We start from the raw sequence: 56549 nt of genomic DNA, 5'->3' as shown, positions 1-56549 counted from the left end.
TTCTGCCTTGGCACTTGCAGGCATCGCCAGCGTGAGTTCTCCTTGCTCGATATCCAGCGACTTTTTCGAAGCGATCGGCAACCGCGCCCGCAGCTCGAGGAGAATTCCCTTGACGCGGACCGAAGATCCCAGGGTCGCTGATGGCGGCAGCACCCACGTCCTGACCAGCTCGACATCGTTCTTTTCGTGTTTCGGCATGAACCCTAGATGGGATCAGCAGTGTTCCACGTCAACGAGTAGTATCACCAGGCTAAGCCAACATCGGGATCGTCGTCGAAGACATTGGGGGTGGCGATAGACTTCTTTCGCGAGCTCGGCCTCGAACTCGAAGGCCGCGCGACGATCGAGGGCGAATGGGCTGGTCGCGTCACTGGTCTGGGCGACCACCCACGATCGGGTCGTTGCCATGGCGGTCGTAGGTGCGCTGGTAGGCATGCCATACCGCCTGCAGCGGTAGGTCGGTGGAGTCAGAGCGTGTCGATCAGCCCTCCGTCCACACGCATCGAAGCGCCCGTCGTTGCGGACGCCAAAGGGGAGGCCAGGTAGGTGACGAGGTTGGCGACTTCTTCCACGCTTGCAGCTCGTTGGATGATCGAACTGCCGCGGTGCTGCTTGACGAAGTCCGCCGCGACCTCCTCGATCGGTTTCCCGGTCTTCGCCCGCTCATCGGCGAGCATCGCCTCGACGCCTTCGGAAAGTGTGGGGCCGGGGAGGACGGAGTTCACCGTGACGCCCGTGCCAGCCATGCGCTTGGCAAGGCCGCGGGCAACGGCTATGTCTGCCGTCTTGCTGACGCCGTAGTGGATCATCTCGACCGGAATGTTGAAGCCGGATTCCGACGCGATGAAGATGACGCGGCCCCAGTCGATCTTCTGCATGCCGGGTAGATATGCACGTGAAAGCCTGACGGCGGACATGACGTTCACCTGCCAGTGACGGTCCCATACCTCGTCGTCCGCGTCGAAGAAATCGAGCGGCTGAAAGATGCCCGCATTGTTGATGAGGATGTCCACATGAGGAACTTTGGCGAAGAGTGCGTCGCATCCTTTAGCGGTTGCGAGATCGGCTGCGACAGCGGTCACGCTTCCCCTGGCACCTTCGCCCTTCAGGCGTTCGGCGGCATTTGCGGTCTTTTCTTCGGACCGTCCGTTGACCACCACGTCTGCGCCCGCCCTCGCGAGCTGGCGGACGATCGCGTATCCAATGCCTTCGGTCGATCCCGTGACTAGCGCGGTCTTGCCTGTGAGGTCGATCTGCATCTTCTGCTCCTGTGAGGTTGGATCACAGAACGTATGAACTGGCGAGCGGTCTCGCAACCGTCCAGGATGCGGATAATCAATTCGGGTAGGGAAAGGAGCCGATCGAATCCAATCAGGTTTGTTACCGGGCGACCCGGTCGGCCGCTTCCTCGTCTGCGTCGACCGGTCTCCCAAGCCTGAAGGGATTGTCCCCGTTTATCGAGATCAAACGCGAAGATGGACAGTGAGGTAAACGAGCCTAGCATCGGCCCTCGCTCCAATTTGCCGTGAGGCTTCGCGAAGTATTCGTCGATTTCCGTCTTCACCTTTGCTCGCGTAAGATACTGAAGCTTCTGAAGAAGCTTTTCGACGTCTTCGTCGGTAGCCGGGCCCGGACTGCGCGATCGTGGAACCTTTCGCGCGATCGTTCTGTGCTCGATTTGACCACGAGGCTGTTTGCGCTCGTCTTTAATTCTCTACCTTTATTCAAATAAACTGAAAAAACAACTTTGGATACACTTCCGTCTGAGCGTTATATAGTTGGAACTTTTGAATGCCTTTGGTGGTTATTTATGCGGTCGCTCGACGATTGTTGCTTACCCCAAGCAGCCAACACTACTGTGCGCTGGGCGGCCACTTCGCCCGAGCGTTTACTTGTTTGACTGAAAGCTCTCGAATGACTAGCGGACGTAATAATCGTGGGCAGGGAGACGTTCCCCCAGAGGCAGGCTTCGCAAATCGCCTGCTAGTCCGTATTACCCGCCTGCCTAAACCGTTTCGCCGGGCGATTGGATGGACTGTTTACCTGGCGCTCGTAGTGGTAATGTTCGCGGTGACCTTGTTGCCGGTTTGGTGGTCGCAATAAGTTCCCGACAGGCCATCGGCCGTTGTGCAGGCGAGATGGCGGTCCGTCTGATTCGCGGAGCTTCTTGCGGGGCGACTTGAATTAAACACAATCCGACGCTATTTAACGGTCATCGGCGTTGCTGGTGAGTGCTCCACGCGAGTGTTCGCGACTGCCGAAGTCGCTTATCTGCTTTTGACCACGGATGTACTGGCACTGGTGTGAAGAGCGATGTTGGAAAGGTCGGTGCGATTTCGCCCCGGCCTTTTTTATTTGCCCGTTGGCCGGGCAGGCAGGCGTACCATCAAGCGACATCAGTATCGTCTCTAACAACGCTGGCCGCGTCATCAGGGTTCAAACTGGGTCGACCCGGTCGAAAGTCGACGTTCCTACAGCGAGCGGGGATGGATCCGGTTGGACGATACGCTCGATCCCTATTCCCTGAGCAGATCACGCAAGAGCGCGACGGGTACCGCGATCGGCGCTCTCTCGGTGGGAACAGGGACGTTGGACGTGTCTGGCGTTCGGAGCGATGGTGAGGTCGAAATCGCTTGGAGGGAGCAGGGCGGCCCCGTCGTCGAAGCTCCCGCAAGTTCCGATGGGTTATGGCACCAAATTTCTCCATCGGGCAGTTTGGCGATGTGAACGCCCGATAAAAAGGGTGCCCCGTCGAGAGCCTTCGTTCGCTTGCCCGATAAACGGTCTCACTCGGCGGCTTGCCGGACTGGGTATTCCTCTGGGAGCTCCGCCGGAGCGATGATCTCGAAGTCCGCGGGCATGGCGTGCTGATCGGTTCCCAGGAGCGCCAGCGTCCAATAGTCAGGATCCTCCCCGAAGACCGTAGAGACCCGAACGATCGTTGGTTGTCCGTCGAAATACTTCGAGGACTTCGCCCAGTAAAATGCATGCGGAACCAAACTCACTGCAACCATGACGCCTACTCCCGTGACCTGTGGACGATAGCAGAAACCCCAGAAATGAGAATGCCTCAGCTCGTCCAGGTCGTCATCTGGTGGAGAATAATCACCCGTCGACCGATCCGGCTTCCAATTCACGTCTTCGCACGACGATTTTCCGGCGCGGAGACGCGGCACGGCTCCGAAGCCGCTGTTCGTCGTCGGGCAATACCTTCAAATGGGCGGCTCGAGCTGCAGACACGAAAACTTGTCTCGCCCTCTTGGGCTGCAATTCGCCTTGAAGCGACCGCATACATGAGGCAAGCGCGTGCTGCCATGTCGGACCATTTAGATGCCTGGGCCATCTCTCCGACATCAAGATGCCCATCAGGCCCGATATCGTGGATGCCGTTGCGAAGTGTTCTCGATCCGGCAAAGACACGGCAATTTCCATGATTGGTATCGTGCTCACGTCGTGCATGATGTCACCGGGCCTTGCTCGATTTCAGCTCTGCGGCCACGGACTTTTTCAACGCGTCCATGATGTTCACGACATTCGAGCCCTGAGTGGCGTCCGGCTTGCCCTTCGCGGCCTTCTTGGCGGGCTTGAGAGCCCTCTTCTTCTCCGCAATGATCTTCAGCAGGCTTTCTTGGATCGGGTCGCTGACCATGTCCGAGGACCACCGGGAGGTCTTCTGCTTGATTAACTGCTGGACTAGCGGAATCAGTTCGGGGTCAGCCTCTTCATCGATTCCTTCGAAGTAGGATTCCTCGGGACGCACTTCGTCGCCGAACCGCAGCGTCCAGAGAACGATGCCTTCGCCGCGAGGTTCGAGAACGACCGCGCGCTCCCGACGACCGATTACGAGCTTCGAGACGCCGACGACTTTGTCCGATGCCATCGCATCTCGAATGACGGCAAACGCTTCATGTCCGACCGGGTCGTCGGGCATAAGGTAATGGGGCTTCTCGAGATAGACCCATTCGATGCTCTCGGCCGGCACGAACTTGTCGATGTCGATGGTCTTCACCGTATCAAGAGCCACGGAGTCGAGGTCGTCGTCCGTCAGAATGACGTAGTCGTTCTCGCCGCGGGCGTAGCCCTTGGCTTCGTTTTCGTCCTTCACCGGCTTGCCCGTCACCGAGTCGACGTACTGTGAGACGACACGATTTCCTGTTTCCCTGTTGAGCGTGTGGAAGCGAACCTTTTCGCTGTCGCTTGTCGCCGGACTCATTGCCACGGGACATGTAACCAGCGACAGCTTGAGATAGCCTTTCCAGTAGGGGCGCGGCATGGCTGGTCTCCTCAGCTCGCTTTACGCTGCACGGCCGGCGCCGCCGCGGATTTGCCCGAGGCGCGACGGGCCTTGTCGCGGCTGGAACCGGCGTTGGCATTGGCGGCCGTCCGCTTCGGCTTGCTCTCCGCGGCCTTCACCATCCTGGCACTCTCTCGAAGCGCGGCAAGAAGGTCGTTCGGTTTCGAGACCTTGACTTCCTTGCGCTTCGGAAGCGCCTTACCTTCGATCTTCGCCTTCACCAGTTCCGCCACGGCGGCTTCATAGCGGTCATCGAAGGTCGCAGGATCGAACTCGCCCTTCTTCGTCGAGATGATGTGCTTTGCGAGATCAAGCATCTCGCCCACGATTTTCATCTTCGGCATTTCTTCGAAAGCCTTCGCAGACGAGCGGACCTCGTAGTCGTAGTTCAGCGTCGTTGCGATCAGACCCTTGCCGTGCGGTCTGATCAGGACCGTGCGCATCCGTCGGAAGAGGACCGTGCGGGCGATGGCCACGACCTTCGACTTCTTCATTCCGTCCCGCAACGCGGCGAAGGCGTCGCCGCCCATCTTGTCGGGCGTCAGATAGTAGGGCTTGTCGAAGTAGACGTCGTCGACATCGGCGCAAGGAATGAATGCCTCGATCTCGAGCGTCTTGTTGCTCTCGGGGATCGCTGCGGCCACTTCTTCAGGGTCGATGATGATGTACCGGCCGTTCTCGATCTCGAAGCCCTTCGTCTGAGCTTCTTTCGGAACAGGATCTTCGGTCTCGCTGTCGATGAAGACGCGATTGACCCGATTGCCAGTCAACCTGTTGATCGTGTGGAACGTGATGCGTTCCGAGGTGCTAGCGGCGGTGTAGAGCGCGACGCCGCACGACACCTCGCTAAATTTGAGGAAGCCCTTCCACTGAGCACGATGACCACCCGCCATGACCCTTCACTCCCGAATCACTGAGTCGCGACTCAAGACTCGACGAGCTGATTCGTTCCGACTTGAAACGAATCATTTTTCAATGGCTTACGCCTGTTGCTTAGGAAACTGATTCCGGTCGCGGATCACCATTTCGATAAAGCCTGGTCGGCAGTGTTAGCCGTTGCCGGAACTTCCTGATTCATCAGTCGTTTAGGAAGAAAACTCAACAGGAGGCACTTCCCAACGGCAAACACCAGCCGAGGCCGCGCGCAAGATCGAGCCCGTGTGGCGGGAGGACAGGATCACGAGGTCCAGTATGAGGCGGAAAAGGAACGGGTCTCGAAGTCGAAGGTCAGGGAGACTGTCAAAAAAGTCGGCAACAGCCGCAAGAAGGTCGAAGCTAACCTGGAGAAGTAGAGGCGAGTTCACATTCCAAGAGGAACTCGTCGCTGACGAAAGGCGGAACGGGAATTCCCCACATCGATAATATGTCCGCGACCGATCGAGCTAGAGGAGTCGTCCCGCACGCTTGAACATCCGTCCAAACTTGAGCAGTAGGCGCTCAAGCTCCGGTTCGTCTACGCGGCGGGCGGCCTCCATTGGCGTCAACCACACGGAGTCTCGCTCGGCCATCTCTGGAAAGCGCTTTCGGTTACGGCGGACCTCCAGTAGGAAGACGGCAACGACTGGTCGCGCTCCACTTCCGTCCTGCATAAGTTTGTCATAGAAGAACTCGCCGAAGGGCTTCTTCTTCGCCCTTCCGATCACGCCAGCTTCCTCCCAGGCTTCACGTTCCGCCACCTTGCGCGGCTTAAGACCTGATATCGGCCAGCCCTTCGGGATCATCCAACGTCTCGTCTCCCGCGTCGTGATAAGAAGCACCTTTGGCCCCTTGGGTGTGTTTCGGAAACACAATGCACCATATTGCTGGATCGGCTTCGGATAGACGTCAATGTCATTCATCGTGTCTGCTCATGTTCATCGACGTTCTCGACCGTGCCGGATAGGCTGAGGTTCCTTCGCTTGAGGTTCATGGCGTCCTCATGTCAGCGCCAGAAGCGCTTCGTGTCGATGACCTCATCTACTGAGGACTGCGCCATGCGGATCAACGCATTCTTGTCATCGTGAGAAACGACAGAATCTCGAGCAGGGTGGTTGGCCAGTCCATGCTGCGCGAGCACCTTCGGTCCGGTTGCCAGATCGTTCAGTGCTCCAAGATAGTCCTGCAGCTCCTCCATCGCTGCGATGAATTTCCGGTGCCGGCGCGTGCCGCGCTTGTCGTCGAACAGCGATCCGAAGAACTCGGCCGCGTAGCGAAGCTTTTTAGCGTCCTTGCGAACCTGGTGACGATGCTCGTCGTCGGTCTCAGCCAACGCACTGCCATGCTTTTTCAGCTTCTTACGCATCTTCTCGATGGCCCTCGCGGCAAACTCCGAGGCCGATGTGTCCTCGGAAGTTGCGCTGCCGCCAGTGCGATCGAGGTCACATTGAAGCCACTCGTTGAAATCGATAATGAGCGCGCGCGCTCGCGCCGACCCCAGAGCCTCGACAGCGTCGCCGTATGCCTTGTTGCGGGCATCCTTGAGCTTGGCCCGAAGATCGGAGTCCTTCGCTTTCATCAGGACGTCGAGATTACGTGCTTCGCCGAGGACGCCAGCGAGCCAGCGAAGCTCCTCTTGGATCCTTTTCGGCTCGTCGCCCATCAGGAGCGGCCTGAACAGAGAGAACGCAGAGCGGAGACGCCGCAGAGCTACTCGCGCCTGATGAAGGGCTTCCGAATTTCGTCGCTGGAGAAGGATTTCTTCGTTGAGACGGAACTGCCGAAAGCAGGACGCGGCGATCTCTCGAAAGGCGCTAGACGCCTTGATGTTTCGTTCGAGATCGAGGCGCTCTGCCTTGAACATGAATTGCTGCCTGTCCAGAAGCGCGAGGCCCCGTTCTGACTTGGACTGAATGCCGAATCGGAACGACGCGATCGCGTCGATCTTGCGAATGAAGATGAATAGGTCCTTCGGATCGCCGTCCTTCAGTTCAACCTCGATTTCCTGAACAGGCGAGCGCCTGTTGCCAGACACTACGTCTCCCCGATCGACGACCACCTCCAGCCGAGAGCCGTTCAACTCGATGTTCCAGACGCGACGCTCAATGAATACGGTGAAAGCGGCTTCCACCTCAAGTTCCGGTCCGAACTCGCTTATGAGAGGGCTCGTATGGTCGAGGACGGGTTCATTGCCTTCAATGGACATCTCCCATTCTGAACGAACAAACAGTGATTTCGCCGGCCCGGATGCCTTCACAGTCTGAACGTGGGACGCGCCGGTAGAGCGGACACGCAGAGAGAATCCCTTCTCCGACAGCCGACGATCGTCCGTCTCGAAGTAGGTCGAAGACTGCTGCAGCGCCTCGTGGGGCTCTCCGAGAAGATCGGAACCCAAAAGGCTCTCAAGGGCTTCGCTAGAGAGGTCGAGCTTGATTTCGATTTCTGATGGCAAGGCAGGCTCCATTCTGATTGGATGCTCATCAACGCTGGAGGTCCTGCCATAGTTCGGTCGCGTCACGACGTGATGAAGCAAACTGGACTCTTCAACGTTGCCCAGCTAGTTTGCGCGGGCTTCGAAACCGGAGGCGGACGATGCTCAACGAAAGCGCCCAGACAGAACTTACGAAAACGGTGTCTGGTCGCGATGTCGCGCAGGCTGGTGCTCTCTGCTACCGTCGGAACGAAAACGGTGGAGTTGAAATCCTTTTTGTAGGCAGCCGACGGAACGGTCGATGGGGCATTCCGAAGGGGCACGTCGAAGGTGGTGAGGTCAGCAGCGCCGCGGCGCTGAGAGAGGCGTTCGAGGAGGCCGGGGTATCAGGCGTGGTCGACAAGACCGTGTTCGGTACGTTTTCTTATCGGAAGGACACGAGTCCCAACCAATACCACGTGGCCGTCCATCTTCTTAAGGTCTCGAGGATCGCGGACAAGTTTCCGGAGAAGGGTGTCCGAAAGACACGGTGGTTCCCCTTGGAGACCGCGTTGCGGGAAGCGGCGCAGCCGGGCTTGCTGCTGCTACTCTCAAGCATCAGGTCCATTAACCTCTGACTACCGAGCGTCGATGATCCGAACGACACCGTCAAGCCGCCAGATCGGGAGAGATGCGACACAGGACTTCGTGATGGTCAACGGTCCCGTCGTCCGCTGGGCGCCTTGCGCCCGGACGGGACGCTACTCGCCCTCTTCACCTGTCTTCGGGAAGAGATGAGTGACATTGGAACCAGGGGTCGGAACCCTCGCTGCCGTCTTCTTGATGCCGTTGCTGCGTTCGCCAGCAGCTTGTACGACCGAGGCAAATCCATCGCGTTGCCTGTAGTAGTCAGGTTTTTCCGGAAGACTGAGATCAAAATCGGCAAGCAGTCGCTCGATGAGGTCCATCGCCTTCGCCGCGATCACCGCATAGCCCTCCTGGCGCCGCTCGAAAAAACTGTCGAAGCCTGGGCCGGAGAGATCAAGGTTATCCAACGCGTTCCCAAGGTTCGTCACCCGGTTCGATAACCATAAAGCCTCGTGGAAGAGCTCGTCGCCGAGGAGGCTCAAGTCTTCAGCCCGTGGGAGGACAAGAACCGGATCCGCTGTGTGGAAGACGAACTCGCCTTCGTTGACTGGGTTGAATTCAGGCGTATCGTGAACGGCAGCGTATGCGGCGCCGACAAAATCGTCTAATGCCAGAGCTGTCAGCATCGCCGCGCTGCGCGCTTTGGCTTTTGGGTTCAGACCGCGTTCGGCAGCCGTCCACCGCAGCACGCTCGGTATGATCGTGCCGGCGGCGAAACAGCCAGCCCCAATCATCGCTCCGACTAGCATGATGCCTTGAGTTGTTTCGAAGAACTGCGTCAACACTTACCTCGTAGAGTTCGAGAAGCGATTTGCATCGGTCGCACGCAGGACGGAATCAGTACCGGCTGTTGCAGTGTGCCTCGCTTGAAAGCGATTAGGAATGCTCTCCCGAAAGATGAGATCTCGAGAGAGTATATTCAAGGTTTAGTCCGTATGCCCCCTTTGCGAGGGAACCACACCGATAGTTGGGACAGGTGGTTCCTGTTGCCGCATTTTGTTTTGTTGCTCGTCACCGGGGCTAAGTGCGTCGCGCACTTCATCGTCTTCCCAACCCGCCTCGATGGCGGAAGCCACAAGCGTCTCGATTTTCTCGGTTTCCGACGCATGCGAAGTCTCATCGAGGCGGCGTCTGGCGGTCTCCAGGCACTGACGGAGGTTCGAAGCGCGACTGGGGTCGTTACGGTCGTAGCTTGGTGATGCGACGTATGTCATTGGAAGCTCCCTGCTGATTGAGAGGAACACCTGAACAGAATTCCGGTTCCACACTACGCATCTGCGGTAGGCGCCGCCATTTGCAGCCGGCGCTTACGTCACGCATTGGCGCTGATCCACCTGCATCCCCTTCGCCTTAGGCGTTCATCAAGCGTCATGCTGGCGAATGGCCGGTGGCTGTGCTGCAGATGGACCATATGCTCTGGCCACGGCAGTCTGTCGGTCTCGGAACTTTCGATCTCGCAAGTCGGTTCGTACCGTTATGGAGGAACTGGCCAAGTCCAAAAGGAATGATGCCCCGGGTAAAGGGGGGCGATCCTAAAGAACCCCCGGTCAATCGCCCTCCCGTGAGGAAGTGCCACCGGAGCCTGACGATCACAAACACCCGGCTCGAGATACAAGAGAGGCACCGGTGCCCAACCCAAACGGCGAGCCTGGCGACAAACCTTAGCAACTGCCAGACCGTCGTGAACCGACTTTAGGATCGGGTTCGCTTGTTGCCTGGAACAAGGAAGATCCAAACGTCTCGCGATGACATCATCGATGTCTTTGATTCATCGAGCGCCGGCCATCCTAGCGTCGCAATCAAACTATTCCTCGGCGTCGGAACAGTTCTTATATTGCAGCTTCTGAAGTGGCGCATCCAGCCTCAGGATGAGCCCGGTCGGGGCGTAATCAAGAGAGACCTCCCCGAAAGCGGACAGGCTGGAGCTGACGAGCCGAGTGCCGAACCCCTTCTTGGTTGGAGTTTCCACCGCCGGACCTCCAACCTCCTGCCAAGTGAAGTTCAGGCTCGGGGCGCCCGCCTTGTCGCGTACCGACCACTCGATTTCAACAGTCCCTGTATCCTCCGAAAGCGCACCATACTTATTGGCGTTGGTGACGAGTTCGTGCAGCACGAGGGAGAAACAAAGGGCCGCCTGTGGACTCAACTCAACGTCGGGACCGCTTGCTTTGAAACGTCCTGACGTCTCAAGTCCGAGATTAATCGCGGTAGCCTCGACAATCGTTCCCATGGTCGCGCCCAACCAATTTTGCTGCAGCAAAATATCGTGTGCTTTCGAGTAAGCATTGATCCGCGCCGAGATCGATTGTTCCGCTTCCTCCAGAGAGCTGGCGTTTCGAAAGGATTGACTGGTGATAGCCTGAACGACGGCCAGCGTGTTTTTCATGCGGTGAGAGAGTTCGTGCATCAGGACGCGCTGTCGCTCCTCGTTTTCTCTCTGCTCGGTGCGATCTCTCAGAATCTTCACAAAGCCCTCGACTTCGCCATCATCCGACGTCAGCGCCATCATCTGACCCGACGCCCAGAACAACGATCCGTCCTTGCGAACGTGCCAGCGTTCATCGTTGCCATGGCCTTCCGCTAAAGCGGCGGTCATCTCCCGTTGGAGAATCCCCGCCTGCAGGTCTTCCTGCGTGAAAATGACGGCTGCGGGCTTGCCGATAATCTCAGCCTCGTCCCATCCGAGGATCCGTCGCGCACCCTCATTCCACGTAGTCACCAGGCCATCGAGATCCATGGAGATGATCGCATACTCGATCGCGCTCTGCAGAATGGCTTCGAGAAAGCGCTCTCGGGAGCGGCTGGAACTGGAAAAGGGTTTCATGATCATATTGTGCGCGCGAACCTTTCAAGGCCTGCAAGGCTGAAAGGCCTCATCCTGATTTTATACCGGACGCCGTCGCGTTGGCAAAGGCCGCAGCCGTGACACGTTGTCGGGCAAGTCCCGGAGGAGCGATCGCTAAAGCCACACAACCTTCTCGGAAACAAAGATACGTGAGCCACGTTATCAAGCGACGTCTTAGTGAGCGTGGAAGCATGACAGGCCATTCGAGAGAACAACTCCACGGGGATTTGCCTTCCGCATCGTCAAAAGCAGCTTCCGCCGATCGGAAGGAGTTGGCAGCGATCGCATTTGAACGCACCCGGATGCCGATGGTCGTGACCGATGGGCGAAAGCCGGATCTTCCGATCGTGCTCGCAAACAAGGCATTCCTCGAACTGACAGGTTATGCGGCGCCTGAAGTGCTGGGGCGCAACTGTCGTTTCCTGCAGGGTCCCGCGACGTCTCCGATTGCCGTCGCCGAAATTCGTGCGGCTATCGCCGGCGAGCGTGAGGTCAGCGTCGAGATCCTCAATTATAAGAAGAGCGGTGAGCAATTCTGGAACCGCTTGCATCTAAGTCCCGTCCATGGGGATGACGGAAGGATCCTGTATTTCTTTGGCTCTCAAATCGACATGACGGAGTACCGGCGGATCGAGGCACTGGAGGCCTCCGAGCATCGCCTGCTGATGGAAGTCGACCACCGATCCAACAACGTCCTGGCGATCGTCGACAGCATCGTCCGCCTGAGCAACGCCGATGACCCGGCCCTTTATGCCGCCGCTATTCAGCATCGGGTGCAGGCGCTCGCCCGTGCCCATACCTTGCTTGCTGAACGAAGATGGACAAGCATTTCTGTAGAGGAGCTTATTCGTCAACAGGTGACGCCGTTCGCGGCCACCCGCGCTTTTTTTGCCGGGCCGGATATCAGAATGGATGGGCCGGTCGTCCAGCCCCTTGCGCTCGTGTTCCATGAACTCGCTGTCAACGCAGCCCAGCACGGTGCGCTCGCCGCTGCGCGAGGCAGACTTTCAATCAGTTGGAAGCCCAAACCGTCCGGAGCAGGCTTTAATATCCGGTGGCAGGAGGTGGGCTCGCGCCCTCTGCCTACATTCGCCAAACGAGGTTTTGGCACGGTGATTGTCGGCGCAATGGTCGAAAGGCAGCTTAAAGGGCGAATTGAGAAAACTTGGTCGGAGGATGGGCTGCTTATAGACATTGAGATCCCATCGGCAGGCTCGACCTATGACGGCACCTTGGCACCGGAACACTGATGTCAAGAACCTGCCATCGAGATCGAACGCTTAGCGTCCGCCAACGATGGGCTCCGAACGATGCGGTACCGTGCCTCGACAAGATTATAGAGTCCGAAAGCCGCCAATCCAACGGCGACGGCGACATACAGAAACGATCCTAGCGGAAGCTGCCGCAGCCATTCCAGGGCGTCGCCCATGCTACCGGCTTGCCCAGGATCTACCCTGAAACCTGCATAGGCGAAAAGTACTCCGGTAGCCGCAAACACCACGCCGCGGGCGACAAGGCCATAGACGCATACCAACGTCACGATACCCTTGTGATCAGGTATCTGAAGGTGGCGCTCGAACCTCCTGGTGATGCCCTTCACGGCCGTCACGACGCCGCCGATGATGAAGCCGGCGCCGACCGCGATCGCAAAGTAGGATCCAAAGGGCTGCGACATGATCCATCCTGCCAGATCCTTCTCACCAGAAGCTTCGCTACCTCCTCCCAGGAAAAGTGCGTTCCCTAGCGCATATGCGGCAAGCCCGAGATAGGTGATGGCGCTGCCAAAGAGCGCGGATCGGATCGCCAATGCCTTTCCGTTCCTACCATGGCCGTCGCTGTCTGCCAGGGACTGCGCTAACCTCCAGGCAACAAATCCTAGAAGGCCGAGCCCGATCAATCCGACCCATACGCGACCGAGCGGCTGCCCAAGGAGTGCTGAAAGCGCGGATTTCGTTTCGGGCCGGCCACCGGCCACGCCGGAGAAGAGAGCAAGCCCGGCCACAAGGAGAAAGACAACGCCGCGCGCCGCATAGCCGCCTTTGGCGAGCACATCAAATCGATTTCCCTTGGTCATCAGAGCTCCCGTCGGTTTCAGCGCGCCATATTCAACGCGCCAACTCGCTGAAAGTTTGCTGGAGACCGGCAACGATGCACCCACAGAACGGCGGGGCCATATCCTAGTGACGGAACGCTACAGGTGGGCGACGACCATTTGAATGCGACAATACCGAAGCGTTGCCATCATGTGGCAACCTCGCTGCCAATACAGCGAGATTGGCAGCAGGGTCTGACAATCGCATGCCACTGCTGCCAAACAACGCGCATCACCCCAAACACATCTCTCTTTTAGCTATTGATCGTGATGCGCTTAGCAGTCGATTGTTCCGACCCCGAGCGCGGCAGAGTGATAGTCAAAACGCCATTCCTGAAGGAGGCCGAAATTTTGTCTTCCTCTACCTCGCTGTTTAAGGAAAGACGGCGTTCGAAGCGGCCATAGAACCGCTCGGAGAACTGCCGGTCTTTGTCGTCGCTTTCGGCAAGCTTTTCACCCCGGATGGTCAAGACGCCGTTGTCGAGCAAGACTTCAACGTCTTTCTCGTCCATGCCGGGAATATCAGCGGTGACGCGGATTTCCTTCTCGGTTTCCGAGACTTCGATCTTCGGCCAGGAGCTTTCAAACATGAAGCCAGAACCGCTGGCCGGGAACCGATGCTCGAAGCCACGGAAGACATCATCAAACAGCCTGTTCATCTCGCGATGAAGCGCCAAGAACGGATTATGATCTCTGCCTGCATAGTCGGTCGGAACCGGACTCTTGCCGCGGCCCCGCGAAATCAGATCACGAACACTCATCTGTACCTCCATGTCTGGCCGCGCCGGCAAGTCCGGCGCCGGCCGTCATCTGGTTCGATTATGCAACCTGCTTTCCGCCTTCGATCTGAAGCGGTGCAGTCTGCTTTTCAACCTGCTGGGCTTCGCTGGCGCCGATGGGAATGCGCCGCGGCTTCATCTCTTCGGGGATCTCCAATTTCAACTCGACCGACAGAAGACCGTTTTTCAGGCTTGCCCCAGACACCTTGACATGGTCGGCGAGCTCGAAGCGCCGCTCGAACGACCGGCCCGCGATGCCGTGATGCAGATATTGCGCGTCCTCCTTATCGGTTTTCTCACCAGCAATAATGAGCACGTTTCGCTCATGCGTGATCGAAAGATCCTCCTCGCCGAAACCCGCGACAGCAATGACGATGCGGTAGTCGTCGTCGCCCGCCTTGACAATATTGTAAGGCGGCCAAGTGTCGACAGCTTGAACCCGCTGCGCATTGTTGAGGAGGTTGAAAACGCGGTCAAAGCCGATGCTGGACCGGTAAAGAGGGGCGAAGTCGAATTCGTTTCTCATAGCCATATCCTCCGTAAAGCAACATGGAATGAAGACGCATTGGAAACTTGCGTCTCCACCAATTCAGCCCCGTTAGTGGCGGCTGACGAAACTGATTTGGTTGCGGAGTTTTCAGGGTTCAAGAGCACCCCAGACAAAAATTGGCACTCTGGACACTAGAGTGCTAAAATTGGATGCACCATTGATGACCTACCGTTTTCTGAACGGCATTTTCTGAGGCCGATTGTTGAAAAGGCGCTCTCATAGTCACGCCAACAGGCGCGCCGTCCTTGAGCGTGTGACGGCCTTAGACGTTTGGCGCAGGGCGCAATGGTGAACGGCCCGTTGATCACCAAGGGGATTTGTCTGACGGGCCTTGAACGATCGGCTACCCCCCACAATATCATTTTCATCAGGACCATTGGTGGCATGAAAGGAGGAAAAGATGCCGCTGAACGATGTTCTATGGACCGAGCCGGTGAGAATCCGGCTGCAGTGCGGTTTGGAGCGCATCTTCGCAGGCGCATACGACGCCTTGGATTTTCTCGAGAACGAATGGCCGCTGCGTCATGGTGAGCGCCATCAACGCGCAGTGAAAACGTGTCGTGGCCTCCTCAACGGCAGCATTCCCAGCATCGTCGCGCGCGAGGCCTTCGTGGCGGCCTGCCTCGAAGCGGGCATGCCATCCGTTCTGGCCCCGTGGAAGAGAAAGCCGACCACGCATCCGGCTCGGCCAGCGCGTCTCGTTGCCAATTAACGGAGAATCGATGACCTCGCCTCCGATGAGGCGAGGTCTAGCATAAGCGCCGCTTTTCCCGTTATTTGGCTGGACGAACGCCGTGATGGAACTTCCGAGTGCCAGCCGGCATTTCGCTGTCGGGACTGCTTTCGGGAACGACCATGGCCAGCGATAAACTGTCGACTTATCGATCGAAGCGCGACTTTCAAAAAACGGCCGAACCGAGCGGCGAAAAGCGCCTCGCGCGCAGCAACCGTCGTCGTTTCGTCATCCAGAAGCACGACGCGACCCGACTGCATTACGATTTGCGCCTCGAACTCGACGGCGTCTTCAAGTCTTGGGCTGTCACCAAAGGCCCGTCCCTCGATCCGCACGACAAGCGGCTGGCCGTCGAAGTGGAAGATCACCCGCTGGACTACGGTGATTTCGAAGGCACCATTCCGAAAGGCCAGTATGGCGGCGGCACTGTCATGCTCTGGGATCGCGGTTATTGGGAGCCGGAAGGAAAGAAGAGCCCGGAGCAGGCGCTGGCGAAAGGCGATTTCAAATTCACGCTGGAAGGCAAACGCCTGCATGGCAGCTTCGTGCTGGTGCGCATGCGCAACGACCGCGACCGTGGCAGCCGGACAAACTGGCTGCTGATCAAGCACCACGACGAATTCTCGGTCGAGGAAAACGGCGCGGCCACACTTGAGGAAAACCAGACATCAGTTGCCTCTGGCCGTACCATGGAAATGATTGCCGCCGGCAAGGGACGAAAGCCCAAGCCCTTCATGGTCGAGGGCGGCGACGTTCAAGCCGATGCCGTCTGGGACAGCAATCACGGACTGGCTGCCGAAGAGCGAAAAGAAGACACTGGAGCTGGTCGGAAGTCGAAAACGGCCACAAAGGTTGATCTACCGGATTTCATTGCGCCACAACTCTGCCAGACCCTGGAGCGTCCGCCCGCCGGCACCGGCTGGATTCACGAGATCAAGTTCGACGGCTACCGTATCCAGATGCGCGTGCTGGACGGGGAGGCGACGCTGAAGACCAGGAAAGGGCTCGACTGGACGACAAAATATCCCGAGATCGCCGAGGCGGCATCGACACTGCCCGATGCGATCATCGACGGCGAGATCTGCGCCCTCGACGATAATGGCGTTCCTGATTTCGCGGCCCTGCAGGCGGCCCTTTCGGAAGGCAAGACCGGCGAACTCGTCTATTTCGCATTCGACCTTCTCTATGAGGGCGGCGAGGACGTGCGATCTCTGCCGCTCGTCGAGCGCAAGGCGCGGCTTCAAAGCCTTCTGTCCGACGCCGGCAGCGATCTGCGCATCCGTTTCGTCGAGCATTTCGAAACGGGCGGTGATGCAGTTCTCCGGTCTGCCTGCAAGCTCTCACTGGAAGGCATCGTCTCGAAAGAGGCCGATGCACCCTATCAATCCGGGCGCACCGAAAGCTGGACGAAGTCGAAATGCCGCGCCGGCCACGAGGTGGTGATCGGCGCCTATGCCAAGACCAACGGGAAATTCCGATCCCTGCTGGTCGGCGTCTATCACGGCGACCACCTCGTCTATGTCGGCCGCGTCGGCACGGGATATGGCGTAAAGAAAGTGGAAACGCTGCTTCCGAAGTTGAAATCGCTCGAGACGGCGAAATCGCCCTTCACCGGCATCGGCGCGCCGAAGAAGGAGGCCGAGGTCACGTGGCTGAAGCCCGAGCTCGTGGCGGAAATCGAATTCGCAGGCTGGACGGCCGACGGTATTGTCCGGCAGGCGGCCTTCAAAGGGCTGCGCACGGACAAGCCGGCCAAGGAGGTCAAGGCCGAACGGCCGGCGAAACCCGCGCAGACAGACGTGCCGCAGCCGGTGGCGGAGACGAAGGCCATGCCGGTCCGGCGAAAGGGCGCCAAGGCTGAGGTCATGGGCGTGACGATTTCCAACCCGGACAAGCCGCTATGGCCGGATGCCAATGATGGCAAACCCGTCACCAAGGAGGAACTGGCCCGCTACTACGAAATGGTCGGTTCCTGGCTGATCGAGCACATCAAGGGACGGCCATGTTCCATCATCCGGACGCCCGACGGCATCGATGGCGAGCAGTTTTTCCAGCGCCATGCGATGCCCGGCACCTCCAACCTGCTTGAACTGGTGAAGGTCTTCGGCGACAAAAAGCCTTATTTGCAGATCGACCGCGTCGAAGGCCTTGCTGCCGTCGCGCAGATCGGTGGCGTCGAGCTGCATCCCTGGAATTGTGAACCGCATCAGCCTGAGGTGCCGGGCCGACTCGTCTTCGACCTTGATCCAGGTCCGGACGTGCCATTCTCCGCGGTCGTTTCGGCAGCTCGGGAAATGCGGGACCGTCTCGACGAGTTGGGCCTGGTCAGTTTTTGCAAGACGACTGGCGGCAAGGGTCTGCACGTTGTCACTCCGCTTGCGGTCAACAAGCGCAAGCCGCTTTCGTGGGCGCAAGCGAAGGCTTTTGCCCACGATGTGTGCCAGCAGATGGCACGAGACAATCCCGAGCTCTATCTGATCAAGATGACGAAGAGCCTGAGGGATGGCCGGATCTTCCTCGATTATCTGCGCAATGACCGGATGGCGACGGCAGTGGCACCTTTGTCGCCCCGTGCCCGGCCGGGTGCCACCGTCTCGATGCCGTTGACATGGACACAGGTCAAATCGGATCTCGACCCGAAGCGCTTCACCATCCGCACCGTCCCGACCATCCTCTCGAAATCATCGGCCTGGGACGATTATTGCGATGGCCGGCGGCCACTGGAACAAGCGATCAAGCATCTCGGCAAGGGGCGAGTTGCCGTATGATCTCGCCGCTCTTCGAAAAGGCCTGACCGGCAAAATCAGGCGGCGATTGCGGCGAAGATGCTAACATATAATAGCCCTTGTGCCCGACAGCGGCAGCATCGGCAGACGCTACTCGGCCTGCACACTCTGGTCCTTCGGCAGCAAAATCGTCATCGCCGCCGCGACGGCGGCCGCAACTGCAACGGCGAGATAGATGCCGCTGAAACTCTGGGTCGATGTCTTGATCACGGCGCCAAAGAAGTTCCCTGTGGTGCCGCCGATGCCTTGGAACACGGTGCAGATGCCTAAGACAGTCACCGCGACGCGGGGCGTGGCGCGATGTGAGACGTAGGCCGGCAGCAGGCCATAGATCGGATAAAAACCCAGCGAAAAGAAGATGCCTGACAGGAGCGAGAGTTCCATGGAGGGATCGAGGACGACGAGGGCGCCGGCGGCGAGGAAGCTTGAGTAACAAGCGAGCATGGCATGGCGCGCTCCGAGGCGCGACGATATTGTGCCAATGGCGAAGCCTGCGCTGATCCCCACCGCCCCGATCGTTGCCCAGAGCCATGAGGCAAAGCCGACGGAATAGCCGAGTTCCTCGCGCAGGAACGGCGAGAGATAGGTGAGATAGGGATATGGCATCAGGCCGTTGATGAAGCCGAGAGCGAAGATCAGCGCCACCCATGGCATGATGGAGCGCAGGCTTGCTGAACTGCCGGCAGTAGGCGCGCGCGTTTCGTGACTTGTCCCGCTGTCGAAGAGGCCGGCCCGCCCGAAGAGAATGTGGGTGACAATGGCCAGTGTGATCGTGGCCGCGCCCGTGAGGTACCAGACCATCTGCCAGTGGCCGCTTCCGGCATATGCGGCCACGAGTGCGCTGTTGATGAGGACGCCAAAGGCCGGCGCGCTGGAGATCAGGCTCATGGCAAAGCCGCGCTGTTCAGATCCCACCACCCGCGAGGCGAGATTAATCATCGGCACGAAGGTCGATGCGCCCGTTGCGCCGGCGACCATCAGCAGCCCGGCAACAACATAGAGATTGTCGATGATGGGGATGCCCGACAGGCAAAGCCCGCAGAGCGACACGGACGCCACCACCGTCCGCGCTGCACCGATGCGATGGACGAGCCAGGTGCCGAGCACGGCAAATGCCACCGTGGAAAACTGGACTAGGCCGGTGACAGTGCCGACGAACGCATAGTCGAAGGCAAGATCTTTCCGCATGTCGGGGATGATCTGGGGAAACAGGCTGAGGCCAAAGCCGTAACACGTGCCGACGCAGGCGATCATGACGGCGACGAGAACGTTACTCGGGATTCGCACGCTAGTCATGATGATCGGCCTTTGTTGGCAACCGCGTTCCCCCGCTCGACACGATGATCATCTAGCATGGGCAGCCGGTGGACTGTCGGGCCTGCGACGCCTGTTGCCGATATTGCTGCGCTTCGGGTGCCCGGCATCGAGCGCGCCAATAGTCTTGGGCGCGCCCGGGCATGGTCGTGACCGCGTCTGGTGCAAGGCGGCCATCCAGCCTGGCTTGCAAATCGCAGAGGCTAATGTTCGAGCGGCCATCAAGGCAGTCGCAACATGCTTCGGCAGGCCCTCCCATCTGGCCGCGACGAGACCTCCCGCCTAGCAGAACCCGTTCAACTTGAGAATCTTATGGGCGTCGATTGCCGCCCGGAGTTCATCTTCGGAGTTTCGATCTCCTCGGTTAGCATCTGGATGGTGCATCTTCAGCATCTGCTTGTAGCGTCGTCTAATCTCCTCAGACGTCGCGTCCTGCGAAAGGCCGAGCGTTTCGAAGGCTTTTGCTTCCAATACCTTGAGCTTACGTCGCTGAAGATCAGCTTTCGTTGTTTGATGTTGAGCAGCAATCTTGCGAGCGTTAAGGGTTTTCGCCGTACCGGAGCGAACGGTGGAAGGAAGCGGCATCTCGGTCGCCTGATCAACGCGGGTCCCCCACGTCTTACGGCTGCCGTTTGCTGCTTCCCTCTGATAGCGGGCCGTCACTGGATCAGACAGATTGCTCGCGAAATTATATCCCTTATTGTATTCCCTCGCATGTTGCGCGCAGAACACCAGGTATAATCCCTCCGCATCTCGCCCGACGGGCGCACGATTGGTGCCGCCGCTTTCGCAACCGTCCCACTGGCATTTCGACTGGTAAGGCTCGCGGAGCGGAGCCGATTTTTTGCTCGTTGGCCTCAGGCCGACGAAAATCTTCGAATCAAACGTCATCGCGCGTTATATGGCGGTCTTCATCGAGCCGGCAAGCAAACCATCCACGAGATTTCAGAAAGATGACGATGGAGGCGCGCCGATAGTCGGGACAGGTGGTTCCTGCTCCGGCTCTTTACTCCTTGCCCGTCACCGGCGCTCAGTTGCCTCGCGCACTCCATCCTCGTCCCAACCCCCTCAATGTCTGAAGCGCGATGAGCGTCTCGATTTTCGCCTTTTCCAATAGCTGCGAAGTCTCATTGAGGTGGCGCCTAGCAGCTCGAGACATGACGAGGTTCGGAGCGCGATCCACATCTTCACGGTGGTAGCTGGGCGATGCCCACACAGGTCATTTGGCAGCACCTTGCTAATCAAGAGCTTGAGATCGATGCCTTGGCTGCCCCTTGATCTGGGCTCGCCGATAGAGCGGGTCGGCGTGCCTGGACACTAGGACATGTGCGATGGTCGTCTCCGTTGGCAATCCAGCCTGGATCAATCGTGCTGGAGCCTGAGCCTGAACAATACCATCGATCCAGACACGGCAGGCGTATAGGAGCGACGGGTGACGATCACGCGGAACTGCGCCGGGATGACATCCAGCCGCTCGGACGGACATCAAACGTATACACGTCAAGGGAGCACCGAGCACGCCGCTACGGCGTGCTCGCCTATGCTTTTCGCTGAACCAATCGAGCCGCCGAAACCGGCAGCTCGATCCGTCACCCGTTGACCCTCCGAACGCTCGCAACGCTGACGTCGCCGGCAGCCCGGCGCGTAGCAAGCACCTTGACCGAAAAGAGCGCGTAGATGATCAACGGAAGGCAGACGAGATAGGATGTCCTGATGCCCGCATGTTCGGCAATGAAACCGAGCAGCGGCGGCGCCAGGAAGAAGACGACGAAGGTCATCTGGCCAAGGGCGGCGACGTTGAGATGGGCCGCGCGATCAGTGCGCTGGGCCGCCGCCGAGACGGCTAGAGGATAGACCGCGCTGCAGCCTGCGCCCATCAGGGCAAAGCCCGTCAGCGCGACATAGGCATGCGGCGCGCCCCAGACGGCGCAGATGCCGATCGCCGAAAGAACAAGCAGCATCGTGGCGACGGCCCGCGCGCCAAACCGATCGACCAGTGGATCGACGAACAGGCGCGCCAGCGCCATGCAAAAGGTAAAGAGTGTCAATCCCAGTCCGCCGATGAAGGGCTCGGCTGAAAACACGTCGCGCATGTAGATCGCCGACCAGTCGATCCCGGCACCTTCGACGAGAAAGGCCGCGATGCCGATTACGCAGAGCGGCATGAGGCCCCAGGTGGGAAGCGCTACCAGCGGCACCTTGCCTTCGTTCAACGCGATCCGCGCCGGCGCATTGCGCATGCCGGAAATCGCCCACATGCCGAGCACAAGCACCGCGGCAAAGGTCATGGCGAGATGGAGTTGCATCGAAATACCGGCTTGGCGGACGACTGAGGAGATAAGCGCCGTCACGAAGAAGCCGAGGCTCCAGAAGCCATGCGCCCTGTTCATCACGCCGCGTCCCAGCTGCGCTTCAATGCGGTCGATCTCGACGTTGAGATTGATCTCCAGCGCCCCGGCGAGCAGCCCCTCGACGAAGAGCACACAGAACACGACCGGCGCCGCACCGATCCACGGCACCAGCGACAGCAACGCAGACGTGCCGAGAACGGTAATGAATGCCGTCGTCCGCGCGCCGAGCCGGGCGATCAAGGGCGAAGACAATGTCAACGAAATCAAGGCGCCGATCGCAGCCCCTATCAACGTCAACCCAAGCTCTGACTTGTCGACGCCAAGCGCAACCTGCAAATCCGGCATCCTCGACAGCAGTGCCCCAAGTGATACGGCGAAGAGAAAGAAGCAGACATAGATCCGCTGTTGCGGCGCGATTTTCATGATGCAACTCCGGGTATCGACGCTCGAAGCCGAACGCGCGCTTTTGGATTTGTGATGTCTATCTCACAGGGCCAAAGATCGAAACTTGTTTCTCACGGAACGCCTCGGAGAAGGTGATTAGAGACCGGCGCGATTTGCCTAGCCGCGGTGAGGTCCGCGTGCCGTTGTGATCGGTCTCCGCTCCAATTTTGCGGTGAGGACGTCCAGATCTACCGCCTGAGGGCTTCGCCGGCGGCTGAGAGGCTTGTTCTGCGCGAGTACGTCTCCGACGCAAACGGCCCTCGCGGCCACAGGGTTGAAAGTGATTGATCCCTGGTCCCGATAGCGACTGTGTGTTCGCGTTGGTTCAAGGGGAGGAACATCGACGCTAAGTGCGTTGCTTACTTCGTAAGGTCATAGGGCCGCCCCGTAGGAGCGCAATTTGTTGGTGATCATACGCTTTGGCAGCATGCCCTGCTTCTTCAGGCGTCGCGCCAGCAGGCGCTTGGCCGCCTTGGTGTTGCGGCGGACTGCACGATCTCATCGAGCACATATCCATCCTGATCAAACGCTCTCCACAGCATTTCTGGCCATTGACGCGCACCACGACTTCATCGAGATACCAGACATCGTCTTCAGTCGACGCCTTATGGCGTGTGCGGCGCCCATAATGGCCGTTCTTTCGGCACCATCGGCGAATGGTCTCATGCGAAACGACGATCCCGCAATCGAGCATCATTTCCTCGACATCGCGCAGGCTCAGATTGAAGCGGAAGTAGAGCCAAACAGCGCGGGCCACGATTCCGATCGGCCCCTCGCCTGAGGGCGGGATGACCGACCTTGATCTTGAATGACTGGTAGCCGACCGGCCGCCGCGGGCGAAAACAGTGCGCAGAATGCCTCGTCGCTAAGATGAAAGTCCAGACCACTGGCACAGGCGCGGACCCCGGTCACGGCGGCTTCCTAGCAGCTAATGCCGACTGCCTCGCGCGATGACATCGCCGATATCGCCCGGTCATTGGCGCGGCCGGCCAGCAAGCGATCTGCGCTGCGGTTCATCGGCGATATGAGCGACGTGATGCCGACTCGCTGATCTGCCACTTCCGCCTCCGTCAAAACCTCCTACTAAGATTGCAGTCATCGCGTCCTGCCCCGGCTCTGGTCCTGCCAGGCTCGCGCCGCCGGCAACGGCTTTGCCGTCCTCCACTGCGTTGCGGCCCTGCGGGTGCAGGCAGCACTTGCCGCCCGGCTTTCGGACCGCCGTAGCAGGTCGCGATGGCCGCGACCTCGAAACGGAGGTTCAGACATGAGCAGGCAACCATCCAATCAACGATCCGATATCTACAGCCGCATCACCACCAAGATCATCGCCGATCTCGAACAGGGTGTGCGGCCATGGACCAGGCCCTGGACGACGGGACAGGCGGCAAGTGAGGTCAGCCGGCCACTGCGCCACAATGGCCAACCCTATACCGGGATCAATGTCCTGCTCCTCTGGTCCGAAACCATCGCCCGCGGCTTTGCCTCATCACGCTGGATGACGTTTCGCCAGGCAATCGAACTCGGCGGCGCCGTCCGCAAGGGCGAAACCGGCACGACCGTAGTCTTTGCCAGTTCGTTCATCCGCACCGAGACGACCGAGACAGGCACGGAGATCGAACACGATATTCCATTTCTCAAGACCTACACCGTGTTCAACGCCGATCAGATCGCCGGTCTTCCTGGCCGCTTTCATGAGATCGCACCTGTCCACGATCCGATGAGCCGGATCGGCGATGCCGGCCGCTTCTTTGCCAATACCGGCGCACTCATCCGGCATGGCGGATCGGCTGCCTATTATGCTGCCATTCGTGATTACATCCAGATGCCATGCTTGGATGCCTTCAGGGACGATGCCGCCTATGTCGCCGTCCTCAGTCACGAGATGACGCACTGGACCGGGGCACCGCGACGGCTTGATCGTGATCTCAGCCGCTACGCAAAAGACAGGAGCGAACGCGCCCGCGAAGAACTGATTGCCGAACTCGGCAGCTCGTTTCTCTGCGCCGATCTTGGCATCGTCCCCGAGCTCGAACCACGCCCCGACCACGCAAGCTATCTCGATGGCTGGCTTAAGGTTCTTGGCAACGACAAGCGCGCCATCTTTTCCGCGGCAGCGCATGCGCAGCGGGCCGTCGACTACCTGCATTCCTTGCAGCCGGAGTTCGACGAGGAGGCGGCGGCGTGAGCCGTCTCTTCCTCAACCATGCAGACGGGGACCACTGTAGCGCCGAAAGCCTCGCGAGCGCGGTGCGGGGCCCTCTGCCTAGGGCACTAGACCGTCGATCCTCCGTGCCGTCGGTGTGGAGCATATGCCTGATGATCAAATCCCCTCGTCAGCATAGGCAAAACAAGACTTTTCGCTTCAGGGGAGCCTCGGCATTTCCCCCTCCGTGACGTGCCAGATCCAGGGTGTGATTTCCGGTATTGTGTCGATCATCTCAGCCAGCGCATTCTCGAAATCTTCGCTGGCGCCGGGAGGCACGATGAACATTGCAACGGGAGCCGGGCGTTGTTCCGGCAGGGTTACAGAAACGACCGGTTGCTCGCGGGAGAGATTGAAACGCAAGCCTTTCACGCTCTTTCGCTTCAGCCTTGAAAGCCGTTCCAGGAGATGTTGCTCATGGACGCTCTCGAACGGAATCCAGTTCTCGTTGACCACCATCATGGCGATCTCCTCGATGGATGCGATCCCGGTGTCTGATATCCCGAAGGTCGCAATCATGATAAGATGGAAGTCTTCGCTCGATCGCCAGAGCTCGAGATCCGTCTCGTATCTGGCACCCAACCGCTTCCACGTACCTTCCTCGATTATGAAGGGGAAGGGGAGGTGGCGGACGACGATTTTCCGGCTAACGCGGGCTGCGGCGAACTCCTTGACCTCCGCCACGGTCACCATCAGCTTCCGGGGCCCCGGGCGGGAGGCGTAGGCACCAGCAAGCGCAGCCGCCCGCCGCGCCGCTATTCCCTCGCGGTCCTCCTGATGAAACACTTCAGGCACGAACAGGATGTCACTTAACGGGTCCCCTTGCGCGGTCATCTGCAAGGCGGCGTTGAGAAGACTTGCCCGCACCCGGCTCCAGCCGCGCTTGCCGGTCCACGACGCGCGCCATTCCGTAAGTTCCCCTGCCTCCCAGAGATAATGCAGGACGGCGCGCAACGAGAGCTTCTTCGTCTCGTTGCGGAGCGCGGCTTCAGACGCGTGCGTTGAGAGCGCTGGCGTGTTTCGAACATTTTTCTTTGTCAGAGGAAAATCGAGCCTCAGGGCGGCTTTCCCATTTGCGTCGATATGGATCGCGCTGCCGATCAAGGATCCAAGGCCCGATAGCTCGTAGGGCGGCTCATAGGAAGGGCAGGTGGGGTGATGACGATGCCCCGAAAGCGGCATGCGCTTGATGACATGGAGACCGTCGACGCGCGCGATGTACATAGGGAGCGGCGGGTCTTTGCATTGGCAAAGTGGCCGGACGTTGTGCGTGTAAGCCTGTTCGAGGCGAGCCCGAAGCTCCGGAGCGTCTTCATCGAACGCCTGTTCGCCGATCAGAAACTTTCGCACATCGCCCTCAATCACTTTTTGCTGAGCCGAGCCGGGTGCGAAAATGTAGCACGGACTCCAGTTTCATACTACCTTAAAACAGTCAGTAAATTGGAGATGAGGCTGCGGGCCTTGAAGCGCAAGGGTGGCTCGCCGAAGGGCCTGAGCGCGTCGCCGCCTGCTGGGCCGAAGCACGCCAAGGCCGCTCCTTTTCGTCGTAGTGACGAGATGCTCTCGGTCACGCCGACCGGCGTTATCATCTTTCCCGGCTCCGGCATCACAGGCAATCGCGCCGACAAGGACCGCCGGCTCGGAATCCCGGTCTGGCAAGCCGCGGAGGATGGCGCGCGAGCGCTTTCCTTCGTGCGGGGGAAAGCCGGATGGTAATGAGATCGCGTCGCAGGTTGCGGCGACGCAATCGGGCTCGTTCATATCGTGGGTGGATGCAATCGTGTATCGAGAGCAAAAGCATCCTGGAACTTCAGCGCATAGGCGCCCGCCGCGCCGCCTGCCAGAAAAATCAGGTTCCAGCTATGCGGCGAGACCGCGCTCGGGATCGCGACGAAACGATGCTGTCGAAGCAGATCGTTTCCGAAGGCTTGTTGTCCCGCGCCGGGAATGCCCGGGCGCAGCCAGTTGGGATTGGGCACGCTTCCCGGATCGACAACATGGACATCGCCGGCATCGGCAATGACAGCTGCCGTCATCACATGTGCCACGGTGTCGAGCGCCCGGAACCCCTTGTGGACCGCAACTTCAAGGATCGCCGTCGCGGGATCGAGCGAGCAGTACACCGCGTGAATCCCCTTGCTGTTCCAGCGGCCGCCAACCCGATAGGCGCCTTCCCCGCTATCCCATGTCGGCGCATGGACAACCTGATCGAGCCGCCACGCGACCAGTTCGGTCCCGCCGAGCGCGATTGGCAAAAGAGTCATGCATAGACGCCGTATTCCAGGCGGTCGAGATGATCCTCGACAAGCTCGACGCCGGCGGGCGTCCCGAGAAGATCGATCGGGCGGCGCTGATCAAGCGCGACCGCGGGACGCTCCAGCCATTGTTCGGCTTCTGCCTGCGATCCGAAGATATCCGTTGCCTTTGCGAGGATCTCAGCAAACTTCCAAGCGCGGCCGCTCTGTTCCTGGCTGAGCGGCTTGGAAGGCGTGTCCTTCCGCCGCTGCCAGGTGCGCAAGCTCATGCCCACCGCCTTTTCGAGGGACTCATTCTTGGCGATGACAACGAGATTGCCGACAAGGTAATCCAGCGCCGAGGCAGGCAGACCATGCAGAAGCAACTCATGCGCGTCGAGCGCATTGGTCAGGCGACGCGACAGAATGCGCGAGCCGCCGAGCAGTGCTTCAATTTTTTGCAGTTCACCGCCTGCTCCGGAGGAAGGTGCTTTTGCGGCGATGGCCATGATCTATCTCCTGCGTCATCTGTCGTTCCTTACATGTCATGTGTCGCCATCAATTTCAAGGGCCGAGGGGCGCATCCGGCGTTTTCGCCGGACCGGGCTCTATTGCGCCGGGCGAGCCGGCTTCACGAAGCCTGCGGTGCAGTGTTCGCGCCTGAAGGCGTGACGATCCTTTGCGCGGGCGGCTACCGCGCTGCTCTAAGACGCGAACGCGCGGATATGCATCGCGCGATCAGATCAGATTCCCGATGGCATCGCAGCCTCGGTCCGGCCTATAGCCCTTCCGACGTTTCCGGCGCGCAAGTTCGAGAAAATGCGCGATGGCTTCCCGTTCGGTCTCGAACACGTCGGTCCTCTCGCCGCCACGTCTGCCGATCCGTCCCAGCTGCGCTCGACCGCGGTTTCGCCGAACAAGGTAGGCTGGATCGCGAGCATGTAATAGCGCGCCATGTCGCGGCTGGCATCAATGCGCTGGCAGTAGAGGTGGAACGACATTCGGCTCATGCCGGGGATCATTCCCGTGGGGACCGATCCTGTCCAACGAGAGTTTTGAATCCTTTGCAGCCGATGGATTCCGTTTTGTGATGTGTTGGCGCGTTTAGGACGGCGCAGAACGCTCGACGAAGCCGGCCCTAGTCGCTCGGTGTGGCCGGGCGCTGACGGTTGGATCTCCCGATGGAATACTGTCGGATGCGTCAACCGGGACCGGGGCAAGTCGACGAAGGATCACGTGTTCGACCCCTCGAGCTAACAACTCCACCCGGCATGCCCTGCGGCCAGCAGGAAGCGCTGCGGTTCCAGCCCGCGCCGATCTCACCGACTGGCAACGTACCATTGGGCAGTTGGCGCGCGCCTCTCGCTTGCGGTGATTAGGAGCGGGATGAGAGCTTTACGTAGAATGGCGGCGAGGAACTCTAAGAGCTCCTAGCCCTCTTGTAGAGCCGCGACCCGGGCTGACGTGATGGTTTGTCCCGCCCTTCGGTTGCGTGAGACCATTCCCGTTCTCCATGTCGCCTTTCTAAGGGATCGGCCGCCATCACCGTCAACCCGCAAGGGGTTCCCCTGCGCTGGCGCTCCGGTGACGCCTGCGGCTCGGCCCCTTCTTCGGGCGCCATCGGGAATGGTCCCGAGCAACCGAAGGAGACAATACCATGGCCACCACGATAGCAACCCTGACGCAGAAGAGTGACGGCAGCCTTGAAGGCATCTTCGCCACCATCCGGGTCAACGCCCCGATCGCCATCGTCCCGAACGCCCGCAAGGCGAACGATGAAGCACCCGACTACCGCATCATCCACCGTAAGACCGGCTTCGAGATCGGCGCGGGCTGGAACCGCATCGCTCGCCTGACCGGCGAGGAATACCTCTCGGTCAAACTGGAGGCCCCGGAGATCGGCGTAATCTTCGGCAATCTCGCACAAGCCCCCGGCGGCGAGCCGAACCGCAAGGTTATCCTCTGGAACAACCCGAACTGAACGACCAGCAGCCGGCCTCGAGCGATCGGGGCCGGCTTTCGCAGTGGCGGCTCCTGAGGCGGTCGGCTTTGCCCACCGCCTGTATTCGGTGCCAAACGAAACGTGGATTGTCTGCTCAGTTCGCCAAGTCTGCCATGAGGACCGTGCCGCCTCAAGGTCGCGCGGCCCCTCCAATTTTGCCTCCGCAGCGTTGCACGGCGCTCCTACAAAATCGGCACCTCCGCGCGCCGGCTCCGCCGGTCGCTGATCCGAACCTTGACCCGACCCGATCCTCACGACCGCCGGCGTCATCTTTCACGTCAACAAGGAGATGACGATGACGAACGAAAACGCCTTCAACATCGAATGCACCATCGAGGAACTGCGCCTTGAAGCCAGGGAAGCGCCGACCGCTGAGGAGCGTCGCCGCATCGAGGCGGAGCTGGAAGCCGCGCGCGCCGATCTTGCAAAACAGACCGGAGAGGAGTTGCCGTAAGGCGGCTCTTTCTCACTGTACACCGAGGCAGCCAGCCCGGATCGACCGGCCCGTCCGCCTGTGAGGGTTCCCCTCGAGATCCCCGCCGGCTGACGCCAGAAACGGTCGCAACCCCTTTGGGGTCGCGGGTCTCTTCTCTCTCTGACGTCCAATTTTACTCCAGCAAATCCGGCGTCAAGGACGGCACGGTCTCCCCCCTTTGCAAGGGAGTGGCCGATCTTCGTCATCAAGAAGGAGATCACATTATGATAACCGATCAGAACCTCATGCCCTACGCCAAGCTTGCCGGTTTTGGGCTTGTCGTCGTCGCAAACCGCTTCGGCTACAACAGCGGTTTCTCTCAAGAACTTCATGATCGCCTGATTGAAGGGCTCGACGCTGCAATCGCTCGGATCCTGATGGTGATGGCATTGGAACGAAGGTTTCTCACCGGAGAGGATGAATTCGCCGAATATCAGATGCAGGGCGAGAACGAGATTTTCGGGCGTTTCACCATCAATTTGCTGGACGAGCTAGAAATTGATTTCGACACACATGAGTACCGCATCAACGGCGGCGACTGGATCAACGTTTTAACGGCGGATGAGGGTGGAGTCGAGATCCGGCTTCCGACGTTGGTTAGGTTGACCGACGAAGAATTCGGTCGATTATTTAGGACATCACCCTGGGAACTGGCATCCCCGTTCATGCGGTGCGCACTGCTGGACGCCGCAATTCCCTCCTAGGCAAGGCCGCAACTCGTCAACAGCAAATTTGCAACATTGTTGTAAATGCTGTATGTTGCAACAAATACAGCAACTAAGAGACCCAAAGGAAACCCATATGCCTAAGTCAAGCGGTTCCTATTCAACCAGCGACCTCTCCCGTAAGTCTGGCGACATCATCGCCGAGGCTCTACGTCATCCAGTGACCATCACCCAGCGGAATAAGCCCCGACTGGTCCTCCTCAATATCGAAGACTACCAACGGCTGATGAAGCAGTCGGACCGGCGTACCGTGGGGACCATCGAAACGATGCCTGATGAACTGGTTGCCGAGTTCGAAAACGCCGTCGAGGCATACGCAGGCGAGGACGAGGCAGGCCGCTCATGAACTACGAGTTGATCCAGACCGCAAGCGTCATACGCTATCCTTATCTGTGGGCGAGAGAGGCTGGGCGTGGAGAGACGGAAGGACGCAAGGAGCGGCCGGTAGCCGTCGGCGTGAGAATGCCGCGGCCCGATGGTGATCTGGTTCTCTTCTTTCCCGTTACCACCAAGCAGCCGGAGGCGTCGCGGCTTGCCGTGGAAGTGCCGGCTATCGAAAAGCGCCGCGCTGGCCTCGATGCCGATCGCAGGCTCTGGATTATCTTCGATGAGTTCAATACCGACATCGTCGGAAACTCATACTATCTGGAGCCTGAGCCGCCAACCGGCCGCTTCAGCAAGGCCTTCTTCCTGCCGCTGCTGCGTGAATTCATCCGTCGCCGCAAGTCGGCCACGGAGGTCAGCCGATTCCGCTGAGCAGGCCCTGAAAACTCGAATTAACGTTTGCGTACGAACTCGGTGCGCAGAACGATAATCCCGAGAAGATCGATTGCCGCCATGATGGAATCAAGGGTCTCGCGTCCGCCCAACGCAACTCGGGCGGCGGCGCTGAACGTGTAAGCTCGTCAACTCCGCACGAAGCGATTGGCCTTTGCTTGCTCGTCCATATCCTTCCGCCGGAAATAGATCGCCCGGCCGCAGCGGATCGGGCTATGGCCTTGAACGATGATGATCTGCTCGTCCTTGCGCATCGACTGGGTGATCTCGTGCGGCATGATCAGCGGCCGGCGCTGGAAATTGACGCTCTCGGATTTGCGCGTGCCGCCGCCTTTCGTGTCCCAGCCGATGTTGCGCGACCGCCCCTGAACCTCGACGGTCATCTCCCCGCATTGGGCAGAAACATTGCGCGCCGTATCGAGGGCCTTGATCGCCGCATAGGAGGCGAAGGCGCAGCCATCGATCCATGACGTCGCGCCATCCTTCCCGAAGTGCCGTTCCAACTGGCCGACCGATTGATAGAGCAGCATCATGCTGATGCCATACTTGCGGCCGCGATCGCGTGCCTCTTCCAGCACGCGCATGTAGCCGAGCAGGTCGACCTCATCGAGCATGAAGAGCGCCCGACGGCTGAAGCCGCCATCGGCTTGAACCATGGCGTTGATCAGAGAGCCGATGATGACACGCCCGATGCCGGGGTAGGAGCGCAGGATCGACGCCGGGATATTGAGGAACACGTCCGTTTTGGCCGATACGATATCGCTCGACCTGAAGGCGTTGCCGCAGACAAGCGCGGCGTAACTATCCAATGAGAGCCATTGCGTATCCTTCGACGCCGTCGAATAGACACCGGAGAAGGTCTGTTCGGTCATGTTGGTGAAGACACCAAGCGTTTCACGGATGAAGGCAGATTCCGAGTGCTCCTGAATGTCGCGCAGCATAGCGAGCACGGAAGGTTCAGGCTCGGAAACGATCTGGCGCAGGCTGCGCAAGTTTCGCCGGCCGGCATATTCCGGCGACAGCATGACATGGGCGAGCAGTCCGGTCAGGAGATTGTGCGCCTGGTTCTGGAAGTAGGAGCCAGTTGAAGATTCAAAACGCAGGCTTTCGGACAGAAGCATGTGGGCGATGCCGACGATATCCTCCTCTTTTCGCATCGAATGCTCGATGCCGTCGAGGACATTGAAGCTCATGATTGGGTTGGTCGGATCGAGCACCATGACATCGCGCCCGAGAATGCGGGTGCGATGCTCAACCACCATCGGCGCAACCTCGGTGGAAGGATCGAGGCAGATCAAAGGGCCGGAATAACGCAGTGCGGTCGGCAGGACGTTGCTGGTCGTCTTGTATCCGCCCGATCCGGCAAAGAAGAGCATATGGGTGGAATCGAAATCTTGGCTGTAGGTCAGGAGTGGCGCCTTGCCGCCCTGTCCCCACGTGCTGCGATCCTTCGGATCGAAGGGCACTTGGTGGACGGTTTCCTTGTCGACGCGGTAACGCTCGCCGACAACGATCTCGCCGTCGGGCGGAAAGAGCCTTGCTGCCGCCGACATTGAAAGCCAATCGGCATCGCCAAAGGTTCCGCCCCTTGCCCGTTTGACTGCCTCGGGCACGACGACGGAGATCCGGGCGGCAACCGCCACAGTCATGAAGCCCGCCAGGGCGCCGATGACGGCAACGAGATCCAGATAGGAAAGCGCCTGGTCCCAGGTGACGATGCCGCGCTCCACCGATGGCACGAGGCGTCCATATTCGCGCAACGCGTAAAAACCGGCGACGACGAGAAAGCACAAGAGGCTGGCCACGGCGATTGGCCGCCGGCGATGCAGCGGCAACGCCCAGACGGTCAAAAGTCCTGCGAGCGGCCCAAACAGGAGCGCCGGCACGGGTGCCGCTTGCAGGAACCAATATTCGATCTTGCCGGAGCGGCCGTGGGCCAGTGCCGGCCATCGCCAGCCGATGATGTAGACGCTGATCGCTGTTACGGCGATCGGCACGAAGACCAGCAGCAGGCTCGGATGCAATCGACCCTTCAGCGCCATCCGGCGGTCTCCTCGACGCGCGGTGTGGACGGACTGAGCGAAGGGCGCCTGAACGCCTCTTTGCCGATATCGCGCAACCGCCTATGTTCGGCCGATCCCGCTATCACCCTTGCCAGTTCGATGAGGCCACCCAGAAGAAAAGCCCGGTCGGCCGTCGACAGACCAGCCTTCACGACGATGCCGCCAAGCAGGAGTTTCTCGCGTGCTTCCTTCTTGCGGTCAGCCGTCATGTAAAACCTCCGACGTCGATCCAGTGCCATCAACTGCTGGTCGACGCGTTTGAGGAGATGCAGCACTAGTGCCTTTCTTCTCCTCTTTGCGAAATCGAGCGGCGATCTCTTCGAAGATCCGCTCGACCTCCTCGTCGGCGATCTCCATTTCCGCCAGCCCGGACTTCGTCGCCACGCGGGCAAACCGCTCCGCCGATTTAACTATCAGAATTCGCCGACGTTCTCGCAACTTCTCCATCTGCGCATCGAGATCAGAAATTGATGATTTTACGGCCATTGGTGAATCTCCCTTTCCCGAAAATAGCCTCCGAAGACCGATTATACTAACTACAAAGCGATAGTTAAATAGGCTATTTTCGACCAGCCCCCGCAGCCGGAATTTCGGCCGATGGCCGTCTTCCGGAAAAGCGGCATCGGCCCTGCGTTCCGATTGGTTTGAGGGCGCAATATACGTCGCTGTCGCGACGTGCTCGGGTGAGGTGGAGACGACAGTGGCGATCATGTTCGTCAGAGCACAGGTGATCGGCAGGGGCGCGGGACGCAGCGTCGTCTCGGCCGCCGCCTATCGCCATCGCGCCCGGATGATGGACGAACAGGCCGGCACATCGTTCAGCTATCGCGGCGGAGCTTCCGAACTGGTGCATGAGGAGCTGGCTCTTCCGGACCAAATACCGGCCTGGCTGCGGTCGGCGATTTCTGGTCAATCCGTCGCCAAGGCGAGCGAAGCGCTGTGGAATGCCGTCGATGCTTTCGAGAAACGCGCCGACGCGCAGCTGGCGCGCGAGTTGATCATCGCGTTGCCGGAAGAGCTGACGCGGGCTGAGAACATCGCGCTGGTGCGGGAGTTCGTGCTCGACAATCTGACTGCGAAAGGGATGGTCGCCGATTGGGTCTATCACGACAAGGACGGCAACCCGCATATCCATCTGATGACGACGCTCAGGCCGCTGGCGGAGGAGGGCTTCGGGCCAAAGAAGGTTCCTGTCTGTGGCGAGGACGGAAAGCCGCTGCGGGTCGTCACGCCGGATCGCCCGAATGGCAAGGTCGTCTACAAACTCTGGGCTGGCGACAAGGAAACCATGAAGGGATGGAAGATCGCCTGGGCGGAGACGGCCAGCCGGCACCTGGCGCTTGCCGGTCACGAGATCCGGCTCGATGGCCGCTCCTATGCCGAACAGGGCCTTGATGGCATCGCGCAGAAGCACCTCGGACCGGAGAAGGCAGCACTCTCCCGCAGGGACGCGGAGATGTATTTTGCTCCGGCCGACCTTGCCCGTCGCCAGAAGATGGCCGACCGGCTGCTTGCCGATCCTGCGCTCCTGCTGAAGCAGTTGAGCAATGAACGCTCCACCTTCGATGAGCGCGATATCGCCAAGGCGCTGCATCGCACTGTCGACGATCCCGCGGACTTCGCCAATATCCGCGCGCGCCTGATGGCATCGGACGATCTCATCATGCTGAAGCCGCAGCAGATCGATGCCGAAACGGGAAAGGCGAGCGAACCTGCCGTCTTCACCACGCGGGAGATGCTGCGCATCGAATATGACATGGGGCGGTCGGCGCGGGTTTTGGCGAAGCGCCGCGGCTTTGCCGTTTCCGATCGGGTGGTTGCAGCCGCGATCAGGCAGGTCGAAACGCAGGATCCGGAAAACTCCTTCCGGCTCGATCCGGAACAGGTGGACGCCATCCACCATATCACCCGCGACAATGCTATCGCCGCCGTGGTCGGTCTTGCCGGCGCCGGCAAGTCGACCTTGCTTGCCGCCGCACGCGTTGCCTGGGAGAGCGATGGTCGCCGGGTGATCGGCGCTGCCCTTGCCGGCAAAGCCGCCGAAGGGCTGGAAGACAGTTCCGGCATCAGGTCGCGGACACTCGCCGCCTGGGAACTCGCCTGGGCCAGCGGACGCGAATTGCTCGAACGTGGCAATGTGCTTGTCATCGACGAGGCCGGCATGGTGTCGTCGCAGCAGATGGCCCGCGTGCTTGACATCGCCGAGCAAGCCGAGGTGAAGGTCGTGCTGGTTGGTGACGCGATGCAGCTGCAGCCGATCCAGGCGGGGGCGGCGTTCCGGGCGATCACTGAGCGCATCGATTTTGCAGAACTTGCCGGCGTGCGCCGCCAGCGCCAGCCATGGGCGCGCGAGGCGTCGCGGCTTTTTGCGCGCGGCGAGACCGGGAAAGGTCTCGATGCCTATGCCCAGCAGGGGCATCTGATCGAGGCAGGGACACGGGCGGAAACGATCGATCGGATCGTCGCCGATTGGAGCCAAGCGCGCAAACAGGCAATCCAGAACTCAACCACGGCAGGCAATGACGGTCGTCTTCGTGGTGACGAACTGCTGGTGCTCGCCCACACCAACGAGGACGTCAAGCGTCTGAACGAGGCGCTGCGATCGGTGATGGTGGGAGAGGGCGCACTTGGTGAGAACCGCGCTTTCCGGACCGAACGCGGCGCGCGGGAATTTGCCGCCGGTGACCGCATCATCTTCCTTGAGAATGCCCGCTTCCTCGAGCTACGCGCTCCCCGTCTCGGTCCGCAACATGTGAAGAACGGCATGCTCGGCACGGTCGTTTCCACCGGCGACAAACGTGGCGATACCTTGCTTACGGTGCGTCTCGACAGTGGCCGTGATGTCGTCATCAGCGAGAGCAGCTATCGCAATGTCGATCATGGCTACGCCGCGACCATTCACAAGTCTCAAGGCGCCACGGTCGAGCGAACCTTGGTGCTCGCCACCGGCATGATGGACCAGCACCTGATCTATGTGTCGATGACGAGACACAGAGACCGCGTCGATCTCTATGCGGCGAAGGACGAGTTTGAAGCAAAGCCGGAATGGGGGCGAAAGCCGCATGTCGATCATGCCGCCGGCGTCACCGGCGCGCTCGTGGAAACAGGACAAGCCAAGTTCCGGCCGAATGACGAGGATGCCGACGACAGTCCCTATGCCGATGTCAGGACGGATGACGGCACCCTCCATCGTCTATGGGGCGTCAGCCTGCCGAAGGCGCTCGAGGACGGTGGCGTCTCAGAAGGCGATACCGTCACGCTGCGCAAGGACGGCGTCGAGCGGGTGACGATCAAGGTTGCGATCGTCGACGAACAAACCGGCCAGAAGCGGTTCGAGGAAAGAGAGGTCTACCGCAACGTCTGGACCGCCAGGCGGATCGAAACCGCCGCAGAACGTCAGCAACGGATCGAGCGGGAAAGCCATCGACCGGACCTGTTCAAGCAACTCGTAGAGCGCCTGTCGCGTTCCGGCGCCAAGACGACGACGCTCGATTTTGAAAGCGAGGCCGGTTATCGCGCCCATGCCCAAGATTTTGCCCGCCGCCGTGGTCTCGATCACCTTTCGCTTGCCGCAGCCGGGGTGGAGGAAAGCCTTTCCCGGCGGTGGGCCGGGATTGCCGAGAGGCGCGAGCAGCTGGCGAAGCTGTGGGAGCGGGCAAGCGTTGCGCTCGGCTTCACGATCGAGCGGGAACGGCGCATCGCCTACAACGAGGAACGGGCTGAACCCCAAACCGTCTTGGAGCCGGATGTTGCTCGCGGCCGATATCTGATTCCACCCACCACAGTCTTCACCAGCAGCGTGGAGGAAGATGGGCGGCTGGCACAACTTTCGTCGCCTGCCTGGAAGGAACGGGAAGCCATCCTCCGGCCGGTGCTGGAGAAGATCTATCGTGACCCGGATGCAGCTCTTGTCGCCCTGAACGCGCTTTCATCGGATACAAGCGTCGATCCGCGCAGGCTTGCCGATGATCTTGCCAAAGCACCCGAGCGGCTCGGCCGCCTGCGGGGTTCCGACCTGATCGTCGATGGTCGTGCGGCACGCGACGAGCGAAATGCCGCGATCACTGCCTTGACGGACTTGCTGCCGCTCGTCCGCGCCCATGCCACCCAGTTCCGCCGGAATGCCGAACGCTTCGAAAGCCACGAGCAACAGCGCCGCGCCCATATGGCATTGCCGATTCCGGCGCTCTCCGAAAAGGCGATGGCACGTCTTACCGAGATCGAGGCGGTGCGCAGGCAAGGTGGTGACGACGCCTACAAGGCCGCCTTTGCGCTTGCCGCCAAAGACCGCTCGATCGTCCAGGAGGTCAAGGCGGTCAGCGAGGCGCTGACCGCCCGCTTCGGCTGGCGCGCGTTTACCTCGAAGGCCGACGCGCTTGGCGAACGCAACATGGTCGAGCGTATGCCAGAGGACCTCGCCAGTAGCAGAGGCGAGAAGCTGACCCGGCTGTTCGAGGCCGTGAAGCGCTTTGCCGACGAGCAGCATCTCGTCGAGCGGCGGGATCGTTTGAAGAGTGTTGCCGGCGCCAGTGCCGATCAAGGGATGGAGAATGTCCCCATGCTTGCCGCCGTCACCGAGTTCAGGACCGCGATCGACGAGGAAGCGCGCTCGCGGGTGCTCTCAGATCCTCTCTATCGCCAGCAGCGAGCAGCGCTGGCGGCGGTGGCAAGCGCGATCTGGCGCGATCCGGTCGGCGCCGTCGGGAGGATCGAAGATCTGCTTCAGAAAGGTTTTGCTGGCGAGCGCATCGCCGCCGCGGTGACCAACGATCCGGCCGCCTACGGCGCATTGCGCGGTTCCGATCGCCTGATGGACCGGATGCTGGCCGTCGGCCGGGAGCGGAAACAGGCGGTGCAGGCCGTGCCTGAAGCCGCCGCCCGTTTGCGATCGCTCGGTTCGGCCTACGTCAATGTGCTCGATGCCGAACGCCAGGCTATCGCCGAAGAGCGACGGCGCATGGCGGTTGCCATTCCTGCTCTGTCGACGGCGGCGGAAGACGTGCTCCTGCGACTGACTGCCGAGGCGAAGAACAACGACCGCAAGCTGACGGCTTCCGCTGCCCCTCTCGATCCCAGCATTCGCCGGGAGTTCGCCGCCGTCAGCCGGGCACTCGACGAGCGCTTTGGTCGCAATGCCATCATTCGCGGCGAAAAGGATCTCATCAACCGTGTGCCACAAGCGCAGCGCAGCGCCTTCGAGGCGATGCAGGACAGGTTGAAGGTCCTGCAGCGGACGGTGCGCATGGAAAGCAGCGAACAGATCATCTCGGAACGGCGCCAGCGGGCTGTCAATCGTGGCATTAGTCTCTGAGACCAATGAATGAGCTGCGGGAGAGATTATGGACGGCAGGAAATCGCTGCAATGCGATCGCCCGCGCCTATATCGCGATCGAGATCAAGAACCAGGCGCGCGGTCGCTCGCTCGCCCGTCAGCTGTGGGCCATCCCTCGGCTCATGGAGTATTCTGTCAACCCAATTACTTGGCGGAGGCAGCGAACGGCTTCAAGCAGCGTGTCGATCGCGGGTGCATGACTCAAATAAGCTGACTTTGAGGATGCGCCCCATTTCCTCGAACTCAGCCGAGCTGCCCTTCAACGCGTCTGAAACTCCTGGTGCAGGATGCGGCAGGCGTCTTTCATGACAGGACTTTTGTAGCCATCGTATTCAGATAAAACTAGTCCCCCTGCTCTGCGTGTTGATCATGAACCCTTCGCTGTGGGGACACCCTGTCTGCCCCTACACGTCCCGCTCCCGAAATCTGCGTTCAACCGAGCGGCTGGCATGATCACCGCGAATCTGTCCGACCTATAAGGCCGGACAGATTCGTAGTGTCGGAATGCTGTCGGAGTAAACATGCGTGCGACATCAAAGCCGATGGCCCTCGCATTTGTTTTCGAATTTCCCCAACTGCTGGAAAACTCGGACCCAAAACTTGAAATCGCCTGAGCGACCGTCGGAGCGAGCGCTTATGGCACACCAGGCTGCCGCGGTTTTCGCATGTTGTCCGTAAAGCGAACGGACAGCAGTACTTATGTCCCCAACATCTGCATCACTCCAAAAATCCGGTGCGGTTGCGGCGCAGCCGGCTGAGAACCTTTCGAACATTTCGTGCATTAAAAAGCCCCGTTACCGTCCGGAAACAGGCCATCAAATTATGCCGGACGTCGATCCCACCGAGTGGGCCACGATCACGTGCCGTCCCTGGCAAATACGCGCTTCAGTGCGAAGTGCTTCTCATGCTCAACATTATGTTGTAACAAAACCGAAAGGCAAGCTATAAAAATACCCGCAATGAGAGCGATTTTCGCGATATTTTACGAATCAGGCTTGAGGTGTCACTTAGAATGAGGCGATCCGGTGAGAGTTTTGTCGTAGCAAACGTAGACATGGTGGGGTCAACAGCTGGCGGTGCGAGCCGATGAGCGCACTTCTGGCGATCGTATCCCGGGATGCCGACTATTATTTGATGCTGTCATACATCTTGAGGGGGGCCGGATACAGGACGGTGCTGGTCGATATTCCAAACGAGGCCGTGGCGATCGCCGAGGAGCGCGGCGCTGCAGCTATCATCGTCGACTGCCAGCCGGGTTCACAAATTCTGGCTGATATCGCGTCGAGCCTGGGAGAAAAGGGGCTTGCCGACGAACTCACACTCATCGCACTCGTCGCCGAAAAGGCCGCTTATCTCGACATCCTGAAAGCCGACGTCGATGAGAGCTTCACAAGGCCGATGCCTCCGGAACGGCTGCTGTCTTATCTCCACGGTGAAATAGGCAATTCCTCCGACGAAGCGTCTGGCCGCTTCGTTCCAATATATGACGATCTGAAGCTGGACGTCAGCGGCCGGCGTGTCTTGGTAAGGGGTATGCCGGTTAATCTCAGCCCGATCGAGTTTCGTCTGCTGAGCGCTCTTATGGGTGACGCGGGGCGTGTTCTAAGCCGCGCGGAACTGATCGCGGTCGCCTGGCCGAAATCAGCTTTCGTCGAGCCTCGGACAGTCGATGTTCATATCGGCCGGCTCCGGCGTGCATTGAGGCGGGCGCTTGGCCGCGATTTGATCCGCACCGTGCCAAAGGAAGGATATGCAATCGACGTTGCGTAAAGTATGTGACTTCCCCACGTTCACATGTTCATCGAAACTTCCCGAAAACTTGCTGTCGCCTTCGTTGCATAAACGACGATCACGCGCATAGCTTGAAGTCCGTTGAACATTTGGGAGCACAACATGCAAGAGGCAGCTTCGGGCGCCGGATCGGCGAAAACATCCCACAGAAACACCGCGGGCCTGATCAGCCACGCGAGTCCCCACTTTGCCGCCGCCCATCTCAACGGCTTGATGGCCCTCTATGTCCATCCGTCTGACGGTCGAGCGGTGGAGCTGCCGGTTTCGGAGCGCCGATTGAAGCGCGTCGTCGACTTCGTCCGCTGCTCGTATCTCGGGCTCGACAATCACCCCTCAATCATCGAAGGCGCAATAGAGACAGTTCGGCGCTACGGAACACTACACTGGTCCTGCGCCCGGACGCGGCTCAATTTTGCAGTCCTCGGAGACCTCGAGGATGCTCTTTCTGATCTCTTCGGCGCGAGGGTTATCACCTACACAACAGTGCTTGCCGCCAACTTAAGCGCGCTTCCGCTGATTGCGTCCGGCGTTCTGACGGGCGGCAAAAAACCAGTCATGGTATTCGACCGTCTCGCGCATGCAACGCTCGCCTTCAACAAGCCCGTCGTTGCTGAAGAATGCGAGGTGCGCACTATAGGCCACAACGATCTTCAGGCGCTCGAAGAAATTTGCCGCCAGAACGAGGCGGTCGCCTATGTTTGCGACGGTGTCTATTCCATGGGTGGCTGTGCCCCGATCAAGGAGTTGCGGGAGCTTCAGGAGCGATACGGCCTCTTCCTTTACATCGATGATGCTCACGGTATATCGATTTTCGGGGAAAGAGGCGAGGGGTTTGCCCGTTCACAGATGCCAGAAGGTCTCGGTGAACGGACGATCATCGCCGCCTCGCTCGGGAAGGGCTTCGGAGCGTCGGGCGGCATGCTGATGCTCGCAACGGCGTTCCAGGAAGAGATCTTCCGGCGCTTTGCTCTCGCGCATGCCTTCTCGGCCTCCATCAATGTTGCGGCGATCGGTGCAGCTCTGGCCTCTCAGTCGATTCACCGCACACCGGAACTTGGTGTGCGGCAAAGGACGCTCGCAGAACACATCTCTCTTTTCGACGAGCTGGTGCCGACCGCACAGGCAGGGTCCCGACTCCCGATCAGGACCGTCGTCGTCGGTGACGAGCTTGCGGCAATCGGCGCTGCCAGACTTGTACTTGATTCTGGTTACTACACGTCGGCCATTTTCTTCCCGACTGTGGCCAAGGGAAGGGCGGGGCTGCGAATATGTCCGACTGCCGGCCACACGGCATCCGAATTGCGCGACGTCGCAGCTGCCGTCAATCGTGCTCTCAAGGGATAAAGATCTGTCTCCGCCCCTTCGGGCGGAACCACCGCCAAAGGGGGATCGTTATCGGATCCAGGCATTCCAACGCTCGAGCATCATCGCAGCATTGTCGTTGATCCATTTGGCGTCCGGGATGACGATGTAATCCCGGATGTCCTCGTCGCTCGGCAGTGCCGCGCGTGCAGCCGGCGACATCAAATCGATCGCCTTGCGGCTCGGCGGCGTGCAAAGGAGTTCGTTGCACACCCCGGCCTGCGCCTCCGGATGATCAAGCCAGTAGCCGATCAACTTCAACGCGTTTGCGCGGTTCGGCGCATCCTTGATAATCGTCAAGCGATCGCCGACGAGGAACGAGGCCTGTTTGGACCAGGCGATCTGGCGTCCTTCCGCCTTCAGTGTATTTGCGCGCGTCAGCCAGATCTGCCCGATTCTGTAGTCGCCGTTGCGAAAGCCCTGAACGCTCTGGTCACCGGTCTTCCACCAGAGCGATATCGCCGGGCGGATCTCGTCGAGCTTGTTAAGGGCGCGATCAACGTCGAGCGGAAAGAGTTTGTCGCGCGGAACACCATCGGCGAGGAGCGCGGCAGCCATTACCCTCCACGGATCGTCGAAATTTGGAAACGAGCGACCCCCAGGAAATTTTGTCTGGTTCCACATATCGGCCCAGCTCAACGGATTCCCATCCTTGAAGGCAGTCGGGTCGTAGGCCATCAGCGTTGCGGTTGAAAAAAGCCTAGCCCCAGCGCTGACGCAGGCATCCTCGACCAGATCTGGCCGGCTCTGGAAAGACTTGCAAAAGTCGGTCAGGTCTTCAGATGTCAGCCGATGCGCTTCAGCGCTCGCCTGGATCTCGCCGTCCGGATAAAGGTCCCAGGTCACGTTGCCGGTCTTGACCATGGCCGCCGCTTTCGCCCGCATCTCGGCATTCGTTGCCGCGACCGAAACAACTTTGATGCCGGTCTTTTCGGTAAACGGCTCGAACCAGAATTTTCGAAGCGCGGCATCGTAGGCGCCGCCTGTGGTCGCAATGATGACCTGCTCCTCGGCTTGCGCCGCCCCCGCACCGGCAAGCATGAGGCAAGCCGCAAGCAGTGGCTTGATCTTCGTTCGCTTTTTCATCGGTTCTTCCTCTCTCCGATTGATGTGATCATGTTAATCCTCCCCGCGGCCGGTAAGGAGATGAATGGTCCCCATGAGCAGCAGCGATACCGCGACGAGCAGCGTCGAAACCGCCGCTATGACCGGGGTGAGATTGAAATCGATGTCCTCGAACATCTTGCGGCTGATCGTTTTTCCGCCCGTATCGGAAATGAAGAAGGCGACTGTTGCCTCATCGAACGACGCCAGAAACGCAAAGACCGAAGCCGCAGCCACCGCCGGGGCGATGTTAGGAAGCACAACGCTGATAAAGGCGCGGCTCCGGCTTGCCCCGCAATTCAGTGCGGCAAGCTCGAGTGACGTGTCGAAGCGCTCGAGTGCTGCCGACACGGTGATGATCACGTAGGGAACAGCAAGTACGGTGTGCGCGATCAGGAAACCAGCGAAATTGCCGGTCAGACTGAGCGGGGAAAAAACCAGATAAAGGGCAACGCCAAAGACAACATGGGGAACGATCATTGGCCCCAGCGACAATGCCCGCAGAAGCGTCTTTCCCGGCAGATTACCGCGAACGAGCCCGATGGCGGCCAATGTACCGATAACCGTCGAAGCGACCGTCGTCGCCAGCGCAATCTGCAGACTGAAGATCGTTGCTGCGCGCCAGTCCGGATCGGATAGAAAGTCGATATACCAGCGAAGCGTCAGGCCCTTCGGCGGGAACTCGATATAGCTGCTGTCGTTCAGCGAAATCGGGATGACGAGCAACGTCGGCAGAACCAGGAAGAACAGGATTTCCCCGATCAGGAAACCCCCAAGGAGCCGCAATGCCGCTTTGCCGTAAGGCCGATGGGTGCTGTTGACGGGAGAGGGGGCGAATGAGGCGGTGACTGCGGGCTCAATTGACACTGTTCATTCCTTTGCTGACGGAAAGCGCCTTGCGGAACACAAGGACAAAGATCAGCGTCGTGGTCAGAAGGACGGTCGCGAGCGCTGCGGCAAATGGCCAGTCAAGCAGAACGGTGGTTTGCTGGCCGATCAGCGTTGCCATCATCAATGCTCCAGGCCCGCCGACGAGTGCCGGCGTGATATAAAAACCGATCGCCAGGATGAAGCACATGACGCATCCGGCAAAGATTCCAGGCAAGCTGAGCGGCAAGGTTACGCGCCAGAACGCGCTAATCGGGCCGGCGCCGAGATTGCGGGCGGCTTGAGTGTACTCTGCAGGAATAGTGCGAAGAACGTTGTAGACCGGCAGGATCATGAAGGGCATGAGAACATGCGTCATCGCAAGGATCACCGCGCCTTCGGTGTAGATTAGCTTCAACGGACTGCCAATGAGGCCGCTCTCGATCAGCAGACCGTTAACGATGCCGTTTCGCTGCAGCAGCACGATCCAGGCATAGGATCGCACCAGCACTGAGGTCCATAGTGGGACCAACACCGCGGCCGATACGAGCATCGCCATCCTGCCTTTGGCATGCGCCATGAGAAAGCTAACCGGAAATCCAAGCAGCAAGCTCGTCACTGTTACGATGGCGCCCGTCTGCAACGTCCGAAGCAGGACTTCCATGTAGAGTGGCTCGGTGACGATCCGCTCGTAATGCTCCAGCGTGAATCCCGGCGCCATTAAGCTCAAAGAGACGAGCCGTCCAATCGGATAGATGAAGCCTCCGGCCAGTAACAGCATCAACGGCGCAATAAGCAGGAACGTCAGCGCGTGCGAATACTGGCGCGCCGAGCGTGAGAAAAACCAGCTCGCTGGACGGGCTGGTACAACGCGTGGATTATCGACGGTCGTGGTCATTTCATCCCTCCTCAACCGTAAAGAGCCGGAGGCCGTCGCGTTCGGCGACGACGTCCACGAGTGCCCCCATTGCGAAGGGCTCCCTCTTTCCATCAGCAGGGATCTGCACCTGAATGATCTCGCCGCTTCCGAAATCAGTGCGAACGAGATGAAGGTCGAAGGAGCCGGCAAAGACCGACGTTTCGATCCGACCGGGGAGGGCGTTCTGTCCTCCTGCGCCCCGCGCTGCAAGGCCGAGGCGCTCAGGGCGCAGCGCGAGCCGAACGCGATCACCTATCTTTGCCGAACCCTCGAAATTATGGGCGGCACCGGGCGTATCAATAACCACGTCGTCACCCAGTCTGATCGTGTGACGACCAGCGGTCTCGCCCAGGAATTCTCCCGTTAGGAAATTCATCTTGCCGATGAAGTCGGCGACAAAGGCACTCTCCGGATTACAGTAGAGATCCGCCGGGCTTCCAAGCTGCACGAGTTGCCCCTTTGCCATGACAGCGATCCGGTCGGACATCGTCAACGCCTCCTCCTGATCGTGCGTCACGTAGATGACCGTTGCACCGAGGCGCCGCTGAAGCTGCTTGATCTCGATCTGCATGGATTCGCGCAGCTTCTTGTCCAGTGCCCCGAGTGGCTCGTCCATCAAGAGAACAGGCGGTTCGAACACCATTGCTCGCGCGACTGCAACCCGCTGCTGCTGGCCGCCGGAAAGTTCGTGGGGATAGCGCTTGGCATAGTCCGGGAGTTGGACGAGGTCGAGCGCCCGGCTAACGCGTTCTGCCCTGAGGTCCTTGCGGATGCCGCGCATCCTCAGGGGAAAGCCGATGTTTTCGGCGACGGTCAGATGCGGGAATAAAGCATAACGCTGGAAGACCATCCCGATATTGCGGCGATCGGGCGATACGGCGGTGACATCGCGCCCACCAATGATAATGCGTCCGGCAGACGGACTTTCGAAACCGGCGATCATTGTCAGAAGCGTCGTCTTGCCCGATCCGGATGGACCGAGGATCGACAGGAATTCGCCTGCTGAAATGTCCAAGGTCACTGCGCCTACGGCAGTCTGGCTGCCGTAGGCCTTGCCTATGCGATCGATAAAAACAGGCGCACCAATCAAACTGATATCTCCTTATGTGTGCTTTAAGATGCATTGATCCCTCCCGACTCCGCCCGCGCGGCGCCAGGTGGTGTGAGTGTCGTGCCGGCAAGGCCGGCATCTGTTCAGGCATGGCCGCACGGGGCCAAGGCGTTGCTAATATTCACGATCCCGTTATGCTGTCACATTGCGTGATCAATTTTTACACAATGCATTTTTGTTGCAACAAAAATGTGAAGAAGTCAACTCGTGGGGAGTTAATTTTGAACGAGAATACAACTGAAGAGGAATCGTCGGCGTCGGAATTGCACTCCGGGCGTCTCAGCGACTTCGCCTATTCATCCATCAAGGAGCAACTTGCGCGGGGCGTATACAAGCCGGGTCACAAGTTGCCGATCCGTTCGGTTGCCGAAATGCTGAAGGTTGGTGCGACGCCGGCGCGCGAGGCGATTAACCGCCTGGTCTTTGAGGGTGCGCTCGTCATGGTGGGTCCTAAAACCGTCATCGTCCCGCATCTCGATCTTTCGGCGCTTTACGAAGTCACGCAGATGCGGCTTGCCCTCGAAGGATTGGCGACCGAAAAAGGCGCACTTCGTGCGACCAATGATGTTCTTGACAAGCTATTGGTAATACAGGAAAAAATCACACTTTCGCTCGAGGAAAAGCGCTACGGCGATGCTCTTCACGACAATAAAGAATTCCACTTTACCATCTATCGACTGTGCGAGATGCCGCACCTTCTTTCGACCATCGAGGCCCTATGGTTAAGGATCGGCGCCTCGTTCCACGACCTCTATCCTGAGTTTGCGGAAGCGAAATACGGTGTCCACAACCACCTGGCCGCGATTGAGGCTCTGGTGGATAAAGATCCCTCCGCCGTCCGAGCGGCAATGGAAAACGACATTCGAGACGGCTATCGGCGCCTCAAGAAAGCAGCGCAGGAGCGTCTCAAGCGGCAATAACATCGTGGCCGGATTTTTTTGTTGCAACTTCTTCGGGTTCATGATTTTTGTGATAACAAAATTATGAAGGGTCGCGCCGTGACCCATTTGCCGGAGAAGATCGAATGTTTCACCCTTATATCTTGCGCGACGGCCGGGGATTTCCCCGGTCGAGGTCCGAACATTTCTTCAAAAAGGGTCGCCGCGTGTTTCCAACCGGGATCACGCGCGTCACCGTCGATCATGAGCCCAGCCCGCTCTACATTTCGCGCGGGGAGGGGGCCTATCTCATCGACGTCGACGGCAACCGCCTACTCGACCTAAACAATAATTTCACGACGCTGATTCACGGCCATGGTTTTCTTCCAGTTGCCGACGCGGTTGCAGATCTTCTTCATCGCGGCACATGTTTCTCTAACCCGACCGAGCACGAAATCACGCTGGCCGAGCTGTTGATCGAGCGCATTCCGGCTATCGAACATATTCGCTTTGTCAGCAGCGGGACCGAGGCTGTGATGTTTGCGATCAAGGCCGCTCGCGCCTTCACTTGCCGGCCCGGCATCGCACGGATTGAAGGCGCCTATCACGGCGCTTACGACTGGGCGGAAACGGGGCAGGCGGTGTCGCCGGCTATATGGAACGATCCCTCGGTGTCTCAGGCCGTACCGGCCTATCGCGGAATGCCCCGTTCGGTAAGGGACGAGGTAACGGTTATCCGCTTCAATGACATCGCGGATCTAGAGCGCCGAATTGCTTCGGCTGCCCCTTCACTGGCTTGTATCTTGATCGACCCGATGCCAAGCCGCGCCGGGCTGATAGCGCCTGAGCCAAGCTTTTTTGCCGCTGTCGAGGCGATCGCGAAGCAATACGGGATTCTCATCGTGGCCGATGAGGTCCTTAATCTGCGGCAGTCATATGTGGGGGCGTCGGCCCGCTATGGTCTCCACCCCGATTTGGTCGCCGCCGGCAAAATCATCGGCGGAGGTTTTCCCGTCGGGGCGATCGGCGGGCGCAAGGACGTGATGCGGGTGTTCGCAAGCGACAGCGGCAAGCCGCTGCTGCCGCAAGGCGGCACGTTTTCGGCAAATCCCGTATCGATGGTTGCGGGCCGGGTTGCCATGGAGGCGATGACGGATGGCGCTTTCGCTGCACTCGAGAGCCTTGGCGATAGAATCCGGGCTGGACTTCGAAAGGAAATCGCGCGCCACGGGGCAGCCTTCAGCGTGACGGGGGCGGCATCCTTGTTTCGTATCCATCCGAAAGGAAAGCAGCCAACGGACTTCCGCGAGGCGTATCTCGCCCCGGAAGAGGCCGAGTTGATGGGGCGGCTCTCCAGGCATTTCCTCAGTTGCGGGATCCTGCTTCCCAATGGCGCTGCGGCGTGCCTTTCGACGGCAATGACAACTGCGGACGGTGATGCGGTCGTCTCAGCCTTCGCAGACTTCCTTTCAATCCTCGAAGCAACTCCAACCGAAGCAGGCATGTGACCATGGCAACTGATCATCTAACCGTCGCCGAGCGGATCGCTCTTTCCCTGAAGAGGCACGACGTCACCCATATCTTTGCTCAGAGTCTGCCTTCGGCGGTTATCCTTGCGGCCGAAGCAATCGGCATACGTCAAATCGCCTACCGTCAGGAAAACATGGGCGGGACCATGGCCGACGGGTATGCGCGGCTGTCAGGCAAGGTCGGCGTTGTAGCAGCGCAGAACGGACCTGCGGCAACGCTTCTCGTTCCGCCGCTGGCCGAAGCGCTGAAGGCTAGCGTTCCGGTCGTTGCTCTCGTTCAGGATGTGGAACGAGATCAGGCTGATCGCAATGCATTCCAGGAACTCGATCATCTCACCCTCTTCCAATCATGCACGAAGTGGGTGCGCAAGGTGCTCGTTGCTGAGCGGATCGACGACTATGTCGATGCTGCTTTCACGGCAGCCGCCTCGGGCCGGCCGGGACCGGCAGCTCTCCTGCTCCCCGCCGACCTCTTGCGTGAGCAGATCTCCCCTTCGCTGTTTCGTCGTGAGGCTGTGCTTGGCCACTGGCCACTCGATCGGTTGCGTCCACGCGATAGCGACATCGAGCACGCAGCCTCGATGATCGCCGCAGCCCAGGCGCCCATCGTCATCGCCGGAGGAGGCGTCCATGCAAGCCATGCCGCCGGCGAGCTTTCGGCGCTACAGGACGAAGCCTCGCTTGCCGTCCTGACGACCAATATGGGAAAAGGCGCGGTCGACGAATACCACCCGCTGTCAGCTGGCGTTCTCGGTGCTCTCGTCGGGCCGAGATCGCTTGGACAGCACGCGCTTGCCCTCGTCGAAGAAGCCGATCTCGTCATTCTGGTGGGGACGCGAACCAATCAGAATGGCACTGACAGTTGGCGCCAAATTCCCCGGTCCGCGTCAGTCATCCACATCGATGTCGATCCCACCGAAATCGGACGTACCTACGAAGCGGTCAGATTAGCAGGCGATGCGGCCGAAACTATCAGCGCGCTTCGCCGCGCGCTTGCCCGACGCGATCTCTCTTACCGCGCATCGCAGCGCGACAAGTTGACGGCTCGGATTGCGGGTTTCTGGCGCGCGTTTGACATGGAGCGACGATCTATTGCCCGTTCGGAGAACAGTCCGATCCGTCCCGAGCGAGTCATGTCCGACCTGCAACAAGTATTGACGGCAGAGACGACCGTTGTTGCCGATGCGAGCTATTCCTCGATGTGGGTCGCGGGCCAGCTCCGAGCCCTTTCGGCCGGCATGCGCTTCCTATCGCCGCGGGGCCTTGCCGGACTTGGGTGGGGCCTGCCACTTGCGCTCGGCGCGAAAGTGGCAAAGCCCGACAAGCCGGTCGTTGTCATCGTCGGGGACGGCGGTTTCGCGCATAGCTGGGCGGAGTTGGAGACCATGGTGCGGAGCAAGCTTCCGGTACTCATCATCGTGTTGAACAACGGTATCCTTGGCTTCCAACGTGATGCGGAAACTGTCAAGTTCGGCAGCTTCACGACTGCCTGCAGTTTCGCGGACGTCGATCATCGGCGAATTGCGGAAGCTTGCGGCTGCCCAGCAGTACGCATCTCGGATCCCGCCAACCTTTCTCAATACCTTGAGCGCGGTCTCTCTGGAGAAGGGCCCTTGCTGATTGAGGTAATAACAGAGGCCGCCGCCCATCCGCCCCTTTCGCTGTTTACTGGAATGGATCAAGCGGCATGAGCCCTGGTGGCAGTTCGCATGTTGCGGTCATCAGCGGTGGCACGACTGGGATCGGTCTTGCCACTGCGTTTCGACTTCTCAGGGCCGGTCATCGGGTTGCGGTCTTCAGCCATGGTGAAGCAAGCGTCATGGCCGCAGGCTCTGCGCTTGCCGAGGCTTTCGGGCCAGAGCGCTCGCTTACGAGAAAGGTCGATCTCCGCGAACCGGCGGCGATCAATTCCTTTTTCGGCGAAGTCACCCGTGTCCTGGGCGCACCTGGGATCCTCGTTTGCAACGCGGGGATTTCGCCGAAAAGTTCTGACGGCCCTCTTCACGTCGCCGACCTTACCCTTGAAGAGTGGAACGACGTGCTCGCGGTCAACCTGACAGGGACGATGTTGTGCTGCCGAGCCGCTCTGCCCGCCATGAAGGAAAGCGGTTTTGGACGGGTCATATTCGTTGGATCTCTTGCCGGCCGGACGATACCGCGGATCGCCGGCGCGAGCTACGCGACGTCCAAAGCCGCACTTTCAGGATTATCCCGCGTGCTGGTCTCTCAATATGGCTCCTACGGCATAACATCGAATGTCGTGGCGCCAGGTCGCATCCTGACGCCACTCGCAGGCTCCCCGCAAAGCAAGACCAACATCGACGCGCTCGCCCGTATTCCGGCCGGGCGGCTCGGTGCACCGGACGACGTCGCCGCGGTGATCGCGTTTCTGGCATCGGAGGATGCACAGTTCGTCAACGGAGCCATCATAGATGTCAATGGCGGCGAGTTCGCAACGAGTTAGGGCTTGCCGCATCGTCAACCGACAGAAGAGGCGATAGACATGACCCCGGTCATTCTGGTCTGCTCACAGGACGCCGAGCTTTATCTGCTCCTCGCGCATATTCTGCGTAGTGAAGGCTTTGAGGCTCGTCTTGCTGCAAGTGACGACGATGTGGTGGACGCCTGCACATCAGTAGAGCTTTCCGCCGTCGTACTGGATTGTGCAGGTTGGCCGAGTGACGTTGCGCCCCTGTGTGCGCTCTTGAAGGGCTCGGGGCTTTCCGTGGGTGCACTCATAGGCGAGGATATGCGCACGCAGCACCTGCAATTGATCAAGGCGGGCCTCGACGAAGGCATCACGCGTCCTCTGTCGCCTGCAAAGCTTCTCGCCTTTCTGCACGACATAAGCCCTCGGCCGGCGGTTTCGACTCTGCCAAATTGCGCTTCCGCCGCCGAGATTGTCTTCGGGCCGCACGCAGTCGAAGTTTCAGGCAAGATAGTAGCGCTTGCGCCTATTGAAATGAGAATCCTTAAATTCCTAATCGAAAGGCAAGGGCAGATCAGTACCCGCAAGCAACTCATCGAGGCCGTTTGGCCCGTTCCGCACGCTGTAGAAAGCCGGACCGTTGACGTGCACATTGGCCGGCTGCGAAAAGCGTTTGCAGGACTCCGCAATCTGAGGATTCGCACTGTCTATGGCGCGGGTTACGCGCTCGATACCACGATTAACCTCCGCATGTTTTAGCGCCCCGCGACTACCATGGCAGGCGTGCGTGGCAAGCTGCCCGCTGATATTGCGAGACATCATCATAACGTCTTGTGACGAAGGGCAGCGATGACGCGGTCGGCCATGAAAGCGCAACGGGCGCCATCGAACGGGAACAGGGCCGAGAATGCGCCGGAGAGCTGCTTTTCGATCGAATGGCGCATCATCTTGCGCGCCCGGTGCAGCCGGGTCTTGGCGGTTTCGGGTCTTATGCCGAGGTAAGACGCGGCCTCGTCTGTGCTCATGCCCTCGACATCCCGGAGCACGAACACGGCGCGAAAATCATCCGGGAGTTCGTCGACCGCATTCTCGAGGAGATGCCGCGCCTGGCTCCTGGCGAGCTCGGCTTCCGGATCGGCCGCGGACAAGGGGGAGGGAAACTGCAACACTTCGCCACCCGGCGCCATCGTCTGCATATCGACTTCCTCGAGCCCGGTAGTGTTCTTCCGCCGCCGCACACGGCCCAGCGCCTCGTTGAGCGTAATGCGGGTCAGCCATGTCGAAAGTTGCGCCTCGCCCCGGAACGTCGCCAGATTGGTGAATGCCTTGATGTAAGCGGCCTGGACGACATCTTCCGCCTCCGCATCGTTGCGAATGATGGCGCGCGCTGTCCGGAACAGGCGCTGGTTATGACGCTGAACGATCGTGCGGATGGCAGGCTCGTCGCCCATTCTCGCCAAGGGCACGAGATCGGCGTCAGACAGTATCGACATCTGTTGCCGTGTCGCGCGGCTCGAACCGGAATGGCTGTCATGGGAAATCTCCGCCCCCCCGTCTTTCGATTGGAGCCCGGCCTATGGCCGGACGTCCAGCTTGCCCGTCATAGCGGGATGAAAACGACAATAAAAATCAATCGCTCCCGCTTGGGCGACCGTCATGCGGGCTTCCGATGTCGGCGGCAGGTCGATATCGAAGCTCTTGTCGCGAGCGGTTGCCGTGTGCCGGAATATATCATCGTTTCTCCAGACGATCACATCGCCCACATGCAGCTCGGGAGGCGGCGAGCTGAATTTCATGCCGGTGATGGTGATCCGATAGTCCGCCGCCGAGGCAACCCCGTTGCCTGCCCAAAGTAGTGCAAAGAGCAGCGGGAGCCGTAAGGATTTCATCAGCAAGCCCATTGCCATGTCTATTTGGTCTTCGAAGCCAGATGCTCGGCATGCATCTGGTGCTCCTTGAACAGGGTCAGGCCCGTTTCCAGCAGCGACTTGAGCTCTTTATTCCCAGCCGACGGGATCAAGATGTTGGCAAGCGCTGAGTTGACCGACTTGTGATAGGCGACTTCGTTTTCGACATAGGCCTTGTCGAACGCCGCGCCGTCGAGCGCCTCTAGCGTCGTCAGTTCCTTGGTCGCCTGTGTCGACAACGACTGGCTGACGGCGTTGTCTTCGGGCGTCACCTTCAGCTTCTTGACGAGGGCGAGCGCCTGATCGTTGACGGCCTTGTGGTCGCGCTCCATGGTTTTGGCGAATGCAATGACTTCGGCATTCTTGCTCTTCTTCAACGCCTGTTCTGCCGCGGTGACATCGATCTGTCCCGCCGTGTAGGCGATGTGGGCGATCTGAGGATCGGTCGGCTTGGCATCGGCGGCGATCGAAGCCGTGCCGAGTGAGGCTGCCATCAGAGTGGCGCCGAGAATTCGCTTCAACATGATCTGTCTCCCTTGTGTCGTGACTGAACGCCTTCCGGCGGCAACGGTGATGTGCCTTCGGAAGCGAGCATTGGATGCGGCTCAGACGAAAAGGTTCCCGGAAATTTCGGACCCAGAGAAACAGCTTGTCATCGGCGTCGGTCACCGACGCGTCAGTCTTTGCCGATGAAGCGCTGAAGCACGACAGCGTGATTGTGGTCCACGTCTTTCGCAGCGTAGAGAAGCGTCGTGTCCGCTTGCCCGATCTGGCGTTTCAGCTCCTCCACGGCAGACGGATTCTTTTCCAGCTCGTTCCGATACCGGCGCTGGAACTCGGTCCATTTGGCGGGGTCGTGGCCAAACCATCGGCGCAGCTCGGGGCTTGGCGCGATATCCTTCAGCCAGATATCGACTGCTGCATCCTGCTTGCTCAATCCGCGAGGCCATAACCTGTCGACGAGAATGCGCGCGCCGTCCTTGTCGTCTTTCGGCTCGTAGATTCGTTTGATGTGCAAGGCCATTTGTCCACCCGCCGTAGGTTCGAAAGCCAATGCTTGACGAATAGGCGGGCGAAGGATTTGGTTCCGTTGTGGGCAGAATCCGAAGAAGGTGCTCAAGGGTTGAAACTTGCTGACGCCCTGCACGACTTCTCGATCTGCAAGGTGCCACGGCAACGGTGCGGACCTCTCCCCGGTCCGAGCACAGACTGCGCTAACCGCAATGGAGCGCCGCGTGTCCCACAGGACGCTCTATCGCTTTGAATTGGCGCGATCTGCCATTCAAACCATACCGCTCGTCGCGAAGCTGTCGACGCCCTCAGAAGGGATAGTGCTGGGCGGAATCCTCTACCGTGATCCAGCGCAGGTCGGTGAATTCGGCGATTGCCGCCTTGCCGCCGAAGCGGCCGTAGCCGCTTCCCTTGACGCCGCCGAAGGGCATTTGCGCCTCATCATGCACGGTCGGGCCGTTGATGTGGCAGATGCCGGATTCGATCCGCGCCGCAACCGCCATTGCCCGCTGGACATTCCGGCTGAAGACGGCGGAGGACAGGCCGTATTCGGTGTCGTTGGCGATGCGGATGGCTTCTTCCTCGCCGGAGACGCGAATGATCGGTTTGACTGGGCCGAAGGATTCTTCCGCATAGACGCGCATCTCGGGCGTGACATGATCGAGCAGCGTCGCCTCGACCACGGTGCCCGAGCGCTTGCCGCCGGCCACGAGCTTTGCACCCTTGGCCGTCGCATCGGCAATCAGCTCCTCCATTTTTTTCGCGGCGTCGAGGCTGATCAGTGAGCCGAGAACGACGTGGCCGCGTGGGTCGCCGGCGGGGAGTTGGCTGGCGCGGGCGGCCAGTTTGGCGACGAACTGATCGGCGATCGTCTCGTCGACGATGATCCGCTCGGTCGACATGCAGATCTGGCCCTGATGCATGAAGGCGCCGAAAATGGCGGCATTGACGGCACCGTCGATATCGGCGTCGTCGAGGATGACGAGCGGCGCCTTGCCGCCCAGTTCAAGAAGGGCAGGCTTCAGATGTTTGCCGCAGGTCTCGGCGATGATCTTGCCGACCTTGGTCGACCCGGTGAAGTTCACGCGCCTGACAGCCGGATGGGCAATCAGCGCGGTGACGATCTCAGGCGCATCCTCCGGTGCGTTGGTGAGGACGTTGATGACGCCGGCCGGCAGGCCCGCTTCTGTCAGCACTGTGGCAATCAGCCGGTGTGTGCCAGGGCATTGTTCGGATGCCTTGAGGACGACGGTGTTGCCGCAGGCGATCGGCATGGCGATGGCGCGGGTGGCGAGGATGACGGGGGCGTTCCAGGGGGCAATTGCCAGGCAGACGCCGGCAGCCTGGCGAACACCCATGGCGAGCGTGCCGGGTTTGTCGGAAGGGATGATTTCGCCTGTGATTTGCGTTGTCATGGCGCCGGCCTCGCGCAGGATGTTGGCGGCGAGCATGACATTGAAACCGGCCCAGGGCGCGGTAGCGCCCGTCTCCTCGATCATCAACTGGGTAAACTCGCCCACTTTGGAATCCATGATGTCGGCAGCCTTCATCAGGATTGCGCGGCGCTGGCCGGGGCCGGTCTTCGACCAGGCGCCGAAGGCAGCGGAGGCGGCATTAACGGCTGCGGCAACGTCGTCCAGGTCTGCCGCTGCGGCGCGGCTTGCGAGCTTTTCGGTGAAGGGATCGAGACGATCAAAGGTCCGGCCGCCGGAGGCTGCGCGGTCGGCGCCATTTATGAGGAGGGAAATATTCATCGGAGGTCTCCTGGGGACAAGAACTAGAAGCCGAGGACTTCGGCGTTGATGGAAGCTTCGAGGCCGCCGTCGACGGCAATGTTGGTGCCGTTGATCCAGCGCGCACCATCCGAGCAGAGGAAGAGCACGGCGGGCGCGATATCGGCGGCGGTGCCGGCCCGGCCGACGCGGGTGATGTCGCTATCGACCCTGACGTCGCCGAGCACGGCACGGAACTGCTTGAGGATCGGCGTTTCCACCGGCCCGGGGCTGACGGCATTGACGCGGATGCCACGGTTTTTGAACAGCGGCTGATGGGCGGCCCGCATGGTCCAGAGCAGCAGCAGTTCCTTGGAGAGCGGGTAGGCTTCCTCGTCCTTGAGGCCGTGCTCGGCGACAATCGCCGCCACTTCGGGAAAGCCGTCTATGCCGGCAAGCGACTTTGACCGCTCGAGATTGGCGCGCCAGCCGTAGCCGGCGATCGAGGCGACGTTGACGATGGCGCCGCCTTCGCGCAGGCGGGGTGCCACGGCTTCGGAGAGGGCGCGAAGCCCGTAGAAATTGACGGCGAGCGTCGAGACGACGCCGGTGCTGCCGGAAAGGCCGGCGACATTGGCGAGCGCGTCGAGGCGGGCTGGAAGCTGCGCGACGATGTCGGCAACGCCTGATGCGGTGGACAGATCACCCTTGATGAAGGCGGCACTTCCACTGGCAGGCTCGCGGACATCGACGCCGATGACCTCGGCGCCCATCTGACCCGCCAATTCCGCCGTGCGGGCGCCGATGCCGGAAGCCACGCCGGTCACCAGGATTGTTTTACCAAAAAGCATGAACGTCACCTTTCGCAGGAGGGTCCGGAATAAGCCGGCTCATTCTTCCCATTTGATTTTATGCGGACCGGGTAATTTCAGCCGGTAGCCGACGGGCAGAAGTTGAAAGTCGTAGCGGCGCTCGATTTCGCCCCACAGTCCGCGCGGCAGATAGAGCGAGAAAATCACGGCGGTGGCGCCGAGGCCGATCAGGTACCAGACGCCGGCTGCGCCGAAGAAGGTCTCGATCACGAAGAACAGGATGGCGCCGAGGATCGCGCCTTCGAACTTGCCGATCCCGCCGACCAGCACCATGAAGATCATGTAGGCCGTCCATTGGACGCTGAAATAGGTCTTCGGCTGGAAGGTCGTGGCGGTCGCCAGCCACAGACCTCCGGCGACCGCGATGCCGAAGGCGGCGAGCACGAAGAGCAGCCGCTTGGTGGCGATCACGCGCACGCCGAGCGAGGTTGCCGCCTCCTCATTGTCGCGGATCGCCTGCATGGCGGCACCGGCGCGGCTGCGCATCAGGAGGAAGAGAGCGCCGAGCAGGGCGGCCATGGCTATCAAGGCGAGCCAGTAGATCGTTGCCCGCCGCGTGTTGCCGTCATAGACATTGAGCGAAATCAGCGAGGTTCCCGTTTCTCCCTGGATTAGCCGGTCGAGATTGACGAGCAGATGGGCGAGTTCGGCTATGACCCACATGCCGATCGCGAACTCGCCGCCCTTCAGGCGCAGCATGAACAGCGAAAGCGGGATCGACAGCGCGCCGGTCACGATCGCGGCGGCAAACAGCGCGACGAAGGGATTGAGCCCCGCATCGGCCAGCCGGATGGTGAAATAGGCGCCAAGGCCGAAGAACACCTGCTGACCGACCGAGACCAGCCCACCGAAACCGGCAAGCGCATTCCACATGGCGGCAAGGATCACGTAGATGAACAGGGCCGTCATCCGGTCGATCGCACCGGCGCCGAGCACGGCGGGGGCAAACATCAGCAGGGCGAGCACCGCGGCCATACAGCCAAGCGCCACCCGCGACGATTTCGTCCAGCGCTCTATCGATATTCCGGTGGAGGCAAGGGTCGCGTTGGGGCTCATGTCGGGCTCCGGAGACGGGCGCGCAGTTTG

General features: G+C 59.9%; 53 protein-coding genes and 8 pseudogenes (2 of these 61 running past the window's edge). 22 read left to right on the top strand and 39 right to left on the bottom strand.

The genetic code is table 11. The features are described 5' to 3' along the window. Positions 1-198: the beginning of a hypothetical protein gene (locus tag U5G49_RS30480; RefSeq protein ID WP_047623185.1), read on the bottom strand. It extends 432 nt beyond the left edge of the window; the window shows 198 of its 630 coding nt (coding positions 1-198); its start codon is at positions 196-198; its stop codon lies beyond the left edge, outside the window. Positions 199-260: 62 nt separating this feature from the next. Between U5G49_RS30480 and U5G49_RS30475 the strand changes: the two are divergent. Next, positions 261-384 (top strand): annotated as a pseudogene (locus U5G49_RS30475) (VOC family protein); the annotation flags it as partial. Between the two features lie 83 nt (positions 385-467). Here the strand turns inward: U5G49_RS30475 and U5G49_RS30470 are convergent. The 5 genes from U5G49_RS30470 to ku (U5G49_RS30450) form a co-directional block, all read right to left on the bottom strand. Beyond that, complete coding sequence (locus tag U5G49_RS30470) at positions 468-1259, bottom strand: SDR family NAD(P)-dependent oxidoreductase (RefSeq protein ID WP_018444447.1); 792 nt, start codon at positions 1257-1259, stop codon at positions 468-470. A 1527-nt stretch (positions 1260-2786) separates the two neighbouring features. Continuing rightward, positions 2787-3014, bottom strand: a complete 228-nt coding sequence (locus tag U5G49_RS30460) for a hypothetical protein (RefSeq protein WP_112907471.1) — start codon at positions 3012-3014, stop codon at positions 2787-2789. Positions 3015-3105: 91 nt separating this feature from the next. Continuing rightward, positions 3106-3354, bottom strand: a complete 249-nt coding sequence (locus U5G49_RS37180; protein ID WP_407693063.1) for a DUF982 domain-containing protein — start codon at positions 3352-3354, stop codon at positions 3106-3108. 109 nt (positions 3355-3463) lie between these two features. Continuing rightward, positions 3464-4273: a non-homologous end joining protein Ku gene (ku, locus tag U5G49_RS30455; RefSeq protein WP_112907469.1), complete on the bottom strand. Its 810-nt coding sequence runs from the start codon at positions 4271-4273 to the stop codon at positions 3464-3466. A gap of 11 nt (positions 4274-4284) precedes the next feature. Next, positions 4285-5187, bottom strand: coding sequence for a non-homologous end joining protein Ku (ku, locus tag U5G49_RS30450; protein WP_193445292.1), 903 nt, complete (start codon positions 5185-5187; stop codon positions 4285-4287). A gap of 267 nt (positions 5188-5454) precedes the next feature. Here ku (U5G49_RS30450) and U5G49_RS30445 point away from each other — a divergent pair, with 267 nt between their 5' ends. Then, positions 5455-5586, top strand: a complete 132-nt coding sequence (locus U5G49_RS30445; RefSeq protein ID WP_018245207.1) for a DUF3606 domain-containing protein — start codon at positions 5455-5457, stop codon at positions 5584-5586. 90 nt (positions 5587-5676) lie between these two features. On the opposite strand, the gene U5G49_RS30440 is transcribed toward U5G49_RS30445, so the two are convergent. Together U5G49_RS30440 and U5G49_RS30435 are read right to left on the bottom strand one after the other, a co-directional pair. Beyond that, complete coding sequence (locus tag U5G49_RS30440) at positions 5677-6132, bottom strand: NUDIX hydrolase (protein WP_018444443.1); 456 nt, start codon at positions 6130-6132, stop codon at positions 5677-5679. A gap of 83 nt (positions 6133-6215) precedes the next feature. Then, positions 6216-7661: a CYTH and CHAD domain-containing protein gene (locus tag U5G49_RS30435; RefSeq protein ID WP_246289198.1), complete on the bottom strand. Its 1446-nt coding sequence runs from the start codon at positions 7659-7661 to the stop codon at positions 6216-6218. 140 nt (positions 7662-7801) lie between these two features. Between U5G49_RS30435 and U5G49_RS30430 the strand changes: the two genes are divergently transcribed. Beyond that, positions 7802-8257: an NUDIX hydrolase gene (locus U5G49_RS30430; protein ID WP_193445291.1), complete on the top strand. Its 456-nt coding sequence runs from the start codon at positions 7802-7804 to the stop codon at positions 8255-8257. A gap of 123 nt (positions 8258-8380) precedes the next feature. On the opposite strand, the gene U5G49_RS30425 is transcribed toward U5G49_RS30430, so the two are convergent. The 3 genes from U5G49_RS30425 to U5G49_RS30415 form a co-directional block, all read right to left on the bottom strand. Then, the gene (locus tag U5G49_RS30425) at positions 8381-9049 is read right to left on the bottom strand and encodes a hypothetical protein (RefSeq protein WP_130729939.1); all 669 of its coding nucleotides are present in this window, start codon (positions 9047-9049) and stop codon (positions 8381-8383) included. 144 nt (positions 9050-9193) lie between these two features. After that, complete coding sequence (locus tag U5G49_RS30420; RefSeq protein ID WP_284200448.1) at positions 9194-9481, bottom strand: hypothetical protein; 288 nt, start codon at positions 9479-9481, stop codon at positions 9194-9196. 590 nt (positions 9482-10071) lie between these two features. After that, positions 10072-11097: a sensor histidine kinase gene (locus U5G49_RS30415; protein WP_130729827.1), complete on the bottom strand. Its 1026-nt coding sequence runs from the start codon at positions 11095-11097 to the stop codon at positions 10072-10074. Between the two features lie 206 nt (positions 11098-11303). Between U5G49_RS30415 and lov the strand changes: the two genes are divergently transcribed. Beyond that, positions 11304-12362: a blue-light-activated histidine kinase gene (gene lov, locus U5G49_RS30410; protein ID WP_113544149.1), complete on the top strand. Its 1059-nt coding sequence runs from the start codon at positions 11304-11306 to the stop codon at positions 12360-12362. Between the two features lie 2 nt (positions 12363-12364). Here lov and U5G49_RS30405 read toward each other — a convergent pair whose 3' ends face one another. The 3 genes from U5G49_RS30405 to U5G49_RS30395 all read right to left on the bottom strand — a co-directional run bounded on the left by U5G49_RS30405 (position 12365) and on the right by U5G49_RS30395 (position 14509). Then, positions 12365-13186 carry a DUF1206 domain-containing protein gene (locus U5G49_RS30405; RefSeq protein ID WP_113544152.1) on the bottom strand — a complete coding sequence of 274 codons (822 nt, stop codon included), beginning with the start codon at positions 13184-13186 and terminating at the stop codon, positions 12365-12367. Between the two features lie 272 nt (positions 13187-13458). Beyond that, complete coding sequence (locus U5G49_RS30400) at positions 13459-13965, bottom strand: Hsp20/alpha crystallin family protein (RefSeq protein ID WP_113544150.1); 507 nt, start codon at positions 13963-13965, stop codon at positions 13459-13461. Between the two features lie 58 nt (positions 13966-14023). Then, complete coding sequence (locus tag U5G49_RS30395) at positions 14024-14509, bottom strand: Hsp20 family protein (protein WP_018446989.1); 486 nt, start codon at positions 14507-14509, stop codon at positions 14024-14026. A 424-nt stretch (positions 14510-14933) separates the two neighbouring features. On the opposite strand from U5G49_RS30395, the gene U5G49_RS30390 reads away from it, so the two are divergent. Further along, a complete protein-coding gene (locus U5G49_RS30390) occupies positions 14934-15245 on the top strand; it encodes a DUF982 domain-containing protein (protein WP_193443579.1) in 312 nt (103 codons plus the stop codon). A gap of 143 nt (positions 15246-15388) precedes the next feature. Further along, on the top strand, positions 15389-18034 hold the full coding sequence (gene ligD, locus U5G49_RS30385) for a DNA ligase D (RefSeq protein ID WP_193443581.1): 2646 nt from the start codon (positions 15389-15391) through the stop codon (positions 18032-18034). Positions 18035-18142: 108 nt separating this feature from the next. Here the strand turns inward: ligD and U5G49_RS30380 are convergent, their stop codons facing one another. From U5G49_RS30380 to U5G49_RS30365, 4 genes and pseudogenes are all read right to left on the bottom strand, one after another. Then, positions 18143-19348 (bottom strand): MFS transporter, encoded by a 1206-nt coding sequence (locus U5G49_RS30380; RefSeq protein WP_193443583.1) that lies wholly within the window; start codon positions 19346-19348, stop codon positions 18143-18145. A 300-nt stretch (positions 19349-19648) separates the two neighbouring features. After that, positions 19649-20257: a J domain-containing protein gene (locus U5G49_RS30375; protein WP_018245189.1), complete on the bottom strand. Its 609-nt coding sequence runs from the start codon at positions 20255-20257 to the stop codon at positions 19649-19651. A gap of 385 nt (positions 20258-20642) precedes the next feature. Then, a pseudogene (locus U5G49_RS30370) lies at positions 20643-20845 on the bottom strand (IS66 family transposase zinc-finger binding domain-containing protein); the annotation flags it as partial. A gap of 110 nt (positions 20846-20955) precedes the next feature. Then, positions 20956-22140: an MFS transporter gene (locus tag U5G49_RS30365; protein ID WP_193443585.1), complete on the bottom strand. Its 1185-nt coding sequence runs from the start codon at positions 22138-22140 to the stop codon at positions 20956-20958. Between the two features lie 166 nt (positions 22141-22306). On the opposite strand from U5G49_RS30365, the pseudogene U5G49_RS37335 reads away from it, so the two are divergent. Continuing rightward, a pseudogene (locus U5G49_RS37335) lies at positions 22307-22416 on the top strand (DUF4105 domain-containing protein); the annotation flags it as partial. A gap of 123 nt (positions 22417-22539) precedes the next feature. Here the strand turns inward: U5G49_RS37335 and U5G49_RS30360 are convergent. Next, positions 22540-22951 (bottom strand): annotated as a pseudogene (locus tag U5G49_RS30360) (IS6 family transposase); the annotation flags it as partial. A 131-nt stretch (positions 22952-23082) separates the two neighbouring features. Beyond that, complete coding sequence (locus U5G49_RS30355) at positions 23083-23220, bottom strand: hypothetical protein (protein ID WP_193443590.1); 138 nt, start codon at positions 23218-23220, stop codon at positions 23083-23085. Positions 23221-23425: 205 nt separating this feature from the next. On the opposite strand from U5G49_RS30355, the gene U5G49_RS30350 reads away from it, so the two are divergent. After that, positions 23426-24346 (top strand): ArdC family protein, encoded by a 921-nt coding sequence (locus U5G49_RS30350; RefSeq protein ID WP_193446657.1) that lies wholly within the window; start codon positions 23426-23428, stop codon positions 24344-24346. 177 nt (positions 24347-24523) lie between these two features. On the opposite strand, the gene U5G49_RS30345 is transcribed toward U5G49_RS30350, so the two are convergent. Next, the gene (locus tag U5G49_RS30345) at positions 24524-25714 is read right to left on the bottom strand and encodes a DUF1173 domain-containing protein (protein ID WP_193446663.1); all 1191 of its coding nucleotides are present in this window, start codon (positions 25712-25714) and stop codon (positions 24524-24526) included. 123 nt (positions 25715-25837) lie between these two features. On the opposite strand from U5G49_RS30345, the pseudogene U5G49_RS30340 reads away from it, so the two are divergent. Next, positions 25838-26080 (top strand): annotated as a pseudogene (locus U5G49_RS30340) (hypothetical protein); the annotation flags it as partial. A gap of 41 nt (positions 26081-26121) precedes the next feature. Here U5G49_RS30340 and U5G49_RS30335 read toward each other — a convergent pair. The 3 genes and pseudogenes from U5G49_RS30335 to U5G49_RS30325 all read right to left on the bottom strand — a co-directional run bounded on the left by U5G49_RS30335 (position 26122) and on the right by U5G49_RS30325 (position 27620). Further along, positions 26122-26628, bottom strand: a complete 507-nt coding sequence (locus U5G49_RS30335; protein ID WP_131599312.1) for an RES family NAD+ phosphorylase — start codon at positions 26626-26628, stop codon at positions 26122-26124. Continuing rightward, the gene (gene parS, locus U5G49_RS30330) at positions 26625-27107 is read right to left on the bottom strand and encodes a type II RES/Xre toxin-antitoxin system antitoxin (protein ID WP_018245181.1); all 483 of its coding nucleotides are present in this window, start codon (positions 27105-27107) and stop codon (positions 26625-26627) included. Before parS ends, U5G49_RS30335 begins: the two co-directional genes overlap by 4 nt. Positions 27108-27336: 229 nt before the next feature. Further along, positions 27337-27620: pseudogene (locus U5G49_RS30325) on the bottom strand (WGR domain-containing protein). A 635-nt stretch (positions 27621-28255) separates the two neighbouring features. Between U5G49_RS30325 and U5G49_RS30320 the strand changes: the two are divergent. From U5G49_RS30320 to U5G49_RS30300, 5 genes and pseudogenes are all read left to right on the top strand, one after another. Then, complete coding sequence (locus tag U5G49_RS30320; RefSeq protein ID WP_193446658.1) at positions 28256-28579, top strand: DUF736 domain-containing protein; 324 nt, start codon at positions 28256-28258, stop codon at positions 28577-28579. A 316-nt stretch (positions 28580-28895) separates the two neighbouring features. Then, positions 28896-29054 (top strand): hypothetical protein, encoded by a 159-nt coding sequence (locus U5G49_RS30315; RefSeq protein WP_193446659.1) that lies wholly within the window; start codon positions 28896-28898, stop codon positions 29052-29054. Positions 29055-29299: 245 nt separating this feature from the next. Continuing rightward, positions 29300-29751 (top strand): annotated as a pseudogene (locus U5G49_RS30310) (hypothetical protein); the annotation flags it as partial. A 125-nt stretch (positions 29752-29876) separates the two neighbouring features. Beyond that, positions 29877-30146, top strand: coding sequence for a type II toxin-antitoxin system prevent-host-death family antitoxin (locus U5G49_RS30305; RefSeq protein WP_018245177.1), 270 nt, complete (start codon positions 29877-29879; stop codon positions 30144-30146). Further along, the gene (locus U5G49_RS30300) at positions 30143-30556 is read left to right on the top strand and encodes a hypothetical protein (protein ID WP_193446660.1); all 414 of its coding nucleotides are present in this window, start codon (positions 30143-30145) and stop codon (positions 30554-30556) included. The genes U5G49_RS30305 and U5G49_RS30300 overlap by 4 nt, the downstream gene beginning before the upstream one ends. Positions 30557-30705: 149 nt before the next feature. Here the strand turns inward: U5G49_RS30300 and traG are convergent, their stop codons facing one another. Genes traG through U5G49_RS30285 form a run of 3 tightly spaced genes read right to left on the bottom strand, consistent with a single transcriptional unit; the run spans position 30706 to position 33126 of the window. After that, a complete protein-coding gene (gene traG / locus U5G49_RS30295; RefSeq protein WP_193446661.1) occupies positions 30706-32619 on the bottom strand; it encodes a Ti-type conjugative transfer system protein TraG in 1914 nt (637 codons plus the stop codon). Continuing rightward, positions 32610-32849 (bottom strand): conjugal transfer protein TraD, encoded by a 240-nt coding sequence (locus U5G49_RS30290; protein WP_018245174.1) that lies wholly within the window; start codon positions 32847-32849, stop codon positions 32610-32612. Before U5G49_RS30290 ends, traG begins: the two co-directional genes overlap by 10 nt. Continuing rightward, positions 32839-33126, bottom strand: a complete 288-nt coding sequence (locus tag U5G49_RS30285) for a TraC family protein (RefSeq protein ID WP_193446662.1) — start codon at positions 33124-33126, stop codon at positions 32839-32841. Before U5G49_RS30285 ends, U5G49_RS30290 begins: the two co-directional genes overlap by 11 nt. 214 nt (positions 33127-33340) lie before the next feature. Here U5G49_RS30285 and traA point away from each other — a divergent pair, with 214 nt between their 5' ends. The 3 genes from traA (at position 33341) to U5G49_RS30270 (ending at position 41107) form a co-directional block, all read left to right on the top strand. Continuing rightward, entirely contained in the window at positions 33341-37951 is a 4611-nt protein-coding gene (traA, locus tag U5G49_RS30280) for a Ti-type conjugative transfer relaxase TraA (protein ID WP_322790944.1), read from the top strand. A 1107-nt stretch (positions 37952-39058) separates the two neighbouring features. Further along, on the top strand, positions 39059-39742 hold the full coding sequence (locus U5G49_RS30275; protein ID WP_018246080.1) for a winged helix-turn-helix transcriptional regulator: 684 nt from the start codon (positions 39059-39061) through the stop codon (positions 39740-39742). Positions 39743-39865: 123 nt separating this feature from the next. Then, the gene (locus U5G49_RS30270) at positions 39866-41107 is read left to right on the top strand and encodes an 8-amino-7-oxononanoate synthase family protein (protein WP_131598266.1); all 1242 of its coding nucleotides are present in this window, start codon (positions 39866-39868) and stop codon (positions 41105-41107) included. 48 nt (positions 41108-41155) lie between these two features. On the opposite strand, the gene U5G49_RS30265 is transcribed toward U5G49_RS30270, so the two are convergent. The 4 genes from U5G49_RS30265 to U5G49_RS30250 form a co-directional block, all read right to left on the bottom strand. Beyond that, a complete protein-coding gene (locus U5G49_RS30265) occupies positions 41156-42211 on the bottom strand; it encodes an extracellular solute-binding protein (protein ID WP_018246078.1) in 1056 nt (351 codons plus the stop codon). Positions 42212-42244: 33 nt separating this feature from the next. Next, positions 42245-43015 carry an ABC transporter permease gene (locus tag U5G49_RS30260; protein ID WP_131598693.1) on the bottom strand — a complete coding sequence of 257 codons (771 nt, stop codon included), beginning with the start codon at positions 43013-43015 and terminating at the stop codon, positions 42245-42247. Between the two features lie 70 nt (positions 43016-43085). Further along, complete coding sequence (locus U5G49_RS30255; RefSeq protein ID WP_112907438.1) at positions 43086-43994, bottom strand: ABC transporter permease; 909 nt, start codon at positions 43992-43994, stop codon at positions 43086-43088. A gap of 1 nt (position 43995) precedes the next feature. Then, on the bottom strand, positions 43996-45105 hold the full coding sequence (locus U5G49_RS30250; RefSeq protein ID WP_131598268.1) for an ABC transporter ATP-binding protein: 1110 nt from the start codon (positions 45103-45105) through the stop codon (positions 43996-43998). 242 nt (positions 45106-45347) lie between these two features. On the opposite strand from U5G49_RS30250, the gene U5G49_RS30245 reads away from it, so the two are divergent. The 5 genes from U5G49_RS30245 (at position 45348) to U5G49_RS30225 (ending at position 50720) form a co-directional block, all read left to right on the top strand. Further along, positions 45348-46046, top strand: a complete 699-nt coding sequence (locus U5G49_RS30245) for a GntR family transcriptional regulator (RefSeq protein WP_193442489.1) — start codon at positions 45348-45350, stop codon at positions 46044-46046. A gap of 104 nt (positions 46047-46150) precedes the next feature. Then, the gene (locus U5G49_RS30240; RefSeq protein WP_112907436.1) at positions 46151-47512 is read left to right on the top strand and encodes an aspartate aminotransferase family protein; all 1362 of its coding nucleotides are present in this window, start codon (positions 46151-46153) and stop codon (positions 47510-47512) included. A 2-nt stretch (positions 47513-47514) separates the two neighbouring features. Further along, on the top strand, positions 47515-49224 hold the full coding sequence (locus U5G49_RS30235) for an acetolactate synthase catalytic subunit (RefSeq protein ID WP_193442491.1): 1710 nt from the start codon (positions 47515-47517) through the stop codon (positions 49222-49224). Next, positions 49221-49997, top strand: coding sequence for a 3-oxoacyl-ACP reductase FabG (gene fabG, locus U5G49_RS30230; protein WP_131598274.1), 777 nt, complete (start codon positions 49221-49223; stop codon positions 49995-49997). The genes U5G49_RS30235 and fabG overlap by 4 nt, the downstream gene beginning before the upstream one ends. Positions 49998-50036: 39 nt before the next feature. After that, on the top strand, positions 50037-50720 hold the full coding sequence (locus U5G49_RS30225; protein ID WP_193442493.1) for a response regulator transcription factor: 684 nt from the start codon (positions 50037-50039) through the stop codon (positions 50718-50720). Between the two features lie 62 nt (positions 50721-50782). Here the strand turns inward: U5G49_RS30225 and U5G49_RS30220 are convergent. The 8 genes and pseudogenes from U5G49_RS30220 to U5G49_RS30185 all read right to left on the bottom strand — a co-directional run. Then, a pseudogene (locus U5G49_RS30220) lies at positions 50783-51495 on the bottom strand (RNA polymerase sigma factor). 40 nt (positions 51496-51535) lie between these two features. Next, entirely contained in the window at positions 51536-51862 is a 327-nt protein-coding gene (locus U5G49_RS30215) for a cupredoxin domain-containing protein (protein ID WP_193442497.1), read from the bottom strand. Positions 51863-51870: 8 nt separating this feature from the next. Next, positions 51871-52392, bottom strand: coding sequence for a DUF4142 domain-containing protein (locus U5G49_RS30210; protein ID WP_193442499.1), 522 nt, complete (start codon positions 52390-52392; stop codon positions 51871-51873). 152 nt (positions 52393-52544) lie between these two features. Beyond that, positions 52545-52892, bottom strand: coding sequence for a DUF488 domain-containing protein (locus tag U5G49_RS30205; protein ID WP_193443033.1), 348 nt, complete (start codon positions 52890-52892; stop codon positions 52545-52547). 295 nt (positions 52893-53187) lie between these two features. Further along, positions 53188-54633 carry an aldehyde dehydrogenase gene (locus tag U5G49_RS30200; RefSeq protein ID WP_193442501.1) on the bottom strand — a complete coding sequence of 482 codons (1446 nt, stop codon included), beginning with the start codon at positions 54631-54633 and terminating at the stop codon, positions 53188-53190. A 23-nt stretch (positions 54634-54656) separates the two neighbouring features. Then, complete coding sequence (locus U5G49_RS30195; protein WP_193442504.1) at positions 54657-55442, bottom strand: coniferyl-alcohol dehydrogenase; 786 nt, start codon at positions 55440-55442, stop codon at positions 54657-54659. A 39-nt stretch (positions 55443-55481) separates the two neighbouring features. Then, positions 55482-56519, bottom strand: coding sequence for a branched-chain amino acid ABC transporter permease (locus U5G49_RS30190; RefSeq protein ID WP_193442506.1), 1038 nt, complete (start codon positions 56517-56519; stop codon positions 55482-55484). Beyond that, positions 56516-56549, bottom strand: the final stretch of a protein-coding gene (locus U5G49_RS30185; RefSeq protein WP_193442508.1) for a branched-chain amino acid ABC transporter permease. 881 nt of this gene lie beyond the right edge of the window; only the last 34 of its 915 coding nucleotides appear in the window; its start codon lies off the right edge, out of view; it ends in the stop codon at positions 56516-56518. Before U5G49_RS30185 ends, U5G49_RS30190 begins: the two co-directional genes overlap by 4 nt.

This window comes from Rhizobium indigoferae, assembly GCF_034554815.1.
GTDB classification, from domain to species: domain Bacteria; phylum Pseudomonadota; class Alphaproteobacteria; order Rhizobiales; family Rhizobiaceae; genus Rhizobium; species Rhizobium leguminosarum.
This window is presented reverse-complemented; position numbering and strand designations above follow the sequence as displayed.

Bases quoted from the DNA above. Each gene is read 5' to 3' on its own strand.
- U5G49_RS30470 (WP_018444447.1), bottom strand. From the start codon at position 1,259: ATGCAGATCGACCTCACAGGCAAGACCGCGCTAGTCACGGGATCGACC.
- U5G49_RS30460 (WP_112907471.1), bottom strand. From the start codon at position 3,014: ATGGTTGCAGTGAGTTTGGTTCCGCATGCATTTTACTGGGCGAAGTCC.
- U5G49_RS37180 (WP_407693063.1), bottom strand. From the start codon at position 3,354: ATGTCGGAGAGATGGCCCAGGCATCTAAATGGTCCGACATGGCAGCAC.
- ku (WP_112907469.1), bottom strand. From the start codon at position 4,273: ATGCCGCGCCCCTACTGGAAAGGCTATCTCAAGCTGTCGCTGGTTACA.
- ku (WP_193445292.1), bottom strand. From the start codon at position 5,187: ATGGCGGGTGGTCATCGTGCTCAGTGGAAGGGCTTCCTCAAATTTAGC.
- U5G49_RS30440 (WP_018444443.1), bottom strand. From the start codon at position 6,132: ATGAATGACATTGACGTCTATCCGAAGCCGATCCAGCAATATGGTGCA.
- U5G49_RS30430 (WP_193445291.1), top strand. From the start codon at position 7,802: ATGCTCAACGAAAGCGCCCAGACAGAACTTACGAAAACGGTGTCTGGT.
- U5G49_RS30420 (WP_284200448.1), bottom strand. From the start codon at position 9,481: ATGACATACGTCGCATCACCAAGCTACGACCGTAACGACCCCAGTCGC.
- U5G49_RS30415 (WP_130729827.1), bottom strand. From the start codon at position 11,097: ATGATCATGAAACCCTTTTCCAGTTCCAGCCGCTCCCGAGAGCGCTTT.
- lov (WP_113544149.1), top strand. From the start codon at position 11,304: ATGACAGGCCATTCGAGAGAACAACTCCACGGGGATTTGCCTTCCGCA.
- U5G49_RS30405 (WP_113544152.1), bottom strand. From the start codon at position 13,186: ATGACCAAGGGAAATCGATTTGATGTGCTCGCCAAAGGCGGCTATGCG.
- U5G49_RS30400 (WP_113544150.1), bottom strand. From the start codon at position 13,965: ATGAGTGTTCGTGATCTGATTTCGCGGGGCCGCGGCAAGAGTCCGGTT.
- U5G49_RS30395 (WP_018446989.1), bottom strand. From the start codon at position 14,509: ATGAGAAACGAATTCGACTTCGCCCCTCTTTACCGGTCCAGCATCGGC.
- U5G49_RS30390 (WP_193443579.1), top strand. From the start codon at position 14,934: ATGCCGCTGAACGATGTTCTATGGACCGAGCCGGTGAGAATCCGGCTG.
- ligD (WP_193443581.1), top strand. From the start codon at position 15,389: ATGGCCAGCGATAAACTGTCGACTTATCGATCGAAGCGCGACTTTCAA.
- U5G49_RS30380 (WP_193443583.1), bottom strand. From the start codon at position 19,348: ATGACTAGCGTGCGAATCCCGAGTAACGTTCTCGTCGCCGTCATGATC.
- U5G49_RS30375 (WP_018245189.1), bottom strand. From the start codon at position 20,257: ATGACGTTTGATTCGAAGATTTTCGTCGGCCTGAGGCCAACGAGCAAA.
- U5G49_RS30365 (WP_193443585.1), bottom strand. From the start codon at position 22,140: ATGAAAATCGCGCCGCAACAGCGGATCTATGTCTGCTTCTTTCTCTTC.
- U5G49_RS30350 (WP_193446657.1), top strand. From the start codon at position 23,426: ATGAGCAGGCAACCATCCAATCAACGATCCGATATCTACAGCCGCATC.
- U5G49_RS30335 (WP_131599312.1), bottom strand. From the start codon at position 26,628: ATGACTCTTTTGCCAATCGCGCTCGGCGGGACCGAACTGGTCGCGTGG.
- parS (WP_018245181.1), bottom strand. From the start codon at position 27,107: ATGGCCATCGCCGCAAAAGCACCTTCCTCCGGAGCAGGCGGTGAACTG.
- U5G49_RS30320 (WP_193446658.1), top strand. From the start codon at position 28,256: ATGGCCACCACGATAGCAACCCTGACGCAGAAGAGTGACGGCAGCCTT.
- U5G49_RS30315 (WP_193446659.1), top strand. From the start codon at position 28,896: ATGACGAACGAAAACGCCTTCAACATCGAATGCACCATCGAGGAACTG.
- U5G49_RS30305 (WP_018245177.1), top strand. From the start codon at position 29,877: ATGCCTAAGTCAAGCGGTTCCTATTCAACCAGCGACCTCTCCCGTAAG.
- U5G49_RS30300 (WP_193446660.1), top strand. From the start codon at position 30,143: ATGAACTACGAGTTGATCCAGACCGCAAGCGTCATACGCTATCCTTAT.
- traG (WP_193446661.1), bottom strand. From the start codon at position 32,619: ATGGCGCTGAAGGGTCGATTGCATCCGAGCCTGCTGCTGGTCTTCGTG.
- U5G49_RS30290 (WP_018245174.1), bottom strand. From the start codon at position 32,849: ATGACGGCTGACCGCAAGAAGGAAGCACGCGAGAAACTCCTGCTTGGC.
- U5G49_RS30285 (WP_193446662.1), bottom strand. From the start codon at position 33,126: ATGGCCGTAAAATCATCAATTTCTGATCTCGATGCGCAGATGGAGAAG.
- U5G49_RS30275 (WP_018246080.1), top strand. From the start codon at position 39,059: ATGAGCGCACTTCTGGCGATCGTATCCCGGGATGCCGACTATTATTTG.
- U5G49_RS30270 (WP_131598266.1), top strand. From the start codon at position 39,866: ATGCAAGAGGCAGCTTCGGGCGCCGGATCGGCGAAAACATCCCACAGA.
- U5G49_RS30265 (WP_018246078.1), bottom strand. From the start codon at position 42,211: ATGAAAAAGCGAACGAAGATCAAGCCACTGCTTGCGGCTTGCCTCATG.
- U5G49_RS30255 (WP_112907438.1), bottom strand. From the start codon at position 43,994: ATGACCACGACCGTCGATAATCCACGCGTTGTACCAGCCCGTCCAGCG.
- U5G49_RS30240 (WP_112907436.1), top strand. From the start codon at position 46,151: ATGTTTCACCCTTATATCTTGCGCGACGGCCGGGGATTTCCCCGGTCG.
- U5G49_RS30235 (WP_193442491.1), top strand. From the start codon at position 47,515: ATGGCAACTGATCATCTAACCGTCGCCGAGCGGATCGCTCTTTCCCTG.
- fabG (WP_131598274.1), top strand. From the start codon at position 49,221: ATGAGCCCTGGTGGCAGTTCGCATGTTGCGGTCATCAGCGGTGGCACG.
- U5G49_RS30225 (WP_193442493.1), top strand. From the start codon at position 50,037: ATGACCCCGGTCATTCTGGTCTGCTCACAGGACGCCGAGCTTTATCTG.
- U5G49_RS30215 (WP_193442497.1), bottom strand. From the start codon at position 51,862: ATGGGCTTGCTGATGAAATCCTTACGGCTCCCGCTGCTCTTTGCACTA.
- U5G49_RS30210 (WP_193442499.1), bottom strand. From the start codon at position 52,392: ATGTTGAAGCGAATTCTCGGCGCCACTCTGATGGCAGCCTCACTCGGC.
- U5G49_RS30205 (WP_193443033.1), bottom strand. From the start codon at position 52,892: ATGGCCTTGCACATCAAACGAATCTACGAGCCGAAAGACGACAAGGAC.
- U5G49_RS30200 (WP_193442501.1), bottom strand. From the start codon at position 54,633: ATGAATATTTCCCTCCTCATAAATGGCGCCGACCGCGCAGCCTCCGGC.
- U5G49_RS30195 (WP_193442504.1), bottom strand. From the start codon at position 55,442: ATGCTTTTTGGTAAAACAATCCTGGTGACCGGCGTGGCTTCCGGCATC.
- U5G49_RS30190 (WP_193442506.1), bottom strand. From the start codon at position 56,519: ATGAGCCCCAACGCGACCCTTGCCTCCACCGGAATATCGATAGAGCGC.